Origin of the sequence: Shewanella sp. DW31 (assembly GCF_015767295.1) — a bacterium.
Classification (GTDB): domain Bacteria; phylum Pseudomonadota; class Gammaproteobacteria; order Enterobacterales; family Shewanellaceae; genus Shewanella; species Shewanella oncorhynchi.
In genome coordinates this window covers 1-57,671 of the sequence record NZ_JADWMP020000030.1, presented here as the reverse complement: position 1 = coordinate 57,671, position 57,671 = coordinate 1, and the positions used below count along the sequence as shown (strand labels likewise).

Annotated in this window: 43 protein-coding genes and 1 pseudogene (1 of these 44 running past the window's edge); 24 read left to right on the top strand and 20 right to left on the bottom strand. The window is 45.0% G+C overall.

Features of this window, described 5'->3' with window-relative positions; genetic code table 11:
* The 3 genes from GWI56_RS19765 to GWI56_RS19755 all read right to left on the bottom strand — a co-directional run.
* Positions 1 to 185: the 5' portion of a PepSY domain-containing protein gene (locus tag GWI56_RS19765; RefSeq protein ID WP_198573861.1), read on the bottom strand. 586 nt of this gene lie to the left of the window's left edge; the window shows 185 of its 771 coding nt (coding positions 1-185); it begins with the start codon at positions 183 to 185; its stop codon lies off the left edge, out of view.
* Positions 182 to 847 carry a peptidase gene (locus GWI56_RS19760; protein ID WP_198573863.1) on the bottom strand — a complete coding sequence of 222 codons (666 nt, stop codon included), beginning with the start codon at positions 845 to 847 and terminating at the stop codon, positions 182 to 184. Before GWI56_RS19760 ends, GWI56_RS19765 begins: the two co-directional genes overlap by 4 nt.
* Positions 848 to 983: 136 nt before the next feature.
* Entirely contained in the window at positions 984 to 3,698 is a 2,715-nt protein-coding gene (locus tag GWI56_RS19755) for a TonB-dependent receptor (protein WP_198573860.1), read from the bottom strand.
* Between the two features lie 324 nt (positions 3,699 to 4,022).
* Between GWI56_RS19755 and GWI56_RS19750 the strand changes: the two are divergent.
* Positions 4,023 to 4,397: pseudogene (locus GWI56_RS19750) on the top strand (DUF1801 domain-containing protein).
* A 118-nt stretch (positions 4,398 to 4,515) separates the two neighbouring features.
* On the opposite strand, the gene GWI56_RS19745 reads toward GWI56_RS19750, so the two are convergent.
* The 4 genes from GWI56_RS19745 to fccA all read right to left on the bottom strand — a co-directional run bounded on the left by GWI56_RS19745 (position 4,516) and on the right by fccA (position 8,701).
* Positions 4,516 to 4,803: a hypothetical protein gene (locus GWI56_RS19745; RefSeq protein ID WP_173246570.1), complete on the bottom strand. Its 288-nt coding sequence runs from the start codon at positions 4,801 to 4,803 to the stop codon at positions 4,516 to 4,518.
* A gap of 51 nt (positions 4,804 to 4,854) precedes the next feature.
* Positions 4,855 to 5,592 (bottom strand): dienelactone hydrolase family protein, encoded by a 738-nt coding sequence (locus GWI56_RS19740; protein ID WP_198573859.1) that lies wholly within the window; start codon positions 5,590 to 5,592, stop codon positions 4,855 to 4,857.
* A 68-nt stretch (positions 5,593 to 5,660) separates the two neighbouring features.
* Positions 5,661 to 6,650, bottom strand: coding sequence for a 2-hydroxyacid dehydrogenase (locus GWI56_RS19735; RefSeq protein WP_198573858.1), 990 nt, complete (start codon positions 6,648 to 6,650; stop codon positions 5,661 to 5,663).
* A 257-nt stretch (positions 6,651 to 6,907) separates the two neighbouring features.
* Positions 6,908 to 8,701 carry a fumarate reductase flavoprotein subunit FccA gene (gene fccA, locus GWI56_RS19730; protein WP_198573857.1) on the bottom strand — a complete coding sequence of 598 codons (1,794 nt, stop codon included), beginning with the start codon at positions 8,699 to 8,701 and terminating at the stop codon, positions 6,908 to 6,910.
* 498 nt (positions 8,702 to 9,199) lie between these two features.
* Here fccA and GWI56_RS19725 point away from each other — a divergent pair, with 498 nt between their 5' ends.
* From GWI56_RS19725 to GWI56_RS19715, 3 genes are read left to right on the top strand one after another with little or no spacing between them, the layout of a single operon-like run.
* A complete protein-coding gene (locus GWI56_RS19725; protein WP_198573856.1) occupies positions 9,200 to 9,610 on the top strand; it encodes a hypothetical protein in 411 nt (136 codons plus the stop codon).
* A gap of 5 nt (positions 9,611 to 9,615) precedes the next feature.
* On the top strand, positions 9,616 to 10,185 hold the full coding sequence (locus tag GWI56_RS19720) for a methyltransferase domain-containing protein (RefSeq protein WP_198573855.1): 570 nt from the start codon (positions 9,616 to 9,618) through the stop codon (positions 10,183 to 10,185).
* A gap of 30 nt (positions 10,186 to 10,215) precedes the next feature.
* A complete protein-coding gene (locus GWI56_RS19715; protein WP_105250069.1) occupies positions 10,216 to 10,506 on the top strand; it encodes a hypothetical protein in 291 nt (96 codons plus the stop codon).
* Between the two features lie 83 nt (positions 10,507 to 10,589).
* Here the strand turns inward: GWI56_RS19715 and GWI56_RS19710 are convergent, their stop codons facing one another.
* The 3 genes from GWI56_RS19710 to GWI56_RS19700 all read right to left on the bottom strand — a co-directional run bounded on the left by GWI56_RS19710 (position 10,590) and on the right by GWI56_RS19700 (position 12,996).
* Complete coding sequence (locus GWI56_RS19710) at positions 10,590 to 10,775, bottom strand: hypothetical protein (protein WP_028759392.1); 186 nt, start codon at positions 10,773 to 10,775, stop codon at positions 10,590 to 10,592.
* 86 nt (positions 10,776 to 10,861) lie between these two features.
* Positions 10,862 to 12,295, bottom strand: coding sequence for a cytochrome C biosynthesis protein (locus GWI56_RS19705; protein ID WP_198573854.1), 1,434 nt, complete (start codon positions 12,293 to 12,295; stop codon positions 10,862 to 10,864).
* A 275-nt stretch (positions 12,296 to 12,570) separates the two neighbouring features.
* Complete coding sequence (locus tag GWI56_RS19700; RefSeq protein ID WP_198573853.1) at positions 12,571 to 12,996, bottom strand: organic hydroperoxide resistance protein; 426 nt, start codon at positions 12,994 to 12,996, stop codon at positions 12,571 to 12,573.
* A gap of 139 nt (positions 12,997 to 13,135) precedes the next feature.
* Between GWI56_RS19700 and ohrR the strand changes: the two genes are divergently transcribed.
* The 5 genes from ohrR (at position 13,136) to GWI56_RS19675 (ending at position 19,369) form a co-directional block, all read left to right on the top strand.
* Positions 13,136 to 13,633 carry a hydroperoxide resistance transcriptional regulator OhrR gene (ohrR, locus tag GWI56_RS19695; protein WP_198573852.1) on the top strand — a complete coding sequence of 166 codons (498 nt, stop codon included), beginning with the start codon at positions 13,136 to 13,138 and terminating at the stop codon, positions 13,631 to 13,633.
* A gap of 137 nt (positions 13,634 to 13,770) precedes the next feature.
* Positions 13,771 to 14,946: an FAD-dependent oxidoreductase gene (locus GWI56_RS19690; protein WP_198573851.1), complete on the top strand. Its 1,176-nt coding sequence runs from the start codon at positions 13,771 to 13,773 to the stop codon at positions 14,944 to 14,946.
* Positions 14,947 to 15,055: 109 nt separating this feature from the next.
* Entirely contained in the window at positions 15,056 to 16,228 is a 1,173-nt protein-coding gene (gene rlmC, locus GWI56_RS19685; RefSeq protein ID WP_168824897.1) for a 23S rRNA (uracil(747)-C(5))-methyltransferase RlmC, read from the top strand.
* Between the two features lie 200 nt (positions 16,229 to 16,428).
* Positions 16,429 to 17,577 (top strand): chromate efflux transporter, encoded by a 1,149-nt coding sequence (chrA, locus tag GWI56_RS19680; RefSeq protein ID WP_198573850.1) that lies wholly within the window; start codon positions 16,429 to 16,431, stop codon positions 17,575 to 17,577.
* A gap of 127 nt (positions 17,578 to 17,704) precedes the next feature.
* Positions 17,705 to 19,369 (top strand): methyl-accepting chemotaxis protein, encoded by a 1,665-nt coding sequence (locus GWI56_RS19675; protein ID WP_113939838.1) that lies wholly within the window; start codon positions 17,705 to 17,707, stop codon positions 19,367 to 19,369.
* 120 nt (positions 19,370 to 19,489) lie between these two features.
* Here GWI56_RS19675 and fdhF read toward each other — a convergent pair whose 3' ends face one another.
* Entirely contained in the window at positions 19,490 to 23,755 is a 4,266-nt protein-coding gene (gene fdhF / locus GWI56_RS19670; protein WP_198573849.1) for a formate dehydrogenase subunit alpha, read from the bottom strand.
* A gap of 537 nt (positions 23,756 to 24,292) precedes the next feature.
* Here fdhF and prfB point away from each other — a divergent pair.
* Together prfB and lysS are read left to right on the top strand one after the other, a co-directional pair.
* Positions 24,293 to 25,391, top strand: a protein-coding gene (prfB, locus tag GWI56_RS19665) for a peptide chain release factor 2 (protein WP_168824900.1) whose coding sequence is annotated in 2 segments (ribosomal slippage) — positions 24,293 to 24,367 and positions 24,369 to 25,391 — 1,098 coding nt in all. Because the reading frame shifts where the segments join, the coding sequence is not laid out codon by codon here.
* A gap of 28 nt (positions 25,392 to 25,419) precedes the next feature.
* A complete protein-coding gene (gene lysS / locus GWI56_RS19660; protein ID WP_168824901.1) occupies positions 25,420 to 26,922 on the top strand; it encodes a lysine--tRNA ligase in 1,503 nt (500 codons plus the stop codon).
* A 243-nt stretch (positions 26,923 to 27,165) separates the two neighbouring features.
* Here lysS and GWI56_RS19655 read toward each other — a convergent pair whose 3' ends face one another.
* Positions 27,166 to 27,606 carry a DUF2846 domain-containing protein gene (locus GWI56_RS19655; protein WP_105250059.1) on the bottom strand — a complete coding sequence of 147 codons (441 nt, stop codon included), beginning with the start codon at positions 27,604 to 27,606 and terminating at the stop codon, positions 27,166 to 27,168.
* Between the two features lie 965 nt (positions 27,607 to 28,571).
* Here GWI56_RS19655 and GWI56_RS19650 point away from each other — a divergent pair.
* From GWI56_RS19650 to GWI56_RS19625, 6 genes are all read left to right on the top strand, one after another.
* A complete protein-coding gene (locus GWI56_RS19650; protein WP_105250058.1) occupies positions 28,572 to 30,044 on the top strand; it encodes a carbon starvation CstA family protein in 1,473 nt (490 codons plus the stop codon).
* Positions 30,045 to 30,355: 311 nt separating this feature from the next.
* Positions 30,356 to 32,521: a catalase/peroxidase HPI gene (gene katG, locus GWI56_RS19645; protein ID WP_198573848.1), complete on the top strand. Its 2,166-nt coding sequence runs from the start codon at positions 30,356 to 30,358 to the stop codon at positions 32,519 to 32,521.
* A gap of 170 nt (positions 32,522 to 32,691) precedes the next feature.
* Positions 32,692 to 33,126: a PaaI family thioesterase gene (locus GWI56_RS19640; protein WP_028761608.1), complete on the top strand. Its 435-nt coding sequence runs from the start codon at positions 32,692 to 32,694 to the stop codon at positions 33,124 to 33,126.
* 370 nt (positions 33,127 to 33,496) lie between these two features.
* A complete protein-coding gene (locus GWI56_RS19635; protein WP_113939843.1) occupies positions 33,497 to 35,185 on the top strand; it encodes a glucan biosynthesis protein D in 1,689 nt (562 codons plus the stop codon).
* A gap of 245 nt (positions 35,186 to 35,430) precedes the next feature.
* Positions 35,431 to 36,900: an inorganic phosphate transporter gene (locus tag GWI56_RS19630; RefSeq protein WP_105252986.1), complete on the top strand. Its 1,470-nt coding sequence runs from the start codon at positions 35,431 to 35,433 to the stop codon at positions 36,898 to 36,900.
* Between the two features lie 134 nt (positions 36,901 to 37,034).
* Positions 37,035 to 37,883, top strand: a complete 849-nt coding sequence (locus GWI56_RS19625) for an isocitrate lyase/phosphoenolpyruvate mutase family protein (RefSeq protein WP_198573847.1) — start codon at positions 37,035 to 37,037, stop codon at positions 37,881 to 37,883.
* Positions 37,884 to 38,219: 336 nt separating this feature from the next.
* Here the strand turns inward: GWI56_RS19625 and GWI56_RS19620 are convergent, their stop codons facing one another.
* Entirely contained in the window at positions 38,220 to 39,173 is a 954-nt protein-coding gene (locus GWI56_RS19620) for a DUF72 domain-containing protein (protein WP_198573846.1), read from the bottom strand.
* A gap of 291 nt (positions 39,174 to 39,464) precedes the next feature.
* On the opposite strand from GWI56_RS19620, the gene GWI56_RS19615 reads away from it, so the two are divergent.
* Positions 39,465 to 40,892 carry a GGDEF domain-containing protein gene (locus GWI56_RS19615; protein WP_113939846.1) on the top strand — a complete coding sequence of 476 codons (1,428 nt, stop codon included), beginning with the start codon at positions 39,465 to 39,467 and terminating at the stop codon, positions 40,890 to 40,892.
* Positions 40,893 to 41,026: 134 nt separating this feature from the next.
* Here the strand turns inward: GWI56_RS19615 and GWI56_RS19610 are convergent, their stop codons facing one another.
* The 7 genes from GWI56_RS19610 to GWI56_RS19580 form a co-directional block, all read right to left on the bottom strand.
* A complete protein-coding gene (locus GWI56_RS19610; protein WP_198573845.1) occupies positions 41,027 to 42,919 on the bottom strand; it encodes a methyl-accepting chemotaxis protein in 1,893 nt (630 codons plus the stop codon).
* 497 nt (positions 42,920 to 43,416) lie between these two features.
* Positions 43,417 to 46,050: an aminopeptidase N gene (pepN, locus tag GWI56_RS19605; RefSeq protein WP_198573844.1), complete on the bottom strand. Its 2,634-nt coding sequence runs from the start codon at positions 46,048 to 46,050 to the stop codon at positions 43,417 to 43,419.
* A gap of 256 nt (positions 46,051 to 46,306) precedes the next feature.
* Positions 46,307 to 46,900: a penicillin-binding protein activator LpoB gene (gene lpoB, locus GWI56_RS19600; RefSeq protein ID WP_173246506.1), complete on the bottom strand. Its 594-nt coding sequence runs from the start codon at positions 46,898 to 46,900 to the stop codon at positions 46,307 to 46,309.
* A 69-nt stretch (positions 46,901 to 46,969) separates the two neighbouring features.
* Complete coding sequence (locus GWI56_RS19595) at positions 46,970 to 48,373, bottom strand: hypothetical protein (protein WP_198573843.1); 1,404 nt, start codon at positions 48,371 to 48,373, stop codon at positions 46,970 to 46,972.
* Positions 48,373 to 48,930, bottom strand: a complete 558-nt coding sequence (gene def, locus GWI56_RS19590; protein ID WP_168824914.1) for a peptide deformylase — start codon at positions 48,928 to 48,930, stop codon at positions 48,373 to 48,375. The genes GWI56_RS19595 and def overlap by 1 nt, the downstream gene beginning before the upstream one ends.
* A gap of 64 nt (positions 48,931 to 48,994) precedes the next feature.
* Positions 48,995 to 49,207 (bottom strand): SlyX family protein, encoded by a 213-nt coding sequence (locus GWI56_RS19585; protein WP_198573842.1) that lies wholly within the window; start codon positions 49,205 to 49,207, stop codon positions 48,995 to 48,997.
* 9 nt (positions 49,208 to 49,216) lie between these two features.
* Entirely contained in the window at positions 49,217 to 50,167 is a 951-nt protein-coding gene (locus GWI56_RS19580; RefSeq protein ID WP_173246498.1) for a hypothetical protein, read from the bottom strand.
* A gap of 154 nt (positions 50,168 to 50,321) precedes the next feature.
* Between GWI56_RS19580 and fkpA the strand changes: the two genes are divergently transcribed.
* The 6 genes from fkpA to katB all read left to right on the top strand — a co-directional run bounded on the left by fkpA (position 50,322) and on the right by katB (position 57,565).
* Positions 50,322 to 51,089: an FKBP-type peptidyl-prolyl cis-trans isomerase gene (gene fkpA / locus GWI56_RS19575; protein ID WP_131524662.1), complete on the top strand. Its 768-nt coding sequence runs from the start codon at positions 50,322 to 50,324 to the stop codon at positions 51,087 to 51,089.
* 619 nt (positions 51,090 to 51,708) lie between these two features.
* Positions 51,709 to 54,321, top strand: coding sequence for an extracellular exonuclease ExeM (gene exeM / locus GWI56_RS19570; protein WP_198573841.1), 2,613 nt, complete (start codon positions 51,709 to 51,711; stop codon positions 54,319 to 54,321).
* Between the two features lie 110 nt (positions 54,322 to 54,431).
* Complete coding sequence (locus GWI56_RS19565) at positions 54,432 to 54,887, top strand: hypothetical protein (protein ID WP_198573840.1); 456 nt, start codon at positions 54,432 to 54,434, stop codon at positions 54,885 to 54,887.
* Between the two features lie 105 nt (positions 54,888 to 54,992).
* Positions 54,993 to 55,430 (top strand): PaaI family thioesterase, encoded by a 438-nt coding sequence (locus GWI56_RS19560; protein WP_028761594.1) that lies wholly within the window; start codon positions 54,993 to 54,995, stop codon positions 55,428 to 55,430.
* An 89-nt stretch (positions 55,431 to 55,519) separates the two neighbouring features.
* Complete coding sequence (locus tag GWI56_RS19555; protein ID WP_028761593.1) at positions 55,520 to 55,762, top strand: YgjV family protein; 243 nt, start codon at positions 55,520 to 55,522, stop codon at positions 55,760 to 55,762.
* Positions 55,763 to 56,089: 327 nt separating this feature from the next.
* Complete coding sequence (gene katB, locus GWI56_RS19550; protein WP_198573839.1) at positions 56,090 to 57,565, top strand: catalase KatB; 1,476 nt, start codon at positions 56,090 to 56,092, stop codon at positions 57,563 to 57,565.
* Positions 57,566 to 57,671: the final 106 nt, after the last annotated feature.

The window sequence follows — 57,671 nt, the reverse complement described above, 5'->3', positions numbered from 1 at the left end:
GGACTATGGCTAAGCTGGTACTCCATTCCCTTGAGTTCATCATGGGGCGTTAAATTGAAATAGACCCCAGTAACAAGCCAAAGTAGCAGTTGAATGCTTACTATGGCACCGAGCCAATAGTGGGCGATTTTGACCCAGCGTTTGAAGTGTTTACTTTGGAGCTTAGGTTTAAGTTTCGGCATCATTTCAGATACTTCCTTCTGCGCTGCCAAAGTAAGACGAAGCCAGCTAATACAGCCACAATAGAGATTAGAGCCGTGCTCAGCAGCAGAAGATTGTCGATGGCTTCACCCTCGTCGTAATCCATAATGTGCCATTTCCAAAAGAGATCGAATAAACGCCAATAGTCATGTCTGCGCGTGACTAACTCACCCGTTGTCGCTGACAGATAAAGGCTTGTGGCTGCACTATCGTTAAAATCCATTCTCCAAACTGGTAGGTATTGCGGCGCTAGTTCAGCTGGGGCGATATCGGTGAGCAGAGTTGCACTAACAAGCTTAGCCTCTAAGGGTAAAGATCCGTTATGCTGATAGTTTGAAGCTATCATTCGGGCTTGTTTCTCCGTTATCGAAGGCAATAATTCACCCGAATCTGCGTCCACTAGAATGGACTTATCGTTCAGTTTAATCCGGTAATAGAGAGTATCAGTGATTGAGGTTAACGCGATTGCTTGAGCCTTAGGGAAACGCGCATAAACCGCTGCGATTGGGTACTGGATCTGGCTGGGATCGATATGCTGGATGTCTTGAACTTTAATATGATCGCCACGGATAAACCCAAGATCCATTAATACAAAATAGCTGCCGGTGACTGACCAGATCCCAATCGGCAGTACCAGCAATAGCATCAACCATCGGTGCAGAAAGTGCGCCGATGAGACTCGTTTTAGTGTGTTAACCCGCTTCAAGTTGATGACTCACCTTTTATTTTATTAACTAATTTAGCCTGCTTGCTTAAGGGGATTACCCCTTAAGCCCAAAGCACTACAGAGCCCATTTCATTCCGACATAGTAACGACGTCCCATTAGGTCGTACGTCATAGTGTTGGTATTACCGTCGGTATAGCTTTGATGATATGGAGCTGGTTTATCGAACAGGTTATCGATACCTGCCGTTAAGGCTATATTGCTGTCCATTTGATAATGAACCTGTGCGTTATGGTAAGTGACCGCATCAACGGCGTCACCTATATCTCCGGCATTGGCATATTGATCATCCGCCGCGCCGATATATTGAATGTTGTAGCTAAAGCGCCAATTGTCATTCGTGATATCAAAATAGAGGTTTGAGCGCCATTTGGTGTAGCTACCATCATAACCAATGGTGCCAGCTCGTGATTCAACGGGGGCGCCAGCGTAGGTTTGTAGATCGTATTGATCTAAATAGCTCAGCTCCCAAGTCGTATTAGTCACAACGCTGCCCATCTCTTTTGGGTAAAACATCGCCATATCAACACCTGAAACCACTTCGTTGGCGGCGTTGCCCAGTTGTGTTTGTAAATAGGTGATGTTGCCTGTCATCGCGTCTCGCACAAAGTGCTCGTCGCTACAGAAAGGATGCGTCATCCCTTTACTGTCGTAACAGGCGGCTAATTTGCTCGAACCATTGACTGAGTTAATGGCGTTATTAATCTCTATTTTGTAGTAATCGAGCGTGATATTGAGCCCTTCAATAAATCCCAGATCCCAAACAATACCGGCAGTAAAGGTATTGGCCTCTTCTGGTTCTAGCTCGGCATTGCCACCACGGTCGGTTAAAATTGTGCCTTCTTGCTTATAATTCGTTGGCACGTTTGATGCCATACAATTAGCATATCGATTCGAGCTTGGGTCGAGCTTAGCCCACTCGCTACAAGGATCTGTGGTATTCATGGAACCTTGATCAATACCACCAAATAACTCAGGAATATTCGGTACTCTGAATGCCGTGGATTGTGTGGCTCGCAGTGTCACTGCGTCATTGACGACCCACAGTAGCCCCATTTTATAATTGGTATCGCCACCGAAGGTATCAAAATAGGAATATCGCAGCGCCGCAGTTAATTCGACCGACTTAGCAAAGGGCAGACCGCTTAACATAGGTAACAAGGTTTCAAGATAAATTTCGTCGGCAGTGTAACGACCATCAATCGGATCTTGTTGGGCAGTGTTTGCTTCACCACTGATTTTAAGTGGGTCAGGATCATTCCATCCTTTCTCGTTTCTGTGCTCTAGTCCTACAGCAAAACTCATCATGCCTGCGGGTAACTGCCATAGATCGCCCGTGATATTCGTTGTGAGACTAAACTGCTCATTACCGCCGCTATCACGCATATTAAACAGAAAATAGTCCAGCATTGCTGGTGTGAGTGAGCCTGCTCCCCAAAAGTCTGCGCAAGGTACATTAGGATCAAGATTACAATTGCTATAGTCTGTCGCGTCGGCAAGACGAACCTTATTAATGACATTGGTCACTTCATAGGAACCACGATTACTGCCGAAGTTAACGGCAGCATCCCATTGCCAACCGTTGTCTAAATCACCTCTAAAACCCGTCACTAAGCGCCAAGTATCCGCTTGAATATTAAATTGTCGGGGAGCTTCTGCCAGTCTGCGACTCTGGAGAAGGAAGTCTGCATCGGTCGGATTTGATTCATGCCAAGCAGGGATCACGATACCTGACACCGATTGCGGAGTAGCGGGTAATTGTGAGCTACGGTGAGTGTACATAGCCTCAGCAAACACTTGGCTGCTCGCCGTTAAGTCATATTCACCGTAGGCAAACAGATTGACTCGCTCGTTAGGTTGAACCGCATTAAAATACTGATAAGTATTATCCTTATGGCTACTGGTGTAAGGGGCACTTCCTGTTGGCAATAGCATTAATTCATTGCCGATTTGATTGCCATTTGCATCAATGAAATGGCCTCTGCCTCCCGGCAGCGCCGAGCTACCGCCACACACTAGCTCACCATTCACTTCCTCAAGCGGACAAGGTGCGCGACTCAGCATATCGACGGCTTGGGTTTTATCGTAACTCATCGCCACATATGCACTGCCACGCTCACCTATATGACCGAGGGCAAGGTCGAGCTTGTACTGTTCACCATCATTTTGCTCGGTTATGCCCGTTCTCGCTTGAAATTCAACCCCTTCGATTTGTTGCCGAGTGATGATATTGACCACGCCAGCAACCGCATCTGCACCATAAATGGCGGATGCACCATCTTTTAATACCTCGATTCGTTCAACCACGCTAATGGGAATAGTATTAAGATCCACGGAGGAGTTTGCCCCTGTGCCACTGTTCACCATACGTCGACCATTGAGCAGTACGAGTGTGCGATTTACCCCTAATCCGCGCAGGTTAACTTGGGTTGAACCATAGCCCCCCTCAGTCCAATAGGCATTCGTTTGATTACCCGCAAACCCCGCAGAAGCCGTCATTCTTTGCAGCAATACTTCAACTGAGGTGGCACCGGTTTTCTCGATATCTTGCGCGGTAAAAACGGTCATCGGCGCTGTGGAAGCCATCTCTTCCCTTTGAATTCGGCTCCCTGTAATGGCAATCCTTTCGATAGCAGTGGGAGTCGATAATTGAGGTTTAATTGCAGATGCTGGAAACATTGCTTCAGTTTCGGCTTCGGCTGCTATCCCTGAAAAAGTGGCCATACTTGTTAGGGATATTGCAATTGAAGTCATTACTGCAGAGCGGGACATAATAAGCCTATGAAAGGTTTGTTTAAATAATGAGATGTTTTATAAAGGATTAAGCTGATATCTCAATAAAAACTCAACGACCTGCGACACTGTGTCACACCCCTAATACGCGGTTTATAATAAAGTGCTGATATAATCGACACTTTTGATATGGAAAAATAAAATTACGCTTGTTTCTGCTTATTTCCACTATCTCTATATTTCCACTAAGTGATAAATCACCAATGACTAAGGGTTTGGAAGTTCAACCATGTGGGCCCGCTGCATAGTTTTTTGTTTTACAGATATGATGATTCGGCATTGCATAAATTGGAGGATGAGAGCATGCAAGCGGAAGTACAGAACAAGTTTGAAGGCTATTCTGCGCATATAGCGCCCTTGCTATTGCGGATTCGAATTTTGATTTTTTCGATTGCCGAAGTGCAGGATTTAGGTGCGGTGGAAGAGAGCTTAAAATGGGAGCACAGTGAGATTTGACTGGAAGCCTAAATATCCCGAACAATATTACCTATTCTTTAATTGTAAAACTCAGCTGGTTGATACATTTCGAGAGCTCTATTCAGACATACTGCAGTTTGAAGGGAATCGAGCCATAGTGTTGAATATCCATGATCCCTTGCCAGAATCCGCAATTTCCCAATGTATTGAATTATCTTTGAATGCAAAAGTATCAAATATCTACCTTTACTAGGCGCTTAGTTTAATTAAATAAAAAGATGATGAATCACTAAAACTATAATGTTAGTTTTAGTGATTCACTTGATTCGAACAATTCTGAACTTAGATCATTAGGTGTATTTTAGATAATTACTGAACGCTATTTTAACGAGGCGATAAAGGCTTCAGACTTTTGGCGGTAGGATTCTTCAAATGCAATGATAGCAGCGATGATACCAGAGCCCAAAAGCACTTGTAGAGAGGGGATAAGAGTAGCTATGCCCACTGTTGACCAAAAGTTAAGGCTAAATCCACGTGTCATCCAAAACTGACTCGCTAGGCCAATTAATGAAAGCACGACGGCTAATAACGAAACAACGGTTGTTACTCGGGTAATCATTAATAGTAATGCTAAGTTTTTTGAGGATAAATTTTTATAGGGTTTCATTTTTTTACTCTTTCCTTAAGTATTTAATATTTTGTATGTTTAATTTATAAACTAGTGCAGTATTCTTTGAAAAAAAGCTACCGCTTGCAGGTACATTTGCAGTGCGAGTGCGGGATCATAGCGTTCGCCTTCATCACGCATAAAGGCGTGTTGGGCGTTGACTTCAAGCCAAGTGAAGTTACGGTTGAGCGCCATTAATTGCTGGTGAATTAGAATTCGACCTTCCGCGGATACATGGGGATCTTGCTTGCCGAACACTAATACTAATTCCCCCTGAATATCACCGCTGCGGCTCAATGAGTCATTGCCGTAAGCGCAGGGTAGGGTGTTGGAATGAATGTCGGTTGGATAGAGGCAAAATGCACCTAAAATAGCGGGATTGAGTGCGGCGCGGTAGGCTAAGTGGCCGCCGATACACACGCCCATAGAGCCAACTTTGCCATTGCAGTAAGTTTGTTGAGTGGCAAAGTCGATCAGTGCTTGGGTATCGCTATCGTGGTGTTCTAGGGGTTTGGCAAATTTATCGGCGTTACCTTTATCTTTACCTGATTCATCATAGGCCAGCACTGTGCCTAAAGGATTCAGTTCATGGAACACTTCGGGTACTAACACCACAAAACCGTGGCCAGCAAGAATAGTGGCGGTGCGGGCGATGGGCGCAGTTTGCTGAAATATCTCGGAATAAAAGATGATACTTGGGAATATTCCCTGTGCTTCTGGGCGATAGATATAGGTGCGCATTAGCCCTGAAGGTGTGGAGATATCCTGAATTTCCTGAGTCACTAACATATTTATATTCCTCTATGAGGCTTCAAACGTTGAAGCCTCACTTTAGCAGTCAGGATTTTATCTGTCAGTTAAAACAATTCGTTACCTGAGAGTTCACCGGCACATAGTGCTTTTATATTACTCAAGGTCGTTTTGGCAATGGCGCCTAGTGCTTCTTCGGTGAGGAAGGCTTGGTGACCCGTGAAAATCACGTTATGGCAGGCTGATAAACGACGGAATACATCGTCTTGAATAATTTCATTCGATTTGTCTTCGAAGAACAGGCCCTTTTCGTTTTCGTATACATCGAGCCCAAGTGAGCCGATTTGCCCCAGTTTTAATGCTTCCATTGCGTCGAAAGCATTGAGTAAACCACCGCGGCTGGTGTTGATCACCATGACACCGGGTTTCATCTTGGCGAAGCTGGCTTGGTTGAGTAAATGACGGTTATCTGCGGTCAACGGGCAATGCAAGCTGATGATATCGCTGTTGGCATAAATAGAGTTGAGATCTTGATATTCAACATTCAGCGCGATGACAGCCGGATTGATAAAGGGATCGAAGGCAATGACTTTACAGCCAAAACCGAGTAATACCTTGATGGTTGCTACGCCGATTTTACCTGTACCAATCACGCCGACGGTTTTGCCGAACATGTTAAAGCCGACTAAGCCTTCGAGGGAGAAGTTGGCATCGCGGGTGCGTTGGTAAGCTTTGTGGATTTTTCGATTCAGTGTCAACATCAGTGCGACTGTATGTTCGGCCACGGATTCAGGAGAATAAGCTGGTACGTTAACGACTTGCATGCCTAAGCGTTTAGCGGCAACTAAATCGACGTTGTTAAATCCAGCGCAGCGCATGGCGATAATTTTTGTGCCACCCTTAGCGAGTTCGACCAGAACTTCTTCACAGAGTGAATCGTTGACGAAGGCGCAGACAATTTCAAAACCTTCGGCAAGCTTCACTGTTTGCATGCAGAGGCGATAATCGAAGTACTCAATTTGTGCACTAAACGCAGCATTTGTGCGGTTAAAGTGCTGCATGTCGTAATGTTTCGCGCTAAAAAATCCAATTCTCATTTCAGTCACCTAACGGGTTTGCTGATGTAATTATCTGGCAAAGAGTGTAAGTGAGTTAGGGCTTTTTGTCCTTAGCCTTAGAAAATTCCCCTTTAAAAGAGTGAGCTTTATCATCAATTGGGAATAAAAAAGCGAGCCCCTGACGGCTCGCTTATTGATTGACTGCTTTTACTTGAAGTGTTCAAGCTAGAGCTCTCATATTGAAAGTCGTACTATATGAGCTGAGGGCTAGTCCTTTAACCCTCCGTTATTGCATTTTACTTTTTGTCTTTAGCGTATTTAGCTGCAGATGCACCCGCGATACGGCCATAAGTAACGATATCGGAGATAGCATTACCACCTAAGCGGTTAGCACCGTGAACGCCACCTGTGACTTCACCTGCTGCATATAAACCATCAATAGGTTTGCCTGTTTTTTCACTCTTCACTTCGGCTTTAGTATCGATCACAACACCACCCATAGTGTGGTGAACTGCTGGCGCGATTTCGAGAGCGTAGAAAGGTGCAACAACTAATTCACGTGGTAAATCAGGACGTTCAAATTGAGCATCTTTACCTGATTTAACAAAGCCATTATAAGCTTTCACTGTTTTAGCGAGTTCGGCCGCTGGAATATCTAACTGTTTAGCCAGATCTTCAATTGTTTTGCCTTCTTTAACAATGTTAAGGTGCACATAGCCTTCGATGGCTTTTAAGCTCTTACGGATAGAGTCATCGAATACCAAATAAGCACTTTCGCCTTTTTGTTGCAGAATCGCGGCAGACGCTTTGTCACGGGTGGTGATTTCGTTCATAAAGCGGTTACCTTCACGGTTAACCACGATCGCACCGTTACCACGTACCGCTTCGGTGATCATTACACCACCAGCAGGTGAATAAGTTGGGTGAGCTTGAATAAACTCTAAGTCACGAGTTGCCGCGCCAGCTTGTTGTGCCACATCTAAGCCATCACCTGTAGCACCTGGGTGGTTAGTTGCTTTAAAGCCTTTCAGTTTTGGATCGTACTTAGCGACACGGTCATTATTTTTAGCAAAACCACCCGCCGCGATGACGACAGCATCGGCTTTAACTACGTAGTAACCTGTGTATTCACCCTTCACTAATACGCCGGTAATTTTACCGCTTGCATCTTCAAGAATACGCACGACACGGCTGTTTAAGCGAATGTCAGCACCACGTTTCACCGCGTTGTCCCATAGAACTTGTGCTACGTGTGCACCCACACCAGCACCACCTGTTGGACGGTGGCTACGGTTAACACTTGCGCCACCCATACGACCTACGTCAGTCATATCGGCACCCATAGAGGTTAACCAATCGATAGAGTCAGATGAGTTGTTGGCTAAGGTTTTGACCAGTTCAGGATCGTTAATATTGCGACCACCTTTCATGGTGTCGTCGATCATGATTTGTTTCTTGTCTGCGATACCTAGTTTAGCCTGTGGCTTAGTTTCAGCAGCGTTCATTCCGCCAGCAGCAAGTTTAGTGTTTCCGCCTGGGATAGGTTCTTTTTCAAACAGGATAACTTTAGCGCCTGCATCACGGGCTGAAACGGCTGCTGCAAGACCTGCACCACCTGAACCAATGATCACGACATCAGTGGTTTCTTTTACGCCAGCGGCAATGGCTTTATCTTGAGCTGCTTTGTCTGCATCAACAGGCACAAACTTACGTTCCCACTTGCCGCCGTAAGGCATATCGAAGCCGAAGCTGTGACAAGCATCGCAATAGGTGACTGATTTTTCATGACCTTTATGGCAGCTAGTACAAGCAATTTCGCCAATTAGGTGAGATTTATGGGGTGATACTTTATCTTTAGGTGCAGCGGCGGCCAGTTCTTTTAAATCACCGTGGCAGCTAACACACTGAGCATTTTCATGGGTAAGGTTGTCGTTGGTGACGCCACCTTTGTCTGATACGTGGCAGCTGTCGCAGCTACCCATTTCACCATGAAAATCGGCTAGCACTTCTGGTGCTGCATAGGCAGTACCTGCCATAGCGCCAGAGATCAGCATGGCTAGTGCTGTTTTTTGAATCTTTCTTGTGAACATGATAGTTCCTCCGCCGTACATTCATCTACTTAATAAGGGTTATTCATCGTGGCGTGATATTTATTTTTTACGCAGCTCACGCACTGTTAGAGCATTCTCCATTTGCAAATTTAGCACTATCTAAAGAGGTATATGTGTGTTCAGATCACATAACCTTTGTTACAGCGAAAATAACATATTTAAAATGTGCAATCGGATGGGAAATATTAATGAAGTTGAGACTAATCACTGCTTCAATACGGTATAACATGCGTGAGTTAACATATTGAATGGATTGATTTTAACATTGTAAAATAAAAATGGCATAAATTATGGCTTTGGTGGTGTGTTTTATCTATTTGTATTTTATAGATATTATAATTTAATCTTGTATATTGAGGAGATGGCTTATTTATTTTTATATATTCTATAAATAATGTTATTTCAAAAGCCTTTATTGTATAAAATTATATTATCATTTTAATTAAATGTTACGCAATTGATTCTTAAGGGGTTGTAATGCACAAACAAGGCATATCTGAAAAACGTTTTTGGTTTCAACGTTTGAGTAAAACCAGTTTAAGATCATTACATATTTTAGGGATCGTTGGTGTTGGTGGTGGCATTTTATTAGATGTAAATAAAGTGCAATGGTTGAGTTATTGGTATCTCGCGATGACGACGGGCAGCATATTAATGTTATGGGAAATCGTAAGGGATTGGCGCTGGCTGATCCAGCTTAAGGGAGTGTTAACTTTAGTAAAAATAGGCTTGCTTGGCCTGTTTGTGCCGCTGGCTCATTACAAACCTGAGCTGTTAATCGTGATACTTTTTTTGTCAGTGATCGTGTCCCATGGTCCTGCAGGGCTCAGGCATTATTCTATTGTGCATCGTCGGCAAATTGACTCGAAAAAAGAAATTAAGGGCTAATTGATATGTCTGTAACCCATACGTCAACTTTAACGCCTGCCGTGTTAATCACAGAGTTCGCTTGGCCTAATCCATCTGTGTCTAACTTAGACTTGAGTTGCTTCGATGGACTTAAGGTGCTCGATCTCGCTTGCGGTTCTGGGCGTAATGGTTTGTGGTTTTTAGCGCGAGGGGCTGAAGTGACGTTTATCGATCGAGATTTGTCCGCCATGTCACACATTGATCAGGCTAATGCTTACAAATTACAAAGGGATTTAGAAGCTGAGGCAGGACCATTATTGCCGGTAGAAGAGTACGATATTGTCTTAGTATTTAATTATCTGCATCGCCCATTACTGCCACAAATTGCTAAGGCGGTTAAGAGCACAGGCCTTATCGTCTATGAAACCTTTACAACGCAACAGGCGCAGATAGGTCGGCCACGCAACCCAGATTTCTTACTTACTGAAAATGAACTCAAATCAGTGTTTGCTAACTGGCAATCTTTACATTACTTTGAAGGTCGATTATGTGATCCGCAGTCCACTCAAAGCAGTTATAAAGCCCAGTTGATTGCGCGAAAACCTACAACGTAAATTTATTGATTGAGACTCAGAGGTCGTAGGATGTTTCCCTATCCAGAGCAATATCGCATTGCAACGCCGCCGTTGACGACCGCCTTTATGGTGGCGTGGGCTTTATTCAGTCACAGCTTATTTTCCGATGCAAACCCTGTCGCACTCTATCCGCTGTTAGCGCTATTTCCCTTGGTGATTGGATTACATTTATATTTGATTTTGTTAGCAAAAGGAATGGGGCGACTCGATCAGTGTTTCTATGCCTTAGTGCATATCCCATTGGCATTTGTGGTGTGGACATTCACTATTATGCACGTGAATGGTAACGCTTTTTCTTAAATTCGCCTGACGTTTTAGAGGAAATAACAAAAAAAAGCGCCCTGATAATCAGAGCGCTTTTTTTGATTTTGTATTGCTAACAATTAGGCCGTGGTGTTGATGTTGTGGCCTGCATTGCCTACGGGTTTTGGCGCCGCAGCTGCAATTAAATCTACCGCGATTTTACCTTCGGCTTTTTGCTGCTCTTTTGCTAACTGAGCAACCTTAACGCCAATTGCACCATTTTCTAGATTCGGTGCGATAGCTTGGGTATTCAGTGAAATTGACATAACTAACCTCGATTGTAAGCTGGATCCCTTTATCGGCAAACCCACGGTTAACTTTAGTCGTTACACATGAATTTGCCAATCTGCAATTATTTTGCCTTGGCCGTTAACAGTTTGCGGCCGATGACAATTATTGCTGTAACGCCTAGTGAGCCTAAAATCAATCCAAGTGCCAGGCTCACATTTTGCAGTGCTGTTGGGTCAATAACCAGTGCGATACCCATACCCAACATCATCACGCCTGACATAAGTTTCAGGGTTTGGCCTTCTTTTTCGGTCAACTTACGTTTGCCTAAGGTCGCACTGAAAACGATAACAATAATAGCCAGCGGGATCACATATACAATATTGTATAAAACCAGATACATATAGCGTTCAATGTCTGGCAGATTGTGCATAGATAGCACACTGGTGTAGATCATTGGGAAGCCTGCAGTGCAAAGTAATTCATAGGCGTTGGCAAGGATAGCTAATACGGTAGAACCTATGAGTAACGCGCCTAAGTTACTGGAATTGGATAGTTTCCCCATGCGTTTTATCAGACTCGTACGATTTTCTGCCGACATTGATAGTGTCACTTCTCCCTTAGTAAAGAAGTAATCTTTGATATTGATGGCTCCTGCGATCAAAGCTAAACAACCCGCCGCTAAAATGATCATACCGCCATCACTGCCTGCCCCCAGCAGTTGGAAGATGTTTAGCCATGCCGTCATAAACAGGAAATATATAAAGCCGGAGAAGAATACGAAAATCCCGCCGACGAGTAACATGCGGCTGCGACTCTTGGCATTAACCATTATCGACAGTAAAAATAGCAACACAAAGAAGGCGCAAGGGTTAAAAGCATCGACACCTGCGAGCACTAAGGTGAGTAACGGCAGAGACATAGTCTCAGGTGTCACTACTCCCACTAAAGGTAATTCAACGGGTTGAACTTCTGGCTCTGCAACGGGCTCGCTTAAGCTGGTGGCATCACAGGTGCCTTCGCCAGTATCTGTGCCACAAGTGCCAAAGAGCGGTGCATCTGTTTGAGCGCTTGTGGTTGTGCTGGTGGCTCCTTTGGTGGGGAGGTCAGCGTCGCTCAGTTTACCGCCAAGGGATAAATAACAATTCTTCAGTCGATTGACTAAAAATTCACCCGTTACCGCTTCACTTGAATATCCCACAATGGCCTTTTCACAACTTGCCATATAGGGTACTGAGCGTGCTTCAGTACTGGTTTGGGAGGCGATCTTTTGCCAAATATCCTGCACGCCGGGATCTGACACCCTATGGGATTCGAGTTCTATCCAAGGGTATTTTTGCGGTAATGAATCAATGAAGGGATGGGCCTCTGCACAGTGCGGACAGGTTTTTGACCAAAAGAAATACAGCTTAATTTTGAGTTCACCCTGAGCATTCACATAATGCCACGTTCGATCCGCTGAGCTTGAGGGTGTTGTCTCGGCCCAGCTCGGGATAGAAAAGGCAAAGAGGAATAATAGCGAGCAAAACAGAGATAATTTCGATAGATATTTTGTCATAGCGCCTCCCACAGAGAGTGGGTTTAAGTATCGTCAAACGGTTCGATTATCTCTTACTCTACTTAAATCAATCATTTTGATTAAATTAGATATTAAGAAGTGTTAGTTAACTCGCGAATAATAATTTTTTGGGAACTGAAACCAGTTTATCTCCCTGTGAAATGGTGTGATGCACACTCACTCTCTGCTTGAGTCGTTATTGGCTAATAAAGAATAAAGCACCCGAGGGTGCTCTATTTCTGACGTTATCAACAGGTGTCGATGATGGGTTATGGTTAGCCTAACGTTACACCATTTACGCTAAGTTTCACGTCGATATTATTGCGCGTGGCGTTCGAGTACGGACAAACTTGATGTGCATGACGCACCAGGGCTTCTGCGGCTTCTTGCGGTAAATCTAAGCTGACTTCTAAGGTAACCGCTAATGCAAAACCACCGGCGTCATTGGCACCAATCCCAACAACTGCACTGACTGGCGCTTCGGTAATATCCACTTTGCCGATTTTTGCGACGTGCAGAATGGCGTTTGAGAAACAGGCGGCATAACCTGCGGCAAACAGTTGTTCAGGATTCGTGGCGAGACCGCTACCGCCCATGGCTTTTGGATAGGCTAAAGCGACATCCAGTAAACCATCATCAGTGCTGACTTGACCTTGACGACCCGCTTTTGCTGTGGCACGTGTTTCATAAAGTGTTTTCATAGTATTAGACCTTTTAAGATTAAGGATTAAGTAAATTGATTTAAATTTCGCACAATTCAATTGTGATAAACTATAATTCGATCTTTGGTGTGAATGCAAGTATATTGTGCGCAATATATTTAATTTGTCGGATCTTCCTATGGCAACGCTTCAACCCAACACCCGTTTTAATACTGGCGATATGGCCGAAAATACCAGCACAGAGAATGCCTTATGTCTTGAGAATCAAGTGTGCTTCTCACTTTATAGTGCTGCAAATGCTATGGTGCGTGCCTATCGGCCTTTGTTGGACAAATTAGATCTAACCTATCCGCAGTACTTAGTCATGCTAGTGCTATGGGAAGAGCAGGGGATTAGTGTCAAAACCTTAGGCGATAAACTTTTCCTCGATTCAGGCACGTTAACGCCATTGCTGAAGCGGCTAGAATCTAAAGGATTAGTGACTCGTGGTCGTAGCGAGCAGGATGAACGCGTGAGAGTGCTGGCCTTAACGCCTGCAGGATTTTCCCTCAAAACACAGGCAAGTGAAATTCCCCATTTGATGCGTTGCAAAGTCGGCGGCGAGGCGAGCGAACTAAAAGCCTTAAAGACTATGTGCGATCAAGCACTTAAGCAATTACATGCCAGTATTGATTAAACACTTATCGTCAAGATTTGATCTAAGATTAACTTATTGACATATTAACGCTTATTAGCGGTTCGACTGAGTGTAATGGGTTGTATGCTTGAGGCTCAGCGGGTCAGTCGTCTATTGAAGGTTAGCGAGAGTAAGTTATGGCCTGTTTCGATGTAGCCATTATTGGCGGTGGGATCAGCGGTGTCGGCATTGCCCAATATGCTGCAGCAGCGGGCTATTCCACCTTGCTGATTGAAAAGGGCGAAATTGGCGGCCAAACCTCAGCGAATTCCAGCAAGCTTATCCACGGTGGTTTACGCTATTTAGAAACCGGACAAATTAATTTAGTCCGCAAATCATTGCTTGAAAGGCGACATTTACTCAATCTTGCGCCATCACTTGTTAAAGCTGTGCCCTTTTATATTCCCGTGTACGACAACAGTCAGCGCAGTCCTTGGACCATTCGCGCTGGACTGAGTATGTATGCACTGCTGAGTGAATTTGATCCTTTAGGCCAATTTGTGTCAGTACCTGCTGTGCATTGGCATCGTTTCAAGGGATTAAAACTCTCTGGATTAAAAGCCGTATTTCAGTATTGGGATGCGCAGACCGACGATAAATTGCTCACTCAAGCGGTGGCGCGCAGCGCGCAGGCACTGGGTGCTGAAGTCTATGCCGAGGCTGAATTTCTTGAGTTGGAACACAAGCGCGAGACCTGTGAGCTGAGTTTTAGCCACAGGGGCGAGGCCCATAGTGCCGAGGCGCGTCTAGTTATCAATGCCGCTGGTCCTTGGGTGAATGAGGTGTTGAGTAAAGTGTTGCCCCCACTTGCGGGTGTTGAACTCGATTGGGTGCAAGGCGCCCATGTGTTACTGGATATTCCTGCGCCCGATGGCATCTTGTACTTAGAGTCATGCTTCGATAAACGGGTAATATTTGTGATGCCTTGGTATGGTCAAACCTTAGTCGGCACCACAGAAACTGAATTAACCTCTTTAGATAAGCCGCCCCAAGCGACCGAGTCTGAAATTAATTATCTGCTTGGTATTTATAAGCATTACTTCCCGCTAACGCCGGAGATTGATGAGCTTAAGGCTTTAATTACCCAAACCTTCTGCGGTATTCGGGTTTTACCTAAGCAAAATAGCCAAGCCTTTGAGCGACCGCGGGATACCTTGATGAAAACATCAATTTCCCATCCGCGAATACTCAGTTTATATGGCGGTAAGTTAACGACGTTTCGCAGTACCTCAGCCGAAGTGCTTGAATGGATTGAAAAGGCCATAGGTAAGCGGCAGTCTATTGCTGATGTTGATAAACTCACCCTATCTTGAGTGCGCCGTGAATTATGCACTTGATGCTGATTTGAATATGCTTCAAGGTGATTTTTACCTGTAAAACCGCTACAGTGTGGCGCTTTTTTACTGATATCTAGGATCTGCCGTGAATGCTGCTATTGTAAATACCGCCAAGCAATGTGGTTATTTTAACCAAGGTCAGTGCCTTTCTTGCCGGCATATACAACAACCTATGGTGCAGCAAGTGGCGGTTAAGACTCAAATTTTACAGCAACTACTCGCGCCTTTTATCCCAGCTAATTTGCCCGATATTTTTCAGCCGCCGGTAATTGGCGAGGACAGCGGCTTTCGTAATAAAGCTAAAATGGTGGCCTTAGGCGCCGCCCATGCGCCTGTGTTGGGGATTGTGGGCCCAAGTGGCGAGGCGGTAGATCTTTGCGACTGCCTTTTATATCCATCTGATATGCAAGATTTATTACATCGCTTAACACGCTTTGTGCAGCAGGCTGGACTTCCTCCTTATCGGGTAGATAGAGCCAAGGGTGAACTTAAATTTATTCTGCTGACCCGCAGCCAAGTGCGTGGTGAATATCTACTGCGGTTTGTACTGCGGTCCACCAATAGTATCGAACGTATCGAACGTGAATTACCTGCATTATTAGCTGAATATCCGCAAATAAAAGTGGTGTCAGTCAATATCCAACCGGTTCATATGGCAATACTTGAGGGGGATGAAGAGATTTTCTTAACTGAGAATACTAGGCTTGAAGAACGTTTTAATCATGTGCCTTTGTTCATTCGGCCTAAAAGCTTTTTCCAAACTAATCCACACGTTGCGGCTCAGTTATATCAAACGGCCCGTGAATGGGTTGCCGAGTTTTCACCTCATTCGTTATGGGATCTCTTCTGTGGTGTAGGCGGTTTCGGACTGCACTGCGCATCCAATGACATTACACTCACAGGGATTGAAATTGAAGCTGAAGCGATTGCCTGCGCGCAAATGTCTGCGCAGATGATGGGGCTCGAAAACGTGCAATTTATGGCGCTCGATTCCACCGACTTTGCTAAGGGTAAAAGCGCTGCCGATAAGCCGGATTTGATCATAGTTAATCCGCCGAGGCGCGGTATTGGCGAGGCGCTATGTCAGTCTTTAAGCGAGTTTGCCCCTAAGGCCATTCTCTATTCAAGCTGTAATCCGCAAACCTTAGCGAAAGATCTCGAACATATTCAAGGCTATCACTTAACCAAAGTGCAGCTATTTGATTTATTCCCCCACACGGATCACTTCGAAGTACTAGTCATGTTGGTGAAGGATTAATTTTTTAGCTCATCAATTTATCACTAAGCATTTGTGTTCACTCGCTTTACGACTCTTGAAGTCCGCTCAAACAATCATAAGGACTCTACCATGTGGAGTCTTTGCAATACTTTTATCTGTGCTGCTCGCGTGAAACTTCATCAAAGTGTCTTTTTAGTGGCATAATCTTCAGCACTTTATGCATTGATGGTCGGCGATTTATGCTACAGATTTTCCTACGCTTTTTTACTTTGGGCTTGATGAGTTTTGGCGGACCTGCGGCGCACATTGGTTATTTTCGCCAGACCTTCGTAAATGAACTCGGTTGGCTCGATGATAAGCGTTACGCCAGTCTGGTTACCTTAAGCCAATTTATGCCGGGGCCAGGGTCGAGCCAAGTGGGTTTTGCCATTGGTTATCAAAGAGGTGGGCTTGTTGGCGCGCTTGCTGCTTTTGCCGGTTTTACACTACCTTCCTTTATTTTGATGTACTTACTGGCGGTAACAACGTCGGCATGGCTCGCCAATCATTATGTTCAAGGGATGATTTATGGGCTTAAATTAATGGCCGTCGTTGTGGTTGCCGATGCCGTTCTCGCCATGTTTAAACAGTTCTGCCAACGCAAATCCGCACGCCTATTAATGTTAGTCAGTGCCGCGGCAATTTTGATTGCGCCATCGATGTGGACGCAAATCCTGCTGTTACTCGGCGCTGCGACTATCGGTATATATAAATTGAGTGCGACGCAAGATGACACAGTACCGCTGGCACAGATTCGATTGAATTACTTCTATTTGTTGCTCTTTTTCGTGTTGCTCATCGGCAGTTTTTTTATCGTGGATTTAGGCTCTGAAGCTTGGATCTTCGGTGAGTTTTATCGCGTAGGGAGCTTAGTATTTGGTGGTGGTCATGTTGTGCTACCTCTGCTAGAAACTGCGGTGGGTGATACCATAGGTGGCGATCGTTTTCTGACAGGTTATGCCTTTGCCCAAGCAGTGCCAGGACCTATGTTTACCTTTGCGACCTTTTTAGGCGCTGAAGTGATGTTAGATAAGCCCTTCATGGGAGCTTGCATCGCAACCGCAGCCATTTTCTTACCCGGTTTTTTACTCATGCTGGTGGGGTTGAAAAGTTGGCATGCGATTGCCGCAAGACCAAAAATTGCTGGCGCGATAGCGGGAGTGAATGCTTGTGTTGTTGGCTTACTTGCCGCAGCACTTTATCAACCCGTGTTTTCTCAGGCGGTATTCTCAGGTAAAGATATGGCCTTGGTATTGCTCGGTTTTGGTGCATTAAAGTTATTTAAACCACCCATGCTACAACTGGTATTAGGCTTTAGTGTATGTGGTGTGCTGCTTAATATGCTTTGAACTGAGTCGTTATTAATCGAATGTTTATTGAGCAAGATTAAGATTTTGTTACTTTAAGCGCATAGAAATACAACAATCTTAGCTATACTCCGAAGATACAAGTTGTAATCCTTTGGAGCATTCAAGTATGTCTAAGTTGAGTTTGCGCAATAAATTATTATTGCTATCGCTATTTCCTTTGATCCTCGCATTATTGGTGTTGATGTCGGTTTCTTATTATGTCGAGCAAAATGCGCTTGCCGATGAGGTGGTTACCTTTAGATCTAAGCTCGTCGGTGAACGTAAACAACAAATTAAAGAAGCTACCGAAATTGCCGCTGGTATAGTGAATTACCAATTATCGTTAAAAGAACAAGGGAATGTGAATCAAGCGCTAAGAGACATACGTTTTGGCAGTGCGGGTTACTTCTTCATGTATGATTCTCAAGGGAAAAATATTTTCCATGCCCTCATACCGAGTTTAGAAGGGCAAAATAAAATGGATATGACAGATCCTCGCGGCACTAAAATTATCGTCGGTCTGCTCGATGCTGCTAAACGTGGCGATGGTAGTTTTTCCTATTACTATCAAAAACCTAATACTAATGAACAGATTGAAAAAATCAGTTACGCCATGATGATCCCTGGTACTGACTGGATGTTAGGTACTGGGGCATATATCGATGATATTGAAGCTGTTGTTGAAGATTATCGCGAGACAGTGACTGAGCAAATGGCAGAAAAATCCTTCGCGATTTTGCTGATAGCGCTTTTCCTTACGGGTATTACTGGCTTTATCATTATGATTGCCGCCCACCGTATGGTCGTGCCAATCAAGAATATGGCCGATAACTTAAATGATATTGCTAAGGGCGAAGGGGATTTAACCAAGCGACTTACCGTAAAAGGTGAAGACGAAATTGCCCAACTTGGGCGCTCCTTTAACCTCTTTGTCGATAAACTTCAGCATATTATCGGCGATGTTGCGACTGCGACGGCAAAAGTAAAAACGGCAGCCAATGCGATTCATGATCAAACTAAAGTCATGTCGAGCCAGTTGGTGAGTCATAACAATGAAACCGATCAGGTGGTGACTGCAATCACTGAGATGTCCTCCACTGCGAACGAAGTGGCTAAGAATACCACTCAAGTAGCCGAAGCGACTCACGCTGCTACTGGTGATGTGGCAAATGCTCAGCGCTGTGTTGATGCTTCGCTTGAGGAGATTGCGTCTTTAATGTCGCAAATCAACAATGCGGCAGGCAGTATAAAATCACTCAGCGAGCAATCACAGAAGATCAACAGCGTGCTTTCTGTCATTGGCGGTATTGCCGAGCAAACTAATCTATTGGCATTGAACGCCGCCATCGAAGCGGCCCGTGCTGGTGAACAGGGTCGTGGATTTGCTGTGGTCGCCGACGAGGTGCGTAATTTAGCCAGTCGAACTCAAGCCAGCACGTTAGAAATCAACGAGATGTTATCGGCACTGCATAAGCTAGTGACCCAAGCCGTGAAAGCCATGGAAGAGAGTCAGCAAAGCTGTGTACGTTCGGTGGATTCTTCTCGCACGATTTCCGATAGTTTAGGTTCAGTCACTTCAGCGGTAACGGCGATTAATGATATGAGTACCCAAATTGCGGCCGCGGCGACAGAGCAAAGCTCAGTAACCGAAGAAATTAACCGTAACGTGTATGCCATCCAAGAGATTGTAAACGAGCTGCTTCATTCCAGCGAAGATGCCGCTAGGATCAGTATGACAGTCTCGGAAGAAGGCATTAACTTGGGCAAGTTAGTGGGCCAGTTTAAGATTTAATTGCAGCAATCTTGATTAAAAACGGGAGACTTAAAGTCTCCCGTTTTTATTTGGCTTATTTACCTTTTTGAAGAGCACTTAATCCATCTACTTTAGTCAATCCAGCCTAGTCAGTTCATTCTAATCAATTTTCTCGGCAACCCGCTCAACCCTTACCGAGCAGACCTTATATTCTGGGATAAAAGCGACAGGATCGAGTGCATTGATGGTGAGTTTATTCGCCGCAGCTTCCACAAAGTGGAAGGGCAGGAATAGTACGCCAGCTTGGGCTCTTTTCGTCACAAAGGCGTCGATTTCAATTTCGCCGCGACGGGTAGTAAGTTTGATTTTATCGCCATTGCCTATGCCGAGTTGCTCGGCGTCATAGACTGAAATCATTACCTTAGGCGAGCCGAGTAAGTCGAGTCCAGCCGTTTTACGGGTTAAGGTGCCTGTGTGGAACTGTTCCAGTAAACGTCCGGTCGACAGAGTGAGCGGGTACTCACTGCAGGGCATTTCTGCGGGTAAGCGATAACTCACTGGCGTAAACTTACCTAAGCCGCGGGTGAATTGACCTTGGTGCATGATGGGCGTTCCCGGATGGGTTTCATCTGGGCAAGGCCATTGAATACCTTGGGGAATTTTACCGTCAACTCCAGTGCTTAATCGTTGCCAAGTAATGCCGCGATATTGTGGTGTCAGCTCATTGATTTCCTGCCAAATCGCTTCTTCATTAGGGTAATCCCAAGCGGCACCCATCGCATTGGCAATGGCTTGGACAATTTGCCAATCGGGCAGGGCTTCACCTGGCGGTAGCAGGGCTTGTTCGAGTCGCTGCACTCGTCGTTCAGTATTAGTGAAATGACCGCGTTTTTCGACAAAGGCTGCGGCGGGCAGAACCACATCGGCAAGCTCGGCGGTTTCGGTGAGGAAGATGTCCTGCACCACTAAAAAGTCGATTGCATTAAGCGCCCTAAGCACATGGGCTTGATCTGGGTCGCTTAATACGGGGTTTTCGCCCATCACATACAACGCCTTGATTTTCCCTTTGGAAATATCATGCATCATATGGGTGGCGGTTACGCCAATTTCTCCCGATAACGGCGTTTGCCAATGTGCCTCGAAACGCATTCTGGCGTGAATGTCGGTGACTTTTTGATAACCACTGAAGAAGTTAGGCAGTGCGCCCATGTCACAGGCACCTTGCACATTACTTTGTCCCCGCAGTGGATTAATCCCCGCTCCTTCAACCCCAATATTGCCGCACAGAAGTTGTAGATTAGATATGGCGGTAACATTGTCGTGTCCCGTCGTGTGCTGGGTAATGCCCATGGCATAGTAGACTGCGGTTTTGTCGGCAGTGCCTATGGTTTGGGCGATGCGGGCGATATCTTCGGCTTTAACACCTGTTATCAAGGCTGCGTTTTCTAGGCTGTAATCTACTTTTTTGAGTTCAGCATAGAGAGCATCCACGCCTTCGGTGCGCGCGGCAATGTAGCTTTTATCCTGCCAGTCGTTGCGGATAATTTCCGCCATAATCGCATTGAGTAGCATGACGTCAGTGCCGGGTCTGTGGGCGACATAAAGCTGTGCACTGTCGGCAATGGCGACACGTTTAGGATCGGCCACCATTAATCTTGCGCCATGCAAAGCCACGGCTTGCTTAATTTTCGAGGCGATGATCGGGTGAGCACTGCTGGTGTCTGAGCCTATGATAAAAATCACATCCGATGCTTGAATGCTCGGAATGTCATTGGTCATGGCGCCACTGCCGATACTTTGCTGTAGCCCAGTGACTGTAGATGAATGACACAGACGGGCACAATGGTCGATGTTATTGGTGCCGAGTATGCTTCTGACAAATTTTTGTAGGAGGAAGTTTTCTTCATTGGTGGCTTTTGCCGAGGCCAAGCTTGCCAGTGTATTGCTGCCATGTTGCTGTTTTATTTGCTGTAAATGTTTGGCCACATAGGCGATGGCTTCAGGCCAACTACTTGGCGTGAGCTGGCCATTTTTACGAATGAGTGGCGTGGTGAGGCGTTTTTCACTGTGAATAAAATCGAAACCAAATCGTCCTTTGACGCAGAGCATGCCTTGGTTTACTAGCGAGTCTGGATTGCCCTCGATATGACGGATCTGATTCGTGCTGGTATCGATTTTAAGGTCAAGCCGACAGCCTACGCCGCAATAGGTACAAATCGTTGAGGCGGTTTTGAGTGGCGTTTCATCGCCTTGGCGTTTATCCCGCGCATCGACGAGTGCACCCGTTGGGCAAACCTGCACACAGTTGCCGCATTGCACACATTTGCTGTCGGCCATGCTAGCGCTAAAGCCGACTCTCGGTGCTCGGCGCGTGGCGGTTTCACTTATGTCTTGCGGCAGCGCTTGATAGGAATCATGGGCAAATTGAATCGCACAATGGCCACTCTGCAACTGGCACACATCGACGCACTTACCGCAGCTAATACAACGATTTGCATCAAATTGAATGAACGGACTCGATTTATCGACCGAAAACTTACGCACGCTTTGAGTGCTTAGTGACTTAGGTTCGACATGGTAGTCGGTCGCATAGTCCCTTAATTTACAATCAGTATTGGCTTGGCAGGCGCATTCGAGGCAGCGAGCAGCTTCTTGCATGGCGGCATCGGGAGCAAAGCCTAGCTCGACTTCGCCGTAATTGAGTAAACGTTGCACCGCGTTCAATTCGGGCATGGTTAAACGGGCTTTACGTGCGACAGAGGGGTAGAGCTCGGTAGTTGGCAAGCCTTGTTTTATTGTGTTACCGACTGCTTTTGATGAATTAAATTCAGTGGCATGCAGCTCACAGCTTAGGCCTTGTTTGAGCAATTTATCTATGGCAATTGCGGCTTTATGGCCATCGCCTATCGCGGCGACTGCGGTAGCAGGACCGCGGCGCGCATCCCCTACCACAAAGAGTTTTTCAACCCCGGACGACATAGTGTGCTCGCAGCCAATAAAGGTATTCCAGCGGCTGAGAGCGAGTTCACCATTGCTTAAGTGGCTCGCAGGATCTTGCATAAAACTCATATCGGGAGTTTGTGATACTGCGGCTATCACAGTATCAAAATCTTGGGTAAAGGTTTCACCAGTATCAACGGGAGCACGTCTGCCAGAGGCATCGGCCTCGCCGAGTGCCATCTTAGCGAAGGTGACTGAATGGACTCTACCTTGCGCATCGCTATGGTTTTCAAGCGGATTGGTTAAAAAATGAAACTTTACCCCTTCGACTTCGGCCTCATGTACCTCGTAAGCTTCGGCGGGCATTTCTGCGCGGGTGCGACGGTAAATTAAGGTGACATCGCAACCTTCACGCACTGCTGTGCGGGCGCAATCAATAGCGGTATTGCCACCACCAATGACGGCGACTTTCTTACCTAAAACAAGTGTCTTTTCGAGACAATGATCTTTTAAGTAATCGACACCTAAGTAGCAACCCGCGAGTGTGCTGCCGGGATAATCCATAGGCACAGCTTTTTGGGCGCCAATGGCGAGACAAACGGCATCGAAATCTTCAACTAATTGATTTAAATGTATCTCGTGACCGAGACGCGTTTCTGTGTGGATGGTTAAGCCATTGCGGCACAGGAGTGCGATCTCCTTGTCTAGTATCGCCTTAGGTAAGCGATATTCAGGAATGCCATAGCGCAGCCAGCCACCCGCCTGTGGCATAGATTCGAATACTTCTACGCTATGGCCTTGGTTTGATAAGTAATATCCGGCACTTAGCCCTGCTGGACCCGCACCGATAATCGCGACTTTTTTGCCCGTGTCGGTTTGGCGTGGCGGCACATAACTCATGCCCCCATTTTCGCCATCAGCTAAATCGAGATCGGCGGCGTGACGTTTTAATTGACGTATGGCAATGGGCTCATCGACCAGCCCGCGGCGACATTGTGCTTCACAAAAAGCAGGGCAGACACGGCCAATGGAGAGTGGCAGCGGCAAAGTTTGTTTAATGACTTTAACGGCTTCAGTATGGTTGCCTTGGGCGATGTGATACAGGTAACTCTGCACATCGACGCCCGCAGGGCATGCTTGTTGGCAGGGGGCTTCGCAATCGGCAAAATGATCGCTCAAGATTTCAGTCAGCGCTTGTTTGCGTTTTTGGCTTAAGAATTCAGACTGAGTTATGACTCGCATGCCGACTGTGGCGGACGTTTCACAGGCGCGTACGCAGCGCAAACTGGCGTCGGAATTCTCAATCTGGACGACACACAAATTGCAGGCTTGCTTGTCTGCATGTTCGTGATTGCCTAATTGCTGCGAGGCTGCGCTGGGATCACATAAGCTGGGTATTGCTATGCCAGCAGCATGCGCCACTTGCAGTAGGTTATCGGTCGGATTAACCGACAACACTTGGTCATCAATTCGAAGTTCTATCATCCCATGGCCTTTTTATATGTAGGGTGCTTAGCTGCTATAGCGCGGGGCTGCAGGCTTAGGTTGTTTCGAGTATACCTAGACAGCTTTAGAAGACGCTTATGGGCGAGTGAAGTTTGCTGCAAAATTGCAGCTTGAATCACAAACCCGCTCAGACTGTGCGCTGATGAATGTTTGTTCTAGTTTAGTCGTGATGGGGTTGGCGTTATCAGGCCTTTTTAGTTGTGTTTCCTTTGATATTATGGGGATTTTTTAGGCAGGAGAGCGCTTGTGTGTCAGCCATTGGCCTCGCGCATAGCATCATCTTGGCTAAATTTAAGTAAGATCACAGTCTTAACTCATTGCTTTTTGTTAGTCTCGGCGTTAGTGCTGTGTTCTTTTAGCTTGGAAAATAATCCTTGTTATCCCATTTAATGAACAGTGCACCCCTAGGTTTACCAGTCTGGTTAGGTTAAAATGCGCGGTTGCAAATACTGTTAATCACCGCCCCTTTTAGTGGAAGATCAATTAAAGCGGCCAAATAAAGAAAGTTGAAAACTCATGTTTGAAGTTAATCCAGTAAAATTCAAAATTAAGGAGCTTGCCGAGCGCACGGAGCTTCTTAGGGGGTATCTTTGACTACGATGCCAAAAATGAGCGTCTAGAAGAAGTTACCCGTGAGCTTGAAAGTTCAGAAGTGTGGAACGACCCAGAGCGCGCCCAAGCCTTAGGCAAAGAGCGCGCCAGCCTAGAAGCTGTGGTCAAAACCATAGACGATATGGACTCAGGTCTTGAAGATGTTGAAGGCTTACTCGAGCTGGCTATTGAAGAGGAAGACGAAGATACCTTCAATGAAACCAGTAAAGAGCTGGATTATCTCGAAAGCCGCCTTGCCGATCTTGAATTCCGTCGTATGTTCTCCGGCCCGCAAGATGCGTCAAACTGTTATTTAGACATTCAGTCTGGTAGTGGTGGTACCGAAGCCCAAGATTGGGCCAACATGGTGCTGCGTATGTACCTACGTTGGGGCGAAGCCCATGGCTTTAGCCCTGAGTTGATGGAAGTGACCGATGGTGACGTGGCCGGTATTAAAGGCGCGACCATTAAGTTTACTGGCGAATATGCGTTCGGTTGGTTACGCACTGAGACTGGCGTGCACCGTTTAGTACGTAAGTCGCCATTCGATTCATCGGGTCGTCGTCATACGTCATTCTGCTCTGTGTTCGTTTATCCAGAAATCGATGACGATATCACGATTGATATCAACCCATCGGATCTGCGTATTGACACTTACCGCGCATCGGGCGCGGGTGGTCAGCACGTTAACAAAACGGAATCGGCGATTCGTATTACCCACTTACCGACGAATACCGTCGTGCAGTGCCAGAACGACCGTTCACAGCATAAAAATAAAGATGCTGCGATGAAGCAGCTGAAAGCAAAACTGTTTGAGTTAGAAATGCTCAAGCAAAATGCCGACAAACAGGCCGCAGAAGACGCTAAGTCTGATATCGGCTGGGGCAGTCAAATTCGCTCTTATGTATTAGACGATGCCCGCATTAAAGACTTACGCACAGGCGTTGAAACCCGCAATACTCAAGCGGTACTCGATGGCGATCTGGATAAGTTTATCGAAGCCAGTTTGAAATCTGGGCTGTAATTAATTCAAGGTATAGACGAGAAATAAGATGACTGAACAAGTAATTGATGAGAACAAACTGATCGCCGAGCGCCGTGCCAAGCTAGAAAGCATCCGCCCAAACTGTAGTGCTAATGCCCATCCAAATACCTTCCGTCGCACCCATAAAGCGGCTGAACTGCAAGCACAGTATGGTCAAAGCACTAAAGAAGAACTCGAAGCCTTAGGTTTTAAGACCAGCATCGCTGGCCGCATCATGGCAAAGCGTGGTCCTTTCTTAGTGATCCAAGACGTGTCTGGCCGTATTCAAGCTTACGCTGAAAAAAGCGTACAAGCTGATTTGAAAGAGCGTTTTCAAGGTCTGGATATCGGTGACATCATAGGTGTAACCGGCCAGCTGCATTTGTCTGGCAAAGGCGACTTATACGTCAACATGGAACAGTACGAGCTACTGACCAAGGCGCTGCGTCCATTGCCTGCGGACTATTATGGTCTAGCCGATCAAGAAATGCGTTACCGTCAACGTTACGTGGATCTCATCGTTAACGAAGATTCGCGCAATGCCTTCATCATGCGTTCTAAAGTGGTTTCTGCAATTCGTAACTTCATGATCAAAAAAGAGTTCATGGAAGTTGAAACCCCTATGATGCACGTGATCCCAGGTGGTGCTTCGGCCCGTCCTTTTATCACTCATCACAACGCCTTAGACATGCCAATGTACCTGCGTATCGCGCCAGAATTATACTTGAAGCGTTTAGTGGTGGGTGGTTTTGAGCGTGTGTTCGAAATCAACCGTAACTTCCGTAACGAAGGTCTGTCGCCACGTCATAACCCAGAATTCACTATGATGGAATTCTATATGGCTTATGCTGACTACAAAGATCTGATGGACCTCACCGAAGAAATGCTCAGCTCGATTGCTATCGAACTGCTCGGCAGTGCGCAAATGCCATACGGTGAGCACACAGTCGATTTCGGCGGCCCATACGCACGTTTAAGCATGTTAGAAGCGATTCAGAAGTACAATCCTGATAACGCCACTATCCAAGCTATGACCTATGAGCAAGTGAAAGATGTTGAATTCATGCGCGATTTAGCGAAAAGCTTAGGCATGAAGATTGAGAAGTTCTGGACTTGTGGTCAGCTGCTTGAAGAAATCTTTGGTGAAACTGCTGAATGGCAATTGATGCAACCAACGTTCATCACTGGCTACCCAGCGGATATTTCACCATTGGCACGTCGTAATGATGACAACCATTTCATCACTGACCGTTTCGAATTCTTCATCGGTGGCCGCGAAGTGGCTAACGGCTTTAGCGAGCTGAACGATGCTGAAGATCAAGACAACCGCTTTAAAGCACAGGTTGACGCGAAAGATGCAGGTGACGATGAAGCTATGTTCTACGATGCAGACTATATCACTGCACTGGAACACGGTTTGCCACCAACGGCAGGTCAAGGTATCGGTATCGACCGTTTAGTGATGTTGTTCACTAACACTCATACTATCCGTGACGTGATCCTGTTCCCTGCCATGCGCCCACAGGCGTAATGCAGTCGAACAAGGTATTTCGGTTAGTCATATTATCGATGATGAATGAGTGGGAAATGGCTAAACAGTAAAAGGTTTACTCATTAGCTGACAATCATAGTGATAAAATGCACCATAAAAACCAGCCATTTGGCTGGTTTTTTGTTTTCTAGAACTTTTTAAAAGGCGTGATTATTAAAGATGCAACTGGATAAGCTATATTATTACAGCTGAATTTTTATAAAAGCACAAATTAGCTATAAACTATTTGGCAAGCTTACATTCTTTAACATTCTTCATGCCTTCACCGTCAGTTACTGACTGCAACCCCGCACCACCAACAAAAACACCTATTTTTATATATTGCTCGATAAAGTAGTTTTTACCACCTTCTGTCGATAGTTTTAAATTATTTTCACTGAATTCTGATTCGGTAGAAAGTGTTTGCTCACCCGGTTCGACTTCCTTGTAGAAGTAGACTTTATTAGCAGATTCGCCAATCATCTCACCATTAATATAGATATTTTTCTTTAGAGCCTGACCCGCAAAACTATTGCGGTATATATAAATCCCTGTTTTATTGTCAGCTGGCTTCTGGAATGTCTTAAGCTTTGCATCTTCCTCTTGTGAAGCCATTGGTACTGTGGCACAACCTGAGAGTAGAAGGAAAATGGCCAGCATAGGCGTTAGAAGTTTTTTTAACATGATTTGTCCTTAAATAAGTGTCTTATTTTGATTGTGAAAATACAAGCTTTTGTTATTTAGATAAATTTATCTTGATTTATAACGCTTTAGTTTATTGAGCTTTTAAAGTTTTTAAATGTGTTATCTCCTTTGGGATCGTTTGAACATTCAACATGAACGCCATAACATTGGCAGAATGTATGGAATGTCATGTTGGTAAAGTCAGCTATTATCATTTTTGCGCAAGAGCACTCGGCCAAAAATAAGTTATTATAAAGTCATTAAGAGGCAGATTAGTGGTGTTTTTATTTTTTATAAATATAACTTAAGTTTTATTGGTTTACTAATGATTTATTTTAAATTTTGTGATGTCAAATAGTGGTTTTTTGTTTGCTGTTATTTTAAAAGCTAGTGAGTATTTTATTTTTGATCTTTGATTTTTTTTCTTGCAGTTTTACGATTTTTATAAATCGTAAAATGATTAAGTAATAAGTAGCTAGCGCTTAAGGTAGTTTTGTTTATGTTGCTGATTAACTAAATTAGACTCTATTGCAATATGAAGTTATAGAATGGATTAGGTTTATTACTTGGGTAGGGGTTAAGTGGTCTGATATTTAGCTCAATTTATAAAGAAATTTTAAATCAGCAATGATTTAAGTAATCTACTTAAGGTTACTTGTATGCCCATAGTTAACTTAGTAGGTGTTGACTGACTAGCTTAGTACTACTAAATCTAAATCTAAATCGTGGAATGGAATAAGGACGATGAGAGGAGCTCATTTTTAGTATGATAAGTACTGTTGCAGACAAATTGAATACTTCATAGGGATTATTTTTAAACGCGTTTGTTCATCTATACCCACTCGTACGGCTGTTTCAGATAATCAACCCGACATTAGTCTAATAGTGTGTTGCTTGACCTCAGTCGCTAACTCAATGAAACTCTCCATTAAATCACCTCCTACTAAAGTATGGATAATTAAATAATGTTAATTTTCTTTATTTGTATCGCACTCTTAGTGCTTGCATACAAGTTCTATAGTCCCTTTGTTGAGCGGCAAGCTGGTATAGATCCTAAAGCGATAACACCACAGGCGAGATTCGAAGATGGCGTCGATTACGTTCCGGTTCATCCGGCTAAAGCGTTTCTGATCCAGTTCCTCAATGTCGCGGGTGTGGGGCCGATATTTGGCCCGATCCTCGGTGCACTTTACGGCCCAATAGCCTTAGTGTGGATTGTACTGGGGAATATTATTGGCGGCGCAGTACATGATTATTTTTCTGGCGTGCTCAGTATTAAAGAAGACGGTAAGAGTCTGCCAGAGATTGCGGGCCACTACTTTAATATTTACTTTAAAGGCGTGATGTTGCTGTTTACGGCTATGCTGCTGTTTTTTGTGGGCGTGGTCTTCATCATGAGCCCCGCAGGTTTGCTGAGTAATCTCGATTATTTTAAAGACACCATCTTTGGCAATAATACCTTCTGGGTGTTAGTGATTTTAGTCTATTACTTTTTAGCGACCATGCTGCCGATTGATAAAATCATCACTAAATTATATCCCGCATTTGGTTTGTTGATGATAGTCATGACAGTTTCTATCGCCGTTGCTCTAATGATTAATGCGCCGCAGTTACCTGAAATGGGTGATGTGTTTGCCTATTTCGACCACAGCCATTACAACAATGAGTTACTCGAACCAAATCCAGATGGACTACCTGTTTGGCCACTGTTATTTGTGACTATTACCTGTGGTGCGATTAGCGGTTTCCATTCAACTCAAGCGCCCATCATGGCTCGTTGCTTGACGAATGAGAAGTATGTTCGCCCTGTGTATTATGGCGCTATGGTTGCTGAAGGTATCGTTGCTTGTGTATGGGCAACGGCGGGTATTGCAGCTTTCCCTGGCGGTTATGTTGAGCTTAAGAGTTTGCTCGACCAAGGGGGCCCAGGTTTAGTGGTTAATCAAGTGGCAACTACGTATTTAGGTGTTGCGGGCGGTATTATGGCGATTGTGGCCGTGGCTATCTTCCCTATCACTTCTGGCGATACCGCATTTCGTTCGCTGCGTTTGACGATTATCGATGCCTTCCATATTCCGCAAAGTATGCGTAATCGTTTATTGGTTGCAGTGCCTATTCTGACCATTGCGTACTTTATGACGAAGATCGACTTCTCTTTGATTTGGCGTTACTTTGCCTTCTCAAATATGCTGCTATCAACCAGTGTGTTGTGGTTAGCGACTAAGTATTTGTTTGATCGCGGGACCTTCCATTGGATTGTTAGCTTACCAGCGATTGGCGGCACCAGCGTTACTGTGTCTTATATTATGACTGCGGGTATTGGCCTAGGTTTACCGCAACCTTTGAGCCAGCCAGTAGGTATCGCTGTCGGGGTTATCTGTTTAGTTGCCCTGATCATTGCGCACAATAGACGTAAACCTGTGGCAGAAGTTAAATAGTCAGTTATCCCATAGTTTTACCCAATAAAAATCAAGGGCTGCATTTTGCAGCCCTTGTTTTTTATGATTGGTATCATTCTACTACCCTTTAATGGCTTATTTTAGAAAGGGTAATTTTTGCTGAATATTTTTTAATGAGCAGATTCATCGCGTTTCATCTAGAGGTAAGGTAAGGTCGTTAGATTGGTTTTTATTTCTCTATTGAAACGATTAGTCTGTGGTAGAGAGCGTTAAGCAGTACAAACTTGCGGCAAAAGTCATTTAGATTTTATTTACTTGAATATTTTTTGCGAACAGAAGGAGAGCACGTTATGTCTGAGAACAAATGTCCTATGCACCATTCTGCTGGTGGCACCTCGAATCGAGATTGGTGGCCTAAACAGCTCCGGCTCGATATTCTGCACCAACACTCTTCCTTATCTAATCCTTTGGGTGATGACTTCAATTATGCTGAAGCCTTTAAATCCCTCAATTTAGCTGCTGTAAAGCAAGATCTCCTCGCATTAATGACGGATTCACAGGACTGGTGGCCTGCAGATTTTGGCCACTATGGGCCGCTATTTATTCGTATGGCATGGCACAGTGCTGGCACCTATCGTACCGGTGATGGACGTGGCGGAGCGGGGAGTGGTAATCAACGTTTCGCACCGTTAAACAGCTGGCCAGATAACGTAAACCTCGATAAAGCACGTCGGCTCCTTTGGCCGATTAAACAAAAATATGGCAATAAAATCTCTTGGGCCGATTTGATGATCCTCACGGGTAATGTCGCGCTGGAATCTATGGGATTCAAAACCTTAGGTTTCGCTGGTGGGCGAGTCGATATTTGGGAACCCGAAGCTGATATTTACTGGGGGGCGGAAAATAAATGGTTAGACGATAAGCGTTACTCGGGAGAGCGAGATCTTGAAGATCCCCTCGCCGCAGTCCAAATGGGGTTGATTTATGTTAACCCTGAGGGACCCAATGGCGACCCTGATCCTTTCGCTGCCGCCGTTGATATCCGCGAAACCTTTGCCCGCATGGCGATGAATGATGAAGAAACCGTAGCCTTGATTGCAGGTGGTCATACTTTTGGTAAAACCCATGGTGCAGGTGACGCAGCATTAGTCGGGCCTGAGCCAGAAGCCGCAGGTATTGAACAGCAAGGGCTAGGCTGGCAGAGTCGCTATAAAAGCGGTAAAGGTGGCGATACTATTTCCAGTGGCCTCGAAGTGACTTGGACCTTAACGCCAACCCAATGGAGTAACAATTTTTTTGAAAATCTATTCGGATATGAATGGGAACTGACTAAGAGCCCTGCGGGTGCCCATCAGTGGATACCTAAAAATGGCGCGGGTAAAGGGGTGATCCCCGATGCGCACGATGCTTCAAAACGTCATGTGCCAACCATGTTGACTACCGACCTTGCACTGATCTTCGATCCTGATTACGAGAAAATATCACGTCGATTCTTTGAAAATCCCGATGAGTTTGCCGATGTATTTGCAAAAGCTTGGTACAAGCTGACACACAGAGATATGGGGCCATGCACGCGTTATTTGGGTCCTGAAGTGCCTGCAGAAACGTTTCTTTGGCAAGACCCCATTCCAGCGGTTGATCATCCTCTGGTTAATGAGCAGGATGTTACTGATCTTAAACTGAAGATTATTGGTTCTGGATTAACGATTTCAGAAGTCGTATCAACCGCTTGGGCCTCGGCGTCGACCTATCGCGGTTCCGATATGCGCGGTGGTGCGAACGGCGCTCGAATTCGACTCGCACCGCAAAAAGATTGGCCAGTGAATCAGCCTGAGCAGCTCGCTAAGGTGCTCAAAGTGCTTGAGAGTATTCAGTCTGAGTTTAATCAAGGAGGTAAGAAAATCTCCCTTGCTGACTTGATTGTGCTAGCAGGTTGCGTCGGTATTGATCAAGCGGCTAGAAATGCGGGGGTTGAAGTGACGATTCCATTTACGCCGGGTCGTATGGATGCCACGCAAGCACAAACTGATGTGGAATCTTTTGCGGTACTTGAACCTGTCGCAGATGGCTTTAGAAATTATCATCCCACTCCGTTTTCTGTTTCGGCGGAGGAGTTATTGGTCGATAGGGCCCAATTGCTGACCTTAACTGCGCCGGAAATGACAGTGCTTATTGGCGGTCTGCGGGTGTTAGATACGAACTCTGATCAGTCAAAAACGGGTGTCTTGACTGCGCGTCCTGAGTTTTTGACCAATGACTTTTTTGTTAACTTGCTCGATATGGGGACGACGTGGAAACCCACTTCCAAAGCGGAGGATATGTTTGTGGGTGTTGATCGCGTCAGTGGCCAGCAAAAGTGGACTGCAAGTCGTGTTGATTTGATCTTTGGCTCTAATTCGCAGCTGCGTGCACTCGCAGAAGTGTACGCGAGCAGTGATGCACAGCTGCGATTTGTCGATGATTTTATCGACGCTTGGACTAAGGTGATGAACTTAGATAGATTCGATCTTCGCTGAGCTTATATTTATTAGTCTTTTTAGTGGTATATGGATCCAATTTAGGCGCCGCTGGGGTTAATGCAGACCGAGCGTTTAAGTGGATTTTCAGTTAAATGATCGCCTAATCCGAAGTGGTTAAGCGGTCATTTTTATTCATGTGCTTTGACGCTCATCAATTTAGGTGGAATATGAATATTCAGCAAATGTCGGGTTTAGCCATTTTACAGGCAATGGCAAGGGGTGAATTACCCGCACCTTCTATCTCTCTCACTATGCCAATGTCGCTGGTTCAAGCCGACGAAGGAACGGTGACATTCCATGCGACTGCCGATGATAAGCACCTCAACCCATTGGGCGGCGTTCATGGTGGTTTTGCCGCAACTGTACTGGATTCGGTTACAGGTTGCGCCGTGCATACATTGCTTGAAGCGGGTGTAGGTTACGGCACTATCGATTTGAATATTAAAATGATTCGACCTGTGCCTAAACATCAAGTGTTAGTGGCTGAGGGCAAGGTGATCAATTTATCTAAGTCTTTAGGTATTTCGGAAGGTACGCTAAAAACGCAGGATGGAAAACTGCTCGCCACTGCTACGGCGACTTGTATGATTTTAAGGCCATAAACCGATTTTGCGGGCTGGCGATATTATCTCTTCGAGTTAACACGCTGAGCAGATAATTAACCTATGCCGAAGGTGCACTTTATCTTCAGGTATTAAGTCGACGGCCTTCTTGCTGGCAGTGAGGTTGTTATGGGCGTAAATTCAGTTAATAACGGAATTTTTTAATCATATTTTCATAAATAGGCCTCAAGATTGAAAATAGCTAGCATGCCATATTCCATTCGACAGAAAGTATGCTAGATTCTGGCGAATTGTTGCTGATCGCTGTATTGTTACCTCTGTCATCAACAGTTCTCCACAGGGCCATCGCTGCAATTGAGTCAGATTTGCAGGGAAGTGTCAGGAAGTTACACCAATTCAGAGTCTGCTTATGCAACCCAATTTATTTCCCGAACAAAGAAACGTTTATCAAGAATCGAGGGCGACACTACCCTCGATTGAAGCCCAATCTTCCTCTCGTCGCGGCCGTTTGCAGCGTATGGTTGGCGGCGTATTGTTAACCTGTAGCGTATTGCTGAGTCTTTCAGCATGTGCGGCAGGTAAGCAGGCGTCACCACAAGAAGGTGAAGAGTTTAGTTACGCTTGGCTAAAGGGTTATGCCCGTACTATGGCTGCACAACCCTATGAGAGTCATAAAGGCGAATTACCTAAAAGCCTTCAGGGCATGAGTTGGGATGATTACCAACAATTCCACTTCAAGAAGAAAGCCGCACTATGGCGTGATCAAGATTCGGAGTTTCGTGCCGAACTGTTCCATCTTGGGCTGTTTTTCGATACCCCTATTCATATTTATGAGCTAAATGAGGGGAAGGCTAAGTTAATCGAATATTCACCTTCAATGTTCGATTACGGCAAGTCAAAGGTCAAAGGTAGTCAGTTGCCTAAGGATCTTGGTTTTGCGGGTTTCCGTATGCAATTTAATACCGATTGGCAGCGTGACATTGTTGCCTTCCTTGGCGCTAGTTATTTCCGCGCCGTGGGTCAAGAAATGCAGTATGGTTTGTCGGCTCGTGGCTTAGCGGTTGATACTGCACTGCCAAAACCCGAAGAGTTTCCAATGTTCACCAATTTCTGGTTAGAAAAACCTAAACCAGGATCGAATATCACCACTGTGTATGCCTTGCTAGACTCTCCGAGTGTCACGGGGGCTTATCGTTTTGATATCGAACCGGGTGAACGTTTAAAAATGAAGGTGGATGTGGCTGTTTATCCACGTAAAGCGATTGAACGTTTAGGCGTTGCGCCACTGACCAGTATGTTTATGGTGGGTGAGAACGATCGCCGCACCGGTTATGACTGGCGTCCAGAAATCCATGATACCGATGGTTTAGCCATGCACACGGGGAATGGTGAATGGATTTGGCGTCCGCTAGGTAACCCTGAAAACCTGCGATTCAACGCCTATAGCGATGAAAATCCAAAAGGTTTTGGCTTACTGCAACGTGATCGTAACTTCGATCATTATCAGGACGACGGCGTGTTTTATGATAAACGCCCAAGCCTATGGATTGAACCAACCAGCAGTTGGGGTAAAGGTTCAGTGCAGTTGGTTGAAATTCCAACACTGGATGAAACCTTCGATAACATAGTGGCTTTCTGGAATCCTGCTGAGCCGATTGTTCCTGGTCAAGAGCTCCTGTACAGCTACAACATGTACTGGGGTGGCATTCCACCGGTTCAATCACCCCGTGCTCGGGTTGTTGATACCTTCACTGGGATTGGCGGCGTAGTTGGCCAGAAACGCAAATACTACAGTAAGCGTTTTGTGGTGGATTTCGCGGGCGGAACTTTACCTATGATAGGTAAAGACACTCAAGTTAAAGCCGTGATCACAGCATCTGAAGGTAAAGTGGAAATTGAATCTGCCCGTCCTTTAGCCTCGATTAATGGTTACCGCGCTATGTTTGACGTAGTGCCACCCGGAGACGGGACTGAGCCGATTAACCTGAGAGTCTATTTGGAGGTCGATGGTCAGCCATTGTCTGAGACTTGGATGTATCAGTGGAATCCGCCTGCAAAGGATGATCGTGAATTGCACAATGCAGGTCATCTGCAATAAGCGATTCGTGAGTCATTAATCTAAAACGCCAGCTAACTTAGCTGGCGTTTTTGTTTTGATGATTAACAAGATGCGGGGAATGCCGCTCATTTGACATCTAAAAAATCAAGCCAGTTGTAATTGCAAGCATGCTACTGAGTTATTGGGGGCTAATTCACTTTTTGACAATCTAAACAATTTTTCACTGTAAAAGACCCTAAACTTGGGCGTAATCTGTGGGCGTTCTCGCCATGGGTATGTATTTTATGTTTGAAATGTTCACAACGTTAGGCTTTGCGTGGTCGGTGGGTTTAGTCCTTGCCGTACTTTTTGTACTGGCATACGAATTTATTAATGGCTTCCACGACACGGCAAATGCGGTGGCGACGGTGATCTATACCAAGGCTATGCCGGCAAATCTGGCGGTCGTTACCTCTGCACTATTTAATTTTGCGGGTGTGCTGTTAGGGGGGTTAGGGGTGGCCTATGCGATAGTGCATTTATTACCCGTAGACTCCTTGCTCGGTATGGACTCAATCCAAGGCTTGTTGATGGTGTTTTCCCTGCTATTTTCGGCAATTATCTGGAACTTAGGTACTTGGTATTTTGGTATTCCGGCATCGAGTTCCCATACCTTGATTGGTTCGATAATGGGCGTGGGTGGCGCGTTCGCTTGGATAAATCATCAGCCTATCCTACAGGGCATTAATGTCTCTAAAGCAACGCAGATCATGCTGTCCTTGATTATTTCGCCGACCTTAGGGTTTGTGATGGCAGGGATTTTTTTGCTCATCATGAAATACGTTTGGCAGAAACATAAAATTCACCGTACCCCAGATGAGCAGATGCAGATTAATGGTAAAAAACACCCTCCATTTTGGGCAAGGGCGAGTTTAATTATCTCCGCTATGGGGGTGAGTTTCGCCCATGGTTCTAACGATGGACAGAAGGGGATAGGTTTAGTGATGCTAGTGCTGATTTGTATGGCACCGGCTTATTTTGCCTTGGACATGGGCAGTCAACCCTATGATTTAGAAAGAACTCAAGATGCTAATCGTCGCATTATGGCGATTTATGACCGTAACCAAGCCGTTATTGCGGATGTTATCGACTTTAAAGCCTTAGTCAACGTTCCCGAATATATGCTGGCCCATTGCTCATCTGCCAATGTATTACCGGCGATGTCGTTGCTTGACCGTCGCTTAGCAAAAGTCTCAACTTACAAAGATATGGATGTAGAAGAGCGACGCGAGGTGCGACGTTTATTGTTGTGCATCGATGATACTGCTCGCCAAGTGGCTAAATTGGATCTTCCTGCTAAGGATTTGAGTTCATTGGCTAAATGGCGAAAAGATCTCACTAGAACTACTGAGTATGCGCCCATTTGGGTGATTATTGCCATTGCGACTGCGCTGGGTTGCGGCACGTTGGTGGGGTGGCGGCGGATTGTATATACCGTGGGGGAAAAAATTGGTTCATCGAGTATGACTTACAGCCAGGGCATTGCCGCGCAGGTCACCGCTGCCGTCTCTATTGGGATTGCCAGTATGACGGGGATGCCTGTATCGACGACTCATATTTTGTCTTCCGCTGTAGCGGGTACCATGGTGGCTAATCGTTCAGGGCTTCAGATCCAAACCATTAAGCAAATCATGCTCGCTTGGCTGCTGACACTACCTATTACTATGTTGCTCTCCGCGAGTGTGTTTATCCTTGCCAATGCACTTTGGGGTTAGCCAAGAATACTCAAGTTGAATGCTCACATAGCCAAGCCTTGAGGGCTTGGCTTTTCGGTTCAGTGCCGTTTCCCGCGATAATTACCTAAGCCATCTTGTTAGAGTTGAGCCTTCAACACCAACAAGGACATAAGATGGCTGAGCAATCTAGAACATTTTTCAAAGCACTACATCAACAATCAGAGCCGCTGATATTAACTAACGCTTGGGATGCCGCCAGTGCGGCCATCATCCAAGCATCTGGCGCCCGTGCGATTGCGACCAGTAGCGCGGCATTGGCTTGGTCGCTCGGTTATCCCGATGGGCAAGCGCTACCTAAAGCGGCTTTATTGGACGTAGTGAACAATATCCTACGGCTGAGCCGAGTGCCCGTGACGATAGATATTGAATCTGGTTATAGCCAAGATCCCGATGAGGTTGCTGCTTTTGTTGCGCAGCTCGCTGAGCTTGGCGTAGCAGGAATTAATATTGAGGATGGCAGTGCAAGTGTTGCTGAGATGGTGGCAAAAATTAAAGCTATTCGTGCCCATCCTCGTTGCCAAGGATTATTTATTAATGCGCGAACTGATGTGTATTTACTGGGTTTAGCCAGTGGTGAGGCCGCCGTCGTTATGACTATTGATAGGTTAACTCAATATCAGGCTGCGGGTGCGGATGGCGGCTTTATCCCTGGCGCGATTAAGGTCGAGACCGCTAAGCGCTTGTCTGCCGCTGTGGATATGCCACTGAATTTTATGCTATTGAATGAGCAGATGGATATCGGCGAGTTATTTGCCGCAGGTGTGCAGCGTTTTTCCACTGGCCCAGCTTCATTTTTACAGGCCTATAGCACTTTGCTTAATCCAATTTTGTTAAATTCAATTAAGGCAAAACCGTTTCAGCGAGAGTCAAATGATGCGGTTATTGCCGTTGATAAGGATTCAATACCTAAAGCCATTTCCCTTGGTTTTGAGAAAATGAATAACTTATTTATCCCGAGTTAAAGCTGTTTTTCATCTATACCCAAGCTACCTGAAGATACGAGTTTCAGAGCGCCAGGGTGCTTCAATTCAAGGCGCATTAATGACAGAATGTCGGCCACCTTTTGAATTGATGCAACACGGAAGTGGAGTGCCCTGGGCGCTCCGTCCCGGCGGGTTTTAACGCACTTTATGCTGCGTTGGTTATTTTTAACTTAGCCCGCTAGGCCTGCAAATAACCGCCTTGCCTAAAGTGCGTTAAATTCCCGCTGAATCCTGCATCTTCAGGTTGTTTGGGTATATACCCACGGCGAGTTTGCCGTGGGTTTCTTCTTACGTCCATTTTACTTAGCGACCTTTTTACCAAGAAAGTCCCATCTGCGTGCTTGTCTCCTCAGGTTTCTTATCAAGTAGTCTTAGCTCGGTGAGGTGAATGTGCGCTGCAATTTGGCTGCGCAATTTTTGATAGAGACGGATGGCCAGTTCAGGCGCGGCTTCATTGTCGGGAGTATGAATAAACAGATAGGGTTCTCGACCTTCTGCGAGCCATTGCGGGAGTTGGGTGAGCCAATTATCAAAAAAGGCATCGTTATCCTTAGGTAAAGCAGTAACGCCTTGCTGTGCGAGTTGTGTTACGGCATCGTCTGGTTGGCCGACAAAGCGCACCACTGGATTATTGGCGGTGGCAATCGCATGCACTGGCACTCGAGGTTTTTTCTTGTGAGCGTCGATAATCGCGACATTGTAGGGCGGCAGTGCAAACAAGGGCCTGCTGTCCATGATGATGCGATTCACTTTTTTTTCGATGAGTAATCGATTAAGCGCACGCTCGGCATCTCCTTTAGCAAAAAACGCAGGATGCCTGACTTCGACGCCATAGGTTAACCCTTGGGGGATTTGATCTAGAAATTGCGCTAACGCAGGCAAGCTTTCTGGGCCGAAATGGGCGGGCAGTTGAATTTTCCAGATCCCTGTTTTATCGATTAATGGTGCCATTATCTGGAAAAAATCTTTCAATTCTTGGCTGCAGTGTTGCAATAATCTTTGGTGAGTGATGGTTTGCGGTAGTTTGAAGGTAAAACGAAAGCTATCGGGCGTGGCACTGTGCCAATTCATTACCGTTTGCTGTGCAGGCGTTGCGTAGAAGCTGGTGTTCCCTTCGACAGTATTGAATATTGTCGCGTAACGGGCGAGTCGCTCCGCTTGTTTAGTTCCGTGACCATACACACTTTCTTGCCAATTCGAGTGCGACCACATGGCAAGCCCAAGGCGAAAATGGTTGGGTTGATGTAACGGAGAGCACAATCGGTCCAAAAATAAATTCCTTTAATGCGATTTGCGCGTACCAAAGCTGCGCCCTGATGTTGACCAACATTTTAGGGCATTGTGCCGATATCTGTCGTCCAGAGTCAAATAGTGCCACCGATGGCCTTAAGTATTGTGTTTGATTTTGTTTGAATTTAATTCTGTAAAAGTCTGACTTAACTTAGCCAACTCTGGAATGACATTGAAAATTAACCTACTCTAATAGTGCGTTATTATTATTTTTATGCTTATGATCAAACTTAGGACTTAGCCAAAGACGGACGTTTATTGGAGAATTACGTGAATAATGATGGCTACACTTCCTTAAGCAATTTTATCGACCTTCTCTTGGATGCTATTTGTGTCGTCGATAAAGCGGGGAGGTTTGAATTTGTCAGTGCAGGGGCAGAACGTATTTTTGGCTATACCCCAGAAGAAATGATGGGTATGCAGATGCTAGATCTTGTCATTCCAGAGGATAGGGAGCGCACTCTCGCAACGGCCAATGAAATTATGGCAGGTCGCTTTAAAGTCGATTTTGAAAACCGTTATGTGCGTAAAGATGGTGTTATCGTCGATATTCTGTGGTCTGCACGTTGGTCCGATGCTTATCAACAGCGTGTCGCAGTCGCTAGAGATATTTCTAAGAGCAAAAATGCCGAACGTAGACAAGCAGCCTTATATGAGATTTCAGAGGCTGTGCATGTCGCTGAGGACTTGCTAGCCCTGTATCGTCGAATTCATGAAATTATTGCTAAATTACTGCCCGCAGCAAACTTTGCTATAGCATTGTACGATCAAGATTTAAATGAATTAAGTTTTCCTTATAAAGCCGCTACTGGCGAGGATTCGCTTATCGATATTGCAAGTTTCAGTGTGTTCACTGACCAAGTGATCCGCAGTGCTGAGTCTTTACTCCTGTGCCCCGTGACCTTAACTGATTATCCCCAAGCGATTCGTGAAGATTTGGGTAATGGCTGTTTAAGTTGGCTGGGTGTGCCGCTGAAGCTACAGAAAGGCGTTATCGGCGCTTTGATTATGCATAGCTTGCCCACTTCGGCTTCATATACACACCAAGACCGTGAGTTATTGGAGTTTGTTTCTACGCAAATAGCCTTTGCGATTGAGCGCCGACAAATGCTCGCGCGATTAGAGCATATTGCACTTTATGATCAGTTAACCTTGTTACCCAATCGTGAGCTTTTTTACGATAGATTTCAAAAGGCGCTATCTCGAGCCCATAGGGAATCAAGTTATTTCTCTTTGCTTTATTTAGACTTAGATAAATTTAAGTGGGTTAACGATACTTTTGGTCATAGCGTGGGCGATTTATTACTGCAAGTGACAGCGCAGCGAATAGTCAGTTGTGTGAGGGGCTCAGATACCGTTGCGCGTTTTGGGGGGGATGAGTTTGTCATCTTACTTGAACGAGTCGATTCAGCACATAATACCCTGCTGGCCGCGCAAAAAATATTGCAAGTATTCGAGCACCCCTTCGAGCTTGCCGAACAGCAGATCCATATTCTGCCGAGTATCGGTATTGCTCTGTATCCAGAGCACGGTGAAAATGAGAAACAGCTTATTTCCTGTGCCGATGCCGCTATGTATAAAGCTAAAAAGAATGGCGGAAATCGAATTGAAATGGGTTATCAAGGATTAAGAAACGTACATGCTGAGCTTCGACCTGAGGCCAATATTCCTGAAAATAAAGCGATGAAGATCATTTAAGCTCGCTTTAGGCGAGCCATTGTAAGTCTTTGAATAAATAATATGTAAAGTAATGCCCGCAAATGTCACTGACACTTGCGGGCATTACTGTATGGAACTGTTGATGTAATCTTTATATAAAATAAGGCTTTTGATTACAGTTTAAAGCGATTAACTTCCTGCTGCAATGATGCGGCTAAATGGGCGAGCTCTTGAGCTTGGACCATAGACGTTTGTGCCTCAATCGAGAGATTCTCTGACACTTCACGAATCGACTCTGTATTACGGTTGATTTCGCTGGTGACTGAGGTTTGCTCCTCGGCTGCTGTGGCAATTTGGCTCGCCATATCTGAAATATCATTAATGGCTTTGCTGATTTGCAACAGACTTTCGCTGGCTGAATTAGCATCGGCCACACTGGTTTCTGCCATTTCATGACTTTGAGTCATAGACTTAACGGCTTTGCCTGCGGTTTGTTGTAGGGTTTCGATCATCGCTTGAATTTCTTGTGTCGATGAATGCGTACGTTGTGACAGTACACGCACCTCATCAGCAACTACAGCGAAGCCACGACCTTGTTCTCCTGCACGTGCCGCCTCAATGGCTGCATTGAGTGCAAGTAAGTTGGTTTGCTCTGCGATGCCACTAATGGTCAACAAAATGCTGTTGATCTTTTGTGAGTGCTCGTTCAGTTCACCGATAATTCGCCCTGCAGTTTCGACTTCACTAGCTAAATTACGGATAGATTGCTGGCTTTGCATTACCTGTTTATGGCCATGGTTTGAAAGTCCGACCGCATTTTGAGCGGTCTGCGCTGTATGCTCAGCATTACTGGCAATTTCCTCGGTGGCGCTGGCCATTTCGGTCACCGCAGTGGCAACCATAGTCACTTCATCTTGCTGTACTTCAATGCGCTGACTGTTATCCGTTGCCGATGCACTACTTCCTTTGGCTTGATATTCCAATTGACCCGCAATCTTGTGCATGCGGGAAATCATACCGTGTAGACGTTCTACAAAGCGGTTAAAACCCGAAGCTAACATACCAATTTCATCGTGACTGTTGGCAGTATGAATGCGCACAGTGAGATCGCCATCGCCTTCGGCGATATCATTGAGTGCTTGGGCAACGCGTTCGAGATCTTTGAATTGGATTTTAAAGATGGCGATTAAAATCAAACCAAACAGCACCAATAGTGCAACACCTACGGCTGACATCCACCAAGCAAGATCGGTTGCCTGTGACATGATTTCTTGCTTATCCATCACGAAAATCAGTGCCCAGTCAGTTGATGGAATTGCCGAAACGTAAACTAATTTAGTGGCACCATCGAGGTTTCGCTCTTCCATGGTATTGGCATTAGTGCGCTGTGATAACCAGTTATTGCTAAAATTACTATCGATTTTAGTGAGTTGTTGAGTATTTAGTTGGCTATTGGGATGACTAATAATGAGCCCTGCATTATCGACCATCAGAGTGTAACCTTTGCCAGGTACTTGGAGGCGCTGCACTGCATCTGTTAACTGATCTATGGTTAAGTTTGCAGCCGCTACGCCTATGAGCTGGCCTGAGCTCATCACAGGTTCTGCTATAGTTACGACTTGTTTTTTCAATGTGGCGCTGACGTAGGGCGCCGTCATGATCATTTTACCCGCCGTTTTAGCATCCATATACCAAGGGCGAACGCGGGGATCATAATTTGCGGTATTCAGCGACGGATCTTGGCGATACATGTTGCCTTGCTCGTCACCATAGTAAGTGAGGGCAAAGTCAACCGCAGTATGCGCTTGCAACAAATGAGGGGTAACGTTGGCACTAGGATCGGCTTCAATGGTCTGCTTTAGGCTAGTAATGGCCATTTTTCTGTCTTGCATCCACTGACCTATGCCGGATGAAAAAGTCTTCGCCAGTTGGTCAATTTCATGTTGGGTGTTTTCTAACGCATTATTTCTAATGAAATAACTAGAGATACTCACGAGTACAGCAATAGTGATCAGTACAGCGGAAAGACTGCTAAACAGCAGCCGCGTTTTGAGTGTCGATCGCATAATCTATATCCTTTATATTCCGTTAGCTCTCTAACGTTGTTTTAGTATAGCGGCAGTACGGGGCAAAACATTAAATCATTGAAGAATTATAGTAATAAATTTAGAAGTGACGCCCATAATTTATGAATTTAATAATTACATGATTTTTATATCAATAACGATTGCGTCAGCGGTTGTTTATTTGATGAGCTGATGGAACTTAGCAGATTAAACTGAAGAGATGAATAATATTTTACAGGTGATAAATAACATTAGTTATCGTCAGTAAGCCGTTAAAATACATAAGCTCAAGCTAACAATTTAATTAAATATGTCACTGGTTGTGAGTGTGATTAATTCATTATTCAGAATGCTGGCTTGTTTATATCAAAGGTTAGTGAGCTTAATTTCGCGCAGGTAGCATCTTGTGTGCTGGTTCAAGTTTAAGACTCATCTGTAACAGAACATAAAAAAGGGGCTCCTAGGAGCCCCTTGTTAATTTTAAAATGACCTTAATATTAGTGAGTCATCTTATTTTTGATCAGCACACAACGCTGCTCTATTTGACGGGTTTCCAGTAGATTACGGCGGGTAAGATTAGATAGCCCAGTTTGGCGATCAAGTACTTTGTCCAATGCCGCTATGCTAGTGTAATTACAATCGGTTGGGATGAGGAAATGGCTATAATTACGCATAAATACTGGCCCTTTTTTGTCCATATCCATTAAGCTCGTCAGACGCTCTTCCGCTGTAGCTGCGCTTAATAGTTTTTGCTCAGCAGGATAAAGATTTTGCATAATAATCCGCTGTTTGGAGAAAGGCAGGCTGTCTAGATGGACTTTACTTAACCAACGACGTTTTGCGGCCGCTTCAGGGCGGATCACTTGTGCCGCAAGTGCCGCTTTTTCACCAGAGTCTGAATTATCCTTGGCAGCTTCTTTGGTTAAGCGCTGCAGCGCGTTAGGAAAATCATAGCGATTAAGCTGGGTGATGATTGCCCATCGTAAATCTTGATCTAAGGTTAATCCCTTGATTTTTGTTTCACCGTCAATGAGTTGCGCTAAATGACGCAGTGAATCTCTGTCGCTTGCTAAACTGACATAGGCATTGAACCAGATCCGTTGGAAGTCATTATCGCCTTTATTTTCCATTGCTTTTCTCAGACTCATTTGGCTTAAGCCTTTAATTGCATTTTCAGCGTAGTTTTGCTGAATAGGGGCGATCTGCGCGAGATATTCCTTCGAGCGCAACATGCTATCGATGATCTGACCAACAATCGTGTAGTCCGTCTCAGCTGGCGCGTTAACAAACACTGTGCTTAGGTATTGATCTAAGCTCAATTTACCTTCGCGGACGCTGTCCCACAGACTTTGCCACAGCATAGATCGCAGTAGTGGATCGGAAATGTTACTCAGTTGTTGTTTTGCGGTATTAAATGACTTGTCATCAAGCTCGACTTTCACAAAGCCCCAATCATCAAAGTTTGGATAGACTAGGTCTGGGCAGCGCTCACCAATCAGTTGTTTAACTTCAGTACGCTCGCCTTTGTAAGTCACTGGCACTGTAATATCATTTCGCAGATCAAAGCGACCTTGGGTAAATAAAGCCACTTGGACTTTTTGTTCACGTAATGTGGGTAGCTCTGCGCTTGCAGGGAGCTGCCGTAGGCTAAATTCGCTGATTCGGTTGCCCTCACAACGATATTCCGCCTTGATGGTGTTAACGCCCGCGCTGTAGAGCCATTCTTGAGTCCATGCACTTAAATCGCGGCCAGCGGCTTTCCCTAGGCTATTGATAAAATCGTCTAACTCAGCGTTTTGATAACTGTATTGTTTTAAATAGTTACTGACGCCACGACGAAACACCATGTCGCCGAGTAAATGGCGTAATTGTTTTAGCGTTGATGCGCCTTTTTGGTAAGTGATAGCATCGATATTGTCGAAGGCGTTCTGAGTCGTTGCTACGGGTACTTCAATGGGGTGCGTGGTGACTAAGCTGTCTTGCTCATAGGCTTTTTGCTTGCCTTTAGCGTAGAAGGTACGCCAAGCATTGGTGAATTCTGTGGCTTCTTGAGTCGCAAGTGTGCCCATAAATGAAGCAAAACTTTCATTTAACCACAAGCCGTTCCACCATTTCATGGTGACGAGATCGCCAAACCACTGGTGCGCCATTTCGTGCATGATCACGCCAGCAAGATTTTGCTTCTGATCCGCTGTCATAGCCGCTTTATGAAGGAAGAGATCTTCGGAAAAGGTCACTGCGCCTGCGTTTTCCATCGCGCCATAAAGGAAGTCGGGCACTAGAATTTGATCGTATTTCTTAAAGGGATAAGGAATACCAAAATAATTATCGAAAAAAGTTAACCCTTGTTTTGTATAGGTAAACCAATCTTGCTCCGTGACTTGATTAGCAACGGATTGACGGGCGAACAGGCGCATAGGATAGCGGCCTGAGTTGTCTTGCCACATGTGATAAGGGCCCGCGTGCATCGAAAAGTTATATGGGCTTAGCTTAGGTGTTTGTGGGAAAGTCCAACGATTGTAAGCACCTGCTGGGGTGATTTGGCTTTCACGCATCGAGCTAATGACTTGCCAGTCTTTGGGCGCTGTTACCGTAATTTGATAGTTAGCCTTGAGATCCGGTTGGTCGAATACTGCGAACATCTGCTGAGCTGCAGCGGGTTCAAAATGAGAGTAGAGGTAGACCTTGCCATCGATTGGATCTTTAAAACGGTGTAAACCTTCACCATTGGTGCTGTGGGCACGGCTAAATTGCACTTCAATGGTATTTTCACCTGAGGTGAGCAAACGCGTATTTAAGCTGATGTAAGCGCCATTGTAATTGGGGTATACGGCGGTACCGTTGATGATAAAGCGTTTTATCTGCGCCTTGTTTAAATCTAAGCTCAGTTGTTTTGGCACTTCACTTAATTGAAATGTCACTTTGGAGGTGGCGGAAAACTCGGCGTCCCCTGTGAGCTGAAAATCCAAGTCATAGTGAATATCGGAGATGACCTGCGAGCGAAGCGTAGCCTGATATTGGCTAATATAAGCGCTAGCATCACGTGGACCCGTATTGAGTGTACTTTGGGTTGCACACGACATTAATGTGCCGCAGGTAAGGGCAACGAGACTGGCTTTAAACAAGTTCACAACTTAAATCCTTCAGCGATTTGTTTTGTTTTCTGCTTGGATGTTTGCATTCAATATCGTGTGTGTAGGTTTGCCTTTGTGGCAAATTATCCCTCGCGCCAGCGCCAATTTTGAGCATCATCATCGCAGTGTATTTTGGCCGAGTACACTACCTTATTTACCTTGGATTACCAATGTTAAAAATGTAAAAAAAAGCCAGCGTTAACGCTGGCTTCTTGAGATTACTGTTTGGCAGAATTAAGTGCCAATAGGATAATTACATGCCTAAGAAAGACTTAGACTTCATCTTACGGATTTCTTTTTCATCAGACCATTCGATAAGGCCTGTTTCTAAATCCATTAAACGCATTGTCATCTTATAGTAGACGTCTTTAGTGCTACCGTCTTGCTTCACTATGCTAGATAAATTGCCATATAACATGTATTGAGCGCCAATTTGACGACCAAACTTGATGGCGGTTGATGGGTCAACCATGCCAGTGTTGTTTTGGTAATCCAGTTGTTTACGGACTGAATCTACTTTAGTCATGTCGATAAAACGGAACTTGCCTGAGCGCAATAATTTGTTACTGATAGAGTCAGTGACAGACTCAGTGTCGATATGTTCTGAGGTTTTGTTTTTGATGCTATCAACAAATAAAATCGGGCGGTCATTGGCTGTTATTGCCACGATAGGAGGGAAAGTCATCATGCTATCCACCATCTTGGCTGCAATAGCTTGTAGATCCGTCGAGCCAAAGTTCTCATTGACGGTTTCAACTTCTGTGGCATCGCCATATTCGACTTTAGATTGACATGCAGCTAGACCCATAACGGCAGCCAGTACAAAAATCAGTTTAAATTGTTTCATAGTCAGTTCCATTTTGTGATTGTATAAACTTAATGACACACGTCTTATTCAAATACCACAACCGCTAGGCTAAATGATTATTGAATAAATTCGGGTGTAATTACCAGTATCAATTGCCCAGACTAAGGTGGTTTTGCCTGCTGCAACATCAATTTTAGCCGGTGGCGCTTTGTCTAACTGCAAAGTGTATTCACCTGCACTCAAATAACGCCGCCCGATCTGTGCTTGTTTAGGGAGCGTCAGCCAACTACGACGATCCGCTTGTTCTGTTACTACGTTAAAAATCTGCATCGCAATGCTGCCAATATCGGCCGCATTGTTACCTGGTTTACCACTCTTCTCAATCTGATAGGCCATCTCAGATTTAGCATAGACCCTAGCGACTTGACGAACTAGCGTCGCGGGCAGATCTTCCTTGAGTGCAGTGATGGCTAAGGCATCGATATTGGCAATAGGTTCAGTTTTCAGCACTGTACCTAAACCTTGCACTTGCGTCTCTGGCACAAAAGTATTGTTTGGCATGTAGGTAGCAAGTGACACTGTCTGCCAGTTACCATGGATAGTAAAAGGTACAGTGAGAGCTTGTTTTGCTGGCACAAAGCCGCGCTCGACCATCAAAATTACTTGGCCATCTTTGGGGTTGGGCAATTTAGCATCGCCCCAACGGCGCTTAAACTCATCATACTGTGGCATGCCGAGTTGCTTGGCGAGGCGGACCAGATCTTGCTGTAAATAGGTGTTATCTGGAGTGATTTGTGCTGCTTTACGATAATCGATATAGGCATCGTTCGGCTCACCCAGCACTTCGTGCAGTACGCCAGTCGTATAATAACTGTAAGCGTTTAAGAAAGAACTGGTGACTGTGCCCGCGGCTTGTCCTAGTTTGTTAACCTCGGCATCTATGGTGCCGTTTGCCATGGCTTGAACTGACTTTTGTGATTTTTGATAGCGTTCTTGCTCGCTGCTCTGTAGTTCGTTACTGCGACGAACTTCGACTAGAGCCCCCTGATAGTCGCCACTAAACAAATAGTTAAGAGCTTGGTATTGGTGCAGCATGATGCGTTCATACCCTGGGCCTCGGTACGGAATCGCATTGTCGTTTAACACTAAGCTGCTGGCTGTTGCGCCAATGTCACTAACGCTGACTTTGGCCTTATCATCAAAGGCGGTATAAGCATCTACTGCTTGCTGATAATATTTTTTACTGGCAGCAAAATCGCCGGCGACTTGAGCAATTCGTCCCGCTTCTTGGGCATAGAGTAAGCCGTCATTGCCATTGATATTGCTGGCAAGTTTGTCGATATCGGCCATGGGAGTCGCACTATTAAGCTCTTGTTTGAGTGGTTCAATCTGCGCAGGATAATTAATGAAAATACTGTTATAAGCGCAGCCCGATAAGTTTAAAACCAATCCCATTGCCAAGGTTGGTGCAATAAATGCGCGAGAAAAAGGTGTAACGAAGGACTGTTTCATTATTGCGCTTCACCTTTTTTGATGGATTGGGCTGAAATCGCCTGAGTCTGTTCTGGCATAAGTGAACGCTCGAGTAATGTGATCCCTTGAAGGTGATCAAATTCATGTTGAAAAATCCGTGCAATAAAGCCCGTTAATTCGGTTTGTTGCCACTCGCCTTGTAAATTTTGATAGCGTACTTCAATGGCTTGATGTCTTTGTATCGTAAATCTTTGCCCCGGTACAGATAAGCAGCCTTCTTCTCCGCTGACCAACTCGCTTGATGCATTAATGATTTGCGGATTAACCACGACCACAGGCGCCATATTAGGCGCGTCGGGATAACGCTCATTAGGGCGAGAAGCCATAATAAATAAGGCTAAAGGGCTGTGAACTTGGGGGGCTGCGATACCAACGCCATTGGCAGCGTCCATGCTGGCAGACATTTGCTCGGCAAGATGCACGAGCTCGGCATCGAAATGGTGCACTGTGATTGCAGTCTGCCTTAGAATGGGTTCACCCACTAACGCTATGGGTAATAGAGTTGGGGTTTCTTTTGGCATTAAATGTTTAAACATCGCATTCCCTGGATATTTTGCAGTAACTGTTTTTTAATCAAAGTTAACATCTAAAGCGTCAGTGTTAATAATGTGGTGGTGGCGTTTCTTCAGCCTGAGTCGCCATATTACTCGGTTCCATGTCCTGCAACTTACCAATTAACATGTGAATTTGGTGTTGCTGGTGAGCCACCAGTCGATTTAATTTGATGACCTCTTGGTTTAATTCTTCGACTGTGAGCTCTTGAAAAGCCAATTTGGTTTCTAGATCTTCAATCTGTACTTGTACGCCTTGCATGGCTAACCTCTATTTCTGCCAAGTTTCAACTAAGCCTTGGCTACTGATACTAACGACTTTATTGGTATCTCGAATTGCCACAGAGTATACAACGGCTCCTCGATTTTGGCTGTTTTTAGTGAGTGCAACCTGCCATTTTTCAATTTGTTTACCCGAGTCACGTTGCCAGAGTATAACTTCCCGCGCTGGCGTACCTGTTAATAGCTGGCTGTCTTGTTTGATAAACCTCACCGCTGAAAAGTTCATTTGGCGACGGGTAATATCCAGCTTATTTAACAGCTTACCGCTTGTGTTATCCCAGATTTTTGCTTCATCTGTGCTGCCATTGGTAAAACTTAAACTACCACTGTCGTTGAGTGCCACTTTGGTTATACGGCTGCCGAGTGTCCACGTATGAAGCGGTTGGCCAGTTTGTGCCTGCCAGAGAATCGCCTGCATATCATTTGACCCCGTTAATGCTAATCGGCCATCAGCAGAGAGGGCAACACTATTGACGCGCTCTTTGTGTCCAAGAAATTTGATTAAGGCAGATTTTTCGGCATTAAGCGACATGACTGAACCATCATTTAAACCAATAAGTAGTGCGCCATTATCGGCTACCGCGACACTTTCACCGGATGAAGGTAAGGACCACCAGCCCAAAGGCTTACCGTCGGCTATTTTCCACATAGCAACTGAATCTCGGCTTAACGATGCGGCAAATATCCCGTTGGGAGAAATCGCCGTACCTGTGACGCCAGTATTAATATCACCATGTATCCATTGGTATTTGAGGGTATGGGTGCTGAGATCCCAGCATTGAACTCCACTACTTTGAGTGGCAACTAAGGCGAATTGCCCATTACTTGATAGGCTCGCGCTATAGCTGGGTTCTGTCGTGAGAACACTGATATCTTCTGCTTTGGGGTGGCAAGCGATTAGAAAAACTGTGCAAATTACCAGCAGTAGATTTTTCTTCATGAACTTGCTCCCTAAGTTGTTGTCTTTAGACTTGATCAAGTGACATTAATCACTGTTAACCCATAAAGAATCTAGTTGGTATAACCGAGATAACTAGTATAAAGTTGTCACGCTTAGGTTATTGTAACCGCTTGAGGATGCTGAGGAAGCTTTAATGAAATCGATTTATAAATTATCGTTAGTTGCATTGGCTATTATTGGCCTATCTGCTTGTAATCAAGAAGAAAAAGCAGCTACGAGTACAAATGTTGAATTAACGACTGAAGCTCAAAAAGAAGCTTACAGTGTAGGCGCTTCAATCGGTCGTTATATGTCTGGCCATATCAAAGAGCAAGAAGAATTAGGCCTGCCAGTTGATCGCACTCTGATCGTCACTGGTTTCACTAATGGTCTGAATGACCAATTAAGTTTAACCGAAGAAGAAATGCAAACCATTCTTCAAGGTCTAGATAAAAAGTTAAACGATAAACGTCAGGAACAAGCAACAGCGATTTCTGCGAAAAATATCGAAGATGGTAAAAAATTCCTTGAAGAAAACAAGGTTAAGCCTGGTGTAGTGACAACTGAGTCTGGCTTACAATATGAAGTATTAACTCCAGGCACGGGTGAAAAGCCTGCCGCAGAAGACACTGTAGAAGTGGATTATGTCGGTACTTTACTTGACGGTACTGAGTTTGATAGTTCTTATAAACGCGGCGAAGCGGCTAAGTTCCCTTTGAATCGCGTTATTCCTGGTTGGACTGAAGGCGTGCAATTAATGCCTGTTGGCGCTAAGTTCAAGTTTGTGATCCCATCGGAATTAGCCTATGGCGTACGTGATACTGGTACTATTCCACCAAACTCTACGTTGATTTTCGAAGTTGAGTTGAAATCAATCGAGAAAGCTTCTGCGGCGCCAGTAGCTGAACCTGCTAAAAAGTAATTGATTAGCTGCGACGTGTAATACGCCGCAATTGAAAATACCGCTCCTAAATGAGCGGTATTTTTTTGTCTGTAAAATTCACATTATTGTTTTAATATTGAGCTCACTATCTTACAGCCGTTGGTTCTCAGACTGGCTCTATGTTTCATTTTTATACCCATTATCAACATTAATCTGCTGCAATAACCAAGGGTACCCATCATCAACTTTAGAAGTTTGATTGTTATGTTTATTTCAAAATAATGAATGCTAAATTAAGTTTTAATTATATCCATTACCTTTTAAGGACCCGTGTTCCTTATATTTTATTAGGTATTTCATACCGAATAATATCATCAAAATATCACATATAAAATATTGATTGTTATTTGAGCAGGACACTAAATACTTTGAGCTTATGTGTATTGATCTTACTGTTTGTTTTTACATGGCTAATACTTTTGATTTACCATCCTGTTCTGTCAGGTGAACAGTGAAGTGTCTATAATTAGTTACTCATCAATGTGTTACATTGGCAATGTGCGATCTTGCCCTCTTTTTTTACGCATTCAACTCTGAAATAATCGGCTCGCACGTTAATAGAAGTTAGCGGCAATATTATAATAATGGGGTTGATGATATGGATAATGTTAATAAATTAACGGCTATTTCTTTAGCTGTAGCAGCGGCTTTGCCTATGATGGCAAGCGCAGATGTGATGATCACCGAATATGTTGAAGGTAGCTCAAATAATAAAGCGATTGAACTGTATAACAGCGGCGATACGGCAATTGATCTCGCGGGTTATAAACTGGTTCGTTATAAAGATGGTGCTACTGTTGCGTCGGATATGGTGGCTTTAGGTGGTCAAACTATTGCGGCAAAATCGACAAAAGTTATTTTAAATACTAGCGGTACTATTACTGTTGCTCAAGGGGTTGATAGTTACTCTGGTAGTTTAAGTTTTAATGGCGGTGATGCGGTTGCCTTAATGAAAGATGATGCCGTCATCGATATTATTGGTGATGTGCCGACGCCAACGGGTTGGGGATTAGACGTTACCTTAAAACGTAAATTAGATGCGTTAGTGGCGAATACAGTATTTAATGCCGCCCAGTGGGAACAATTACCTAAAGATACCTTCTCTGGTTTAGGTTCTCTAGAAACGCCTGCTGAGCCAGAAGTGCCGCTCTTTAGCTGTACTGGCGCTAAAATTGTGCCTATTTATCAAGTACAAGGGGCGGGCGAGTCGAGCCCATTTGTACCAGCAGGGGCATTCGAATCTGAAGCCGAAGTGACTGTGCGTGGCGTAGTGACTGCCCGTGGTGAAAGCTTGTTTAAAGGTTTTTACTTACAAGAAGTTAAGGGTGATAACTCACCGTATACCTCTGATGGTGTATTTGTATTCTTAGGTGAAGCTGCACCTGAAGCGATTCAACCAGGGGTTGAAGTGTGTGTGCAGGGTAAAGTGAAAGAATACTTTGGCCTAACTCAAATCGATATTAAAGCCGATAAGAAATTTGATGTTGGCGCTAAGGGTGAAGTCCCTGTTGCCGCACCTTTCTATGTGGCCGATGGCGAAACCTTAGCGCAAGCATTAGAGCGCTATGAAGGCATGAATGTGGCCTTAGATGCGGGCAGCGATCTTAAAATCAGCCGCACCTTCAGCTTCGACTATGCGGGTAGTCGCAATAACATGCTAGTGTCATATCAAGCACCTTTGATGAAGCCGACACAGCTGTATCCAGCGCTTTCTGCTGAAGCAACGGCATTAGTTAAATCTAACCGCGAGAACCAACTCTTTATCGAATCCGATTACAAGCCTGCCAATGGTGTTATTCCATACTTCCCTGATTTCAATGTGGAAACGGGTTACATCCGTGTTGGCGACCAACTGACTAACCTGCAAGGTGTGATTGGTTATAGCTACGGCGCTTATCGTTTAGTGGCGACTAATACTATTGCAGCGGGTGATTTTATCCGTGGTGACGATAGAACCGAAGCCCCAAGTGTTGCAACTAAGGGGGATCTGCGCGTGGCTAGCTTTAACGTGCTGAACTTCTTTAACGATGTTGATGGTGGCGATACCAACCCATCAGGCAGTAACCGTGGCGCTCTAACGCTGGAAGAAATGGTGCTACAACGCACTAAAATCGTTAGCGCTATTACCGCCATGAACGCCGATATCGTCGGTTTGATGGAAATTGCTAACAACGGTTTTGGTGAGAAGAGTGCGATTAAGGATTTAGTCGATGCACTAAATGACAAGCAGACGCCTGAAAACGCCTATAGCTTTGTTGAAATTACCGATGCTGATAAGTATGACGGCAAGTACTTTGGCACAGATGCGATCACTGTCGGCATGTTATACCGTGGTGGTAAAGTGACTTTAGCGGGGGCCGCACAAGTTATCGGTACTCCAGAACAGCACGCCAGTGCTGGCAGCGTGACTCGTACTAAAGATGGCAAAACTGAGGCTAACCCTGGCAATGATGCTTATCAACGTCACAGCTTAGCGCAAACCTTTAAAATCCATGATGAGTCTCTGACCGTAGTCGTTAACCATTTGAAATCTAAAGGCTCAGGCTGTTTAGAAGATTGGGCTAACTTCGAAGAGTCAGTTGATCCTGCCGATCAACAGGGCAAGTGTAATGCTTTCCGCGTATCTGCAGCCAAAGTCTTGGGTGAAACGCTAAAAGATGTGAAAGGCGACTTACTGATCATCGGTGATATGAATGCCTATGGTATGGAGGATCCTATCCGTGTACTAACCGACTTCGATGCGAGCAAGTCAGAGCGTGACATCCTGACCGCTTCGTGGACGACGCTCGACGGCAAAGTGTTTGAACGCCAAGGCAGCAAGATTGAAAAAGGTTATGGCTTTATCAACTTGAACACGAAAGCCCACGGTGCAAGCACTTTCTCTTATAGCTATAACGGCGAGTTAGGTAACTTAGATCATGCTTTAGCCAATGCTAGCTTAGCCAAACGTTTAGTGGATATTGAAGATTGGCACATCAACTCAGTGGAATCTAATCTGTTTGAATACGTTAAGAAGTTCTCTGGTGATCTGGCTAAGTCTGAAAATGCTTTTTCTGCATCGGATCATGATCCTGTGATTGTTGCTTTAAGTTATCCTGCGCCAGTAGTGCCGCCAAAACCTGAGCCAAAGCCTAAAGATGATGGCGGTGCTTTAGGTTATTTAGGTTTAGCACTGATGTCCTTGTTTGGTTTGCAGCGTCGTCGCCGTTAACCTGTATATGGGGTTAACTCACAAGTGCAATTTGTGAGCTAGACTGAAACAAAGGGATGGTTAACCATCCCTTTTTTATCTCTTTTTTTCAGTTTTTATTAGGAGTGAGTATGGATACCACCTCAAATCCGCTGAAAACCATGAATATCAAGGCGCCACTGTGGTTTTACTTTGTCGCAACGCTCAGTTTGTTGTGGAATATCATGGGGCTGATGGCTTTTGTGATGCAAATGACTATGACGCCAGATGCACTCGCACAGATGAGCCCAGATCAAATTAAACTCTATGAAACGACGCCAATTTGGGTTGATGCTGTGTTTGGCTTTGCCGTGGTTTCAGGGGTTCTAGGATGCCTATTATTGTTATTCAGAAAATTAATTGCTTATAAAGTGTTGGTCGCCTCGCTTATCGCTATTTTGTTGCAAATGACCTATGTATTTTGCATTCAGCAAGCGGCTGTGATGCTAGGAGCTGACGCGTTAATTATGCCAAGTGTAGTCGTGGTGTGGGGATTATTTCTTGTCTGGTTTAGTCAGCTAAGTACCGTTAAATCTTGGTTAGTTTGAGCCTTATTTTTGCTGATATTGATGTGACCAGCTGAGAGTAAACTAGTTGAACTTCATCCACTTCACAGTAAACTGCTGATTGGTTTTATTGACTAGGAAGTTGCAATGAGTATTTGGTTTAGAGCTGTAACGTTAGAGGATTGCGCGCGTTTAGACGCCGGTATGGGTGGCAAAGGCACCTTGATGCAGACTTTAGGAATTGAGATCAGTGAGATTGGCGACGATTACATGAAGGCCACTATGCCAGCCAGTCCGGCGGTGCATAACCCTTTGGGCATAGTGCATGGTGGCGCGAATGTCGCGCTTGCTGAAACCGTTGCTAGCTATGCGGCAAATTTCGCGGTGGATTTTGAGCAGTACTATTGTGTCGGTCAAGAAATTAACGCTAACCACTTACGGGCTTCCCGTAATGGGGTATTAACCGCCACGGCTAAGCCTATCCACTTAGGGAAGCGCAGCTCTGTATGGGAGATTTTAATCCACAACAGTGCGGGTGAACTGACTTGTATTTCACGGATGACGGCGGCTGTCGTTAAACGCTAAATGCTAAATGCAATGAGCCAGCTTATTACCTGTGGTGTGAATGGCGTATCAATCGTTTGATTTAAATAATATATAGATAAGGATTGGATATGGATAACGCTACAATTTGGGAATGGGTTGGTTATTTAGCTTCAGTGGTCGTTGCAATATCACTGATGATGTCAAACATTAAGAAACTGCGCTGGTGGAATCTCATTGGTGCGGCTTTATTTGTGGCCTACGGTGTGGCAATTGGGGCTTATCCTGTTGCCTTAGTTAACTTTTTTATCGTGCTGATTGACACTTATTATTTGGTTAAGCTTTATCGTGAAGCCGACTTATCCAGCAGTTAATGGCAGTGTATCAGCTTAACTCCGCTTTCTCGCACCGCACTTCGCTCCATTGTCCTGAGCAGCTATTTGGTTTTTCAACAGCATCTTAAGTGATGTGAGCGGACCATTGGCTGTGAGTCCGTGTAATTCATTAACTGTCTTGCCAAACTCATTCTTAATCTTTTTTTTAGATTATATAAATCTAGTTTAATCGTTTTATTCTCAAGTGGTAATTCTCTATTCTTGCTCTATCGACAACACGTCGCCAGCCAAGGAGATAAACCATGGCCACCATTTACGATTTAATTGAAACCTGGTTAACCAGCAATCAAGACTAAGGAGCAGGGCATGAGTCAACAACATCAAACAAGTCAGTACTTAACGAGCCAAAACGGCGCCCCAGTGGCCGACGATCAAAACTCACTGTCGGCGGGTGAACGTGGTCCTCTGCTATTACAAGATTGGCATTTAATTGAAAAATTAGCCCATTTCAACCGTGAGCGTATTCCTGAGCGTATCGTGCATGCTAAAGGTACTGGGGTTTATGGCACATTTTCGCTGACTAAAGATTTAAGCGATTACACCATTGCTGACCATTTCAATGGTGTTGGTAAGCAAACCGAAACCTTTATTCGTTTCTCAACCGTAGGTGGAGAAATGGGTTCTGCCGATGCAGAGCGCGATCCACGTGGCTTTGGTTTACGTTTTTATACTGCCCGTGGTAATCACGATATTGTGGGTAACAATACGCCGACCTTTTTCTTGCGAGATGGAATTAAGTTTCCAGACTTTATCCATACGCAAAAGCGTAATCCTAAGACAAACTTAAAAGATCCGCAGGCTATGTGGGACTTTTGGTCATTGAATCCTGAAGCTATGCATCAAGTGACCATTTTGATGTCGGATCGTGGTATTCCGGCGAACTACCGTCAAATGCACGGTTATGGTTCACACACTTTCTCGCTGTGGAATGCCAAGGGCGAGCGTTTCTGGGTGAAGTTCCATTTTAAATCGCAGCAAGGTGTGGTCAACTTAACCAATGAACAGGCTGATAAATTAAAAGGGATTGATCCCGATTCATCGCAGCGCGATATGGTGGTTGCTATTACTGATGGTAACTTCCCGCGTTGGACGGTTAATGTGCAGATTATGCCTGAGGCGGATGCCAATACTTACCATATCAATCCATTTGATTTAACTAAGGTTTGGCCGCATAGCGACTATCCATTACTTGAGATTGGTGTATTAGAACTGAATCGTCTGCCACAAAACTACTTTGCTGAAGTTGAGCAAGTGGCATTAGCACCTAGTAATTTGGTCCCAGGCGTCGGGGCTTCACCAGACAAGATGTTACAAGCGCGTTTATTTGCCTACGCCGATGCGCAGCGTTACCGCATTGGTGCTAACTACAACCAATTGCCAGTAAACTGCCCGCATGCCGCTAAGGCAAATCACCATCAACGTGCAGGTGCGATGGCGGGCACACAATGTCCTTATCATGGCAGTCAAACCGGTGCTGATGCTTCGGCAAACTATGGCCCGAACAGCACTGCTGATGCCTTGGTTGAGCCAGTAAACTTTAGCGAACCACCATTGCGTTTAGAAGGTGAAGCGGCGCGTTACAGTCGTTATAACCAAGACGATTATACCCAAGCGGGTAATTTGTATCGCATCTTCTCTGAAGCTGAGAAAGCGCGCCTAGTGGCAACAATTTCGGGTTCATTAAGTCAAGCGAGTTTAGATGTGCAGCAACGTATGGTGTCGCATTTTACTCAAGCCGATGCGGATTACGGACAACGTATTAAACTGGCATTAGGTCTTTAAACTGTTGCTGTTGCGAATGTTTGAATAAATAACCTGAGATCGGTTTAACAAGCCATAACTGTAATAGCATTAAACTCTGCGTTAGTGAGGTTCAGTTGTGGCTTAT

What these genes read in the sequence shown, in the direction of transcription:
- GWI56_RS19675 (WP_113939838.1), top strand. Translation starts at nt 17,705, where the DNA reads ATGTCTAAGTTGAGTTTGCGCAATAAATTATTATTGCTATCGCTATTT.
- fccA (WP_198573857.1), bottom strand. Translation starts at nt 8,701, where the DNA reads ATGTTCACAAGAAAGATTCAAAAAACAGCACTAGCCATGCTGATCTCT.
- GWI56_RS19655 (WP_105250059.1), bottom strand. Translation starts at nt 27,606, where the DNA reads ATGTTAAAAAAACTTCTAACGCCTATGCTGGCCATTTTCCTTCTACTC.
- GWI56_RS19595 (WP_198573843.1), bottom strand. Translation starts at nt 48,373, where the DNA reads ATGAAACAGTCCTTCGTTACACCTTTTTCTCGCGCATTTATTGCACCA.
- lpoB (WP_173246506.1), bottom strand. Translation starts at nt 46,900, where the DNA reads ATGAAACAATTTAAACTGATTTTTGTACTGGCTGCCGTTATGGGTCTA.
- def (WP_168824914.1), bottom strand. Translation starts at nt 48,930, where the DNA reads ATGTTTAAACATTTAATGCCAAAAGAAACCCCAACTCTATTACCCATA.
- GWI56_RS19560 (WP_028761594.1), top strand. Translation starts at nt 54,993, where the DNA reads ATGAGTATTTGGTTTAGAGCTGTAACGTTAGAGGATTGCGCGCGTTTA.
- GWI56_RS19690 (WP_198573851.1), top strand. Translation starts at nt 13,771, where the DNA reads ATGGCCTGTTTCGATGTAGCCATTATTGGCGGTGGGATCAGCGGTGTC.
- GWI56_RS19760 (WP_198573863.1), bottom strand. Translation starts at nt 847, where the DNA reads ATGCTATTGCTGGTACTGCCGATTGGGATCTGGTCAGTCACCGGCAGC.
- exeM (WP_198573841.1), top strand. Translation starts at nt 51,709, where the DNA reads ATGGATAATGTTAATAAATTAACGGCTATTTCTTTAGCTGTAGCAGCG.
- fdhF (WP_198573849.1), bottom strand. Translation starts at nt 23,755, where the DNA reads ATGATAGAACTTCGAATTGATGACCAAGTGTTGTCGGTTAATCCGACC.
- fkpA (WP_131524662.1), top strand. Translation starts at nt 50,322, where the DNA reads ATGAAATCGATTTATAAATTATCGTTAGTTGCATTGGCTATTATTGGC.
- lysS (WP_168824901.1), top strand. Translation starts at nt 25,420, where the DNA reads ATGACTGAACAAGTAATTGATGAGAACAAACTGATCGCCGAGCGCCGT.
- GWI56_RS19635 (WP_113939843.1), top strand. Translation starts at nt 33,497, where the DNA reads ATGCAACCCAATTTATTTCCCGAACAAAGAAACGTTTATCAAGAATCG.
- GWI56_RS19740 (WP_198573859.1), bottom strand. Translation starts at nt 5,592, where the DNA reads ATGTTAGTGACTCAGGAAATTCAGGATATCTCCACACCTTCAGGGCTA.
- GWI56_RS19650 (WP_105250058.1), top strand. Translation starts at nt 28,572, where the DNA reads ATGTTAATTTTCTTTATTTGTATCGCACTCTTAGTGCTTGCATACAAG.
- GWI56_RS19720 (WP_198573855.1), top strand. Translation starts at nt 9,616, where the DNA reads ATGTCTGTAACCCATACGTCAACTTTAACGCCTGCCGTGTTAATCACA.
- GWI56_RS19640 (WP_028761608.1), top strand. Translation starts at nt 32,692, where the DNA reads ATGAATATTCAGCAAATGTCGGGTTTAGCCATTTTACAGGCAATGGCA.
- GWI56_RS19625 (WP_198573847.1), top strand. Translation starts at nt 37,035, where the DNA reads ATGGCTGAGCAATCTAGAACATTTTTCAAAGCACTACATCAACAATCA.
- katB (WP_198573839.1), top strand. Translation starts at nt 56,090, where the DNA reads ATGAGTCAACAACATCAAACAAGTCAGTACTTAACGAGCCAAAACGGC.
- GWI56_RS19725 (WP_198573856.1), top strand. Translation starts at nt 9,200, where the DNA reads ATGCACAAACAAGGCATATCTGAAAAACGTTTTTGGTTTCAACGTTTG.
- GWI56_RS19700 (WP_198573853.1), bottom strand. Translation starts at nt 12,996, where the DNA reads ATGAAAACACTTTATGAAACACGTGCCACAGCAAAAGCGGGTCGTCAA.
- GWI56_RS19555 (WP_028761593.1), top strand. Translation starts at nt 55,520, where the DNA reads ATGGATAACGCTACAATTTGGGAATGGGTTGGTTATTTAGCTTCAGTG.
- GWI56_RS19585 (WP_198573842.1), bottom strand. Translation starts at nt 49,207, where the DNA reads ATGCAAGGCGTACAAGTACAGATTGAAGATCTAGAAACCAAATTGGCT.
- GWI56_RS19705 (WP_198573854.1), bottom strand. Translation starts at nt 12,295, where the DNA reads ATGACAAAATATCTATCGAAATTATCTCTGTTTTGCTCGCTATTATTC.
- chrA (WP_198573850.1), top strand. Translation starts at nt 16,429, where the DNA reads ATGCTACAGATTTTCCTACGCTTTTTTACTTTGGGCTTGATGAGTTTT.
- GWI56_RS19710 (WP_028759392.1), bottom strand. Translation starts at nt 10,775, where the DNA reads ATGTCAATTTCACTGAATACCCAAGCTATCGCACCGAATCTAGAAAAT.
- GWI56_RS19755 (WP_198573860.1), bottom strand. Translation starts at nt 3,698, where the DNA reads ATGTCCCGCTCTGCAGTAATGACTTCAATTGCAATATCCCTAACAAGT.
- GWI56_RS19580 (WP_173246498.1), bottom strand. Translation starts at nt 50,167, where the DNA reads ATGAAGAAAAATCTACTGCTGGTAATTTGCACAGTTTTTCTAATCGCT.
- ohrR (WP_198573852.1), top strand. Translation starts at nt 13,136, where the DNA reads ATGGCAACGCTTCAACCCAACACCCGTTTTAATACTGGCGATATGGCC.
- GWI56_RS19630 (WP_105252986.1), top strand. Translation starts at nt 35,431, where the DNA reads ATGTTTGAAATGTTCACAACGTTAGGCTTTGCGTGGTCGGTGGGTTTA.
- GWI56_RS19735 (WP_198573858.1), bottom strand. Translation starts at nt 6,650, where the DNA reads ATGAGAATTGGATTTTTTAGCGCGAAACATTACGACATGCAGCACTTT.
- katG (WP_198573848.1), top strand. Translation starts at nt 30,356, where the DNA reads ATGTCTGAGAACAAATGTCCTATGCACCATTCTGCTGGTGGCACCTCG.
- GWI56_RS19565 (WP_198573840.1), top strand. Translation starts at nt 54,432, where the DNA reads ATGGATACCACCTCAAATCCGCTGAAAACCATGAATATCAAGGCGCCA.
- GWI56_RS19715 (WP_105250069.1), top strand. Translation starts at nt 10,216, where the DNA reads ATGTTTCCCTATCCAGAGCAATATCGCATTGCAACGCCGCCGTTGACG.
- GWI56_RS19610 (WP_198573845.1), bottom strand. Translation starts at nt 42,919, where the DNA reads ATGCGATCGACACTCAAAACGCGGCTGCTGTTTAGCAGTCTTTCCGCT.
- GWI56_RS19745 (WP_173246570.1), bottom strand. Translation starts at nt 4,803, where the DNA reads ATGAAACCCTATAAAAATTTATCCTCAAAAAACTTAGCATTACTATTA.